The organism is Flavobacterium sp. ZE23DGlu08, assembly GCF_030505335.1.
In the GTDB taxonomy this organism is placed as follows: Bacteria; Bacteroidota; Bacteroidia; order Flavobacteriales; family Flavobacteriaceae; genus Flavobacterium; species Flavobacterium algoritolerans.
On the sequence record NZ_CP130045.1, the window covers coordinates 2,364,531 to 2,422,201 of the forward strand.

48 protein-coding genes and 1 tRNA gene (2 of these 49 cut by a window edge) are annotated in these 57,671 nt (G+C 33.9%); 28 read left to right on the plus strand and 21 right to left on the minus strand.

Translation table 11 applies throughout. The features are described 5' to 3' along the window. The 4 genes from pnuC to Q1W72_RS10320 all read left to right on the plus strand — a co-directional run. Nucleotides 1-447 carry the 3' portion of a nicotinamide riboside transporter PnuC gene (pnuC, locus tag Q1W72_RS10305; protein ID WP_302135108.1) on the plus strand. Its footprint begins 183 nt before the window's first position, so only the last 447 of its 630 coding nucleotides appear in the window; its start codon lies off the left edge, out of view; the stop codon is at nucleotides 445-447. After that, nucleotides 402-2,522, plus strand: coding sequence for a DUF4301 family protein (locus Q1W72_RS10310; RefSeq protein WP_099714257.1), 2,121 nt, complete (start codon nucleotides 402-404; stop codon nucleotides 2,520-2,522). Before pnuC ends, Q1W72_RS10310 begins: the two co-directional genes overlap by 46 nt. 41 nt (nucleotides 2,523-2,563) lie before the next feature. Continuing rightward, the gene (arfB, locus tag Q1W72_RS10315; RefSeq protein ID WP_099714258.1) at nucleotides 2,564-2,965 is read left to right on the plus strand and encodes an alternative ribosome rescue aminoacyl-tRNA hydrolase ArfB; all 402 of its coding nucleotides are present in this window, start codon (nucleotides 2,564-2,566) and stop codon (nucleotides 2,963-2,965) included. Nucleotides 2,966-3,273: 308 nt separating this feature from the next. Then, nucleotides 3,274-5,352 (plus strand): TonB-dependent receptor, encoded by a 2,079-nt coding sequence (locus Q1W72_RS10320; protein ID WP_302135111.1) that lies wholly within the window; start codon nucleotides 3,274-3,276, stop codon nucleotides 5,350-5,352. A 59-nt stretch (nucleotides 5,353-5,411) separates the two neighbouring features. On the opposite strand, the gene Q1W72_RS10325 is transcribed toward Q1W72_RS10320, so the two are convergent. Continuing rightward, nucleotides 5,412-5,825, minus strand: coding sequence for a hypothetical protein (locus tag Q1W72_RS10325; protein WP_099714260.1), 414 nt, complete (start codon nucleotides 5,823-5,825; stop codon nucleotides 5,412-5,414). Between the two features lie 162 nt (nucleotides 5,826-5,987). Between Q1W72_RS10325 and greA the strand changes: the two genes are divergently transcribed. From greA to Q1W72_RS10340, 3 genes are all read left to right on the plus strand, one after another. Beyond that, entirely contained in the window at nucleotides 5,988-6,464 is a 477-nt protein-coding gene (gene greA, locus Q1W72_RS10330) for a transcription elongation factor GreA (protein ID WP_091165910.1), read from the plus strand. A 43-nt stretch (nucleotides 6,465-6,507) separates the two neighbouring features. Further along, nucleotides 6,508-6,897: an HIT family protein gene (locus tag Q1W72_RS10335; RefSeq protein ID WP_121342904.1), complete on the plus strand. Its 390-nt coding sequence runs from the start codon at nucleotides 6,508-6,510 to the stop codon at nucleotides 6,895-6,897. Nucleotides 6,898-6,994: 97 nt separating this feature from the next. Continuing rightward, complete coding sequence (locus tag Q1W72_RS10340; protein ID WP_302135114.1) at nucleotides 6,995-8,167, plus strand: transglutaminase domain-containing protein; 1,173 nt, start codon at nucleotides 6,995-6,997, stop codon at nucleotides 8,165-8,167. On the opposite strand, the gene Q1W72_RS10345 is transcribed toward Q1W72_RS10340, so the two are convergent. Beyond that, nucleotides 8,159-9,313, minus strand: coding sequence for a PAS domain-containing sensor histidine kinase (locus Q1W72_RS10345; protein WP_121342902.1), 1,155 nt, complete (start codon nucleotides 9,311-9,313; stop codon nucleotides 8,159-8,161). The genes Q1W72_RS10340 and Q1W72_RS10345 overlap by 9 nt on opposite strands. A 175-nt stretch (nucleotides 9,314-9,488) precedes the next feature. Here Q1W72_RS10345 and Q1W72_RS10350 point away from each other — a divergent pair, with 175 nt between their 5' ends. The 3 genes from Q1W72_RS10350 to aat all read left to right on the plus strand — a co-directional run bounded on the left by Q1W72_RS10350 (nucleotide 9,489) and on the right by aat (nucleotide 11,495). Continuing rightward, nucleotides 9,489-10,370 carry a flavin reductase family protein gene (locus Q1W72_RS10350; protein WP_121342901.1) on the plus strand — a complete coding sequence of 294 codons (882 nt, stop codon included), beginning with the start codon at nucleotides 9,489-9,491 and terminating at the stop codon, nucleotides 10,368-10,370. A gap of 24 nt (nucleotides 10,371-10,394) precedes the next feature. Beyond that, on the plus strand, nucleotides 10,395-10,775 hold the full coding sequence (locus tag Q1W72_RS10355; protein ID WP_099714265.1) for a DUF3127 domain-containing protein: 381 nt from the start codon (nucleotides 10,395-10,397) through the stop codon (nucleotides 10,773-10,775). Nucleotides 10,776-10,856: 81 nt separating this feature from the next. Then, nucleotides 10,857-11,495, plus strand: a complete 639-nt coding sequence (aat, locus tag Q1W72_RS10360; RefSeq protein WP_302135117.1) for a leucyl/phenylalanyl-tRNA--protein transferase — start codon at nucleotides 10,857-10,859, stop codon at nucleotides 11,493-11,495. 44 nt (nucleotides 11,496-11,539) lie between these two features. Here aat and Q1W72_RS10365 read toward each other — a convergent pair whose 3' ends face one another. The 6 genes from Q1W72_RS10365 to rplM all read right to left on the minus strand — a co-directional run bounded on the left by Q1W72_RS10365 (nucleotide 11,540) and on the right by rplM (nucleotide 15,695). Then, nucleotides 11,540-12,100, minus strand: coding sequence for a DNA-3-methyladenine glycosylase I (locus tag Q1W72_RS10365; protein ID WP_302135118.1), 561 nt, complete (start codon nucleotides 12,098-12,100; stop codon nucleotides 11,540-11,542). A 3-nt stretch (nucleotides 12,101-12,103) separates the two neighbouring features. Continuing rightward, nucleotides 12,104-12,757 (minus strand): queuosine precursor transporter, encoded by a 654-nt coding sequence (locus tag Q1W72_RS10370; protein WP_282710881.1) that lies wholly within the window; start codon nucleotides 12,755-12,757, stop codon nucleotides 12,104-12,106. A 167-nt stretch (nucleotides 12,758-12,924) separates the two neighbouring features. After that, nucleotides 12,925-13,749, minus strand: a complete 825-nt coding sequence (tsf, locus tag Q1W72_RS10375) for a translation elongation factor Ts (RefSeq protein WP_099714269.1) — start codon at nucleotides 13,747-13,749, stop codon at nucleotides 12,925-12,927. A gap of 133 nt (nucleotides 13,750-13,882) precedes the next feature. Next, nucleotides 13,883-14,680 (minus strand): 30S ribosomal protein S2, encoded by a 798-nt coding sequence (gene rpsB, locus Q1W72_RS10380; RefSeq protein ID WP_302135120.1) that lies wholly within the window; start codon nucleotides 14,678-14,680, stop codon nucleotides 13,883-13,885. 173 nt (nucleotides 14,681-14,853) lie between these two features. After that, entirely contained in the window at nucleotides 14,854-15,240 is a 387-nt protein-coding gene (gene rpsI / locus Q1W72_RS10385) for a 30S ribosomal protein S9 (RefSeq protein ID WP_066080508.1), read from the minus strand. Then, the gene (rplM, locus tag Q1W72_RS10390) at nucleotides 15,240-15,695 is read right to left on the minus strand and encodes a 50S ribosomal protein L13 (protein ID WP_099714271.1); all 456 of its coding nucleotides are present in this window, start codon (nucleotides 15,693-15,695) and stop codon (nucleotides 15,240-15,242) included. The genes rpsI and rplM overlap by 1 nt, the downstream gene beginning before the upstream one ends. Before the next feature lie 344 nt (nucleotides 15,696-16,039). Between rplM and Q1W72_RS10395 the strand changes: the two genes are divergently transcribed. Then, entirely contained in the window at nucleotides 16,040-17,062 is a 1,023-nt protein-coding gene (locus tag Q1W72_RS10395; protein ID WP_121342895.1) for a LacI family DNA-binding transcriptional regulator, read from the plus strand. An 84-nt stretch (nucleotides 17,063-17,146) separates the two neighbouring features. Here the strand turns inward: Q1W72_RS10395 and polA are convergent, their stop codons facing one another. Further along, the gene (gene polA / locus Q1W72_RS10400; RefSeq protein WP_302135123.1) at nucleotides 17,147-19,990 is read right to left on the minus strand and encodes a DNA polymerase I; all 2,844 of its coding nucleotides are present in this window, start codon (nucleotides 19,988-19,990) and stop codon (nucleotides 17,147-17,149) included. A gap of 368 nt (nucleotides 19,991-20,358) precedes the next feature. On the opposite strand from polA, the gene Q1W72_RS10405 reads away from it, so the two are divergent. The 3 genes from Q1W72_RS10405 to Q1W72_RS10415 all read left to right on the plus strand — a co-directional run bounded on the left by Q1W72_RS10405 (nucleotide 20,359) and on the right by Q1W72_RS10415 (nucleotide 23,656). Next, nucleotides 20,359-21,849, plus strand: a complete 1,491-nt coding sequence (locus Q1W72_RS10405) for a hypothetical protein (RefSeq protein ID WP_302135125.1) — start codon at nucleotides 20,359-20,361, stop codon at nucleotides 21,847-21,849. Nucleotides 21,850-22,050: 201 nt separating this feature from the next. Beyond that, complete coding sequence (locus Q1W72_RS10410) at nucleotides 22,051-23,286, plus strand: metallophosphoesterase (protein WP_099714275.1); 1,236 nt, start codon at nucleotides 22,051-22,053, stop codon at nucleotides 23,284-23,286. Nucleotides 23,287-23,359: 73 nt separating this feature from the next. Next, nucleotides 23,360-23,656 (plus strand): co-chaperone YbbN, encoded by a 297-nt coding sequence (locus Q1W72_RS10415; protein WP_099714276.1) that lies wholly within the window; start codon nucleotides 23,360-23,362, stop codon nucleotides 23,654-23,656. Nucleotides 23,657-23,665: 9 nt separating this feature from the next. On the opposite strand, the gene Q1W72_RS10420 is transcribed toward Q1W72_RS10415, so the two are convergent. Both Q1W72_RS10420 and Q1W72_RS10425 read right to left on the minus strand, forming a co-directional pair. Beyond that, complete coding sequence (locus Q1W72_RS10420) at nucleotides 23,666-24,313, minus strand: polysaccharide deacetylase family protein (RefSeq protein ID WP_099714277.1); 648 nt, start codon at nucleotides 24,311-24,313, stop codon at nucleotides 23,666-23,668. Between the two features lie 79 nt (nucleotides 24,314-24,392). Continuing rightward, nucleotides 24,393-27,674, minus strand: a complete 3,282-nt coding sequence (locus Q1W72_RS10425) for a DUF2723 domain-containing protein (protein ID WP_099714278.1) — start codon at nucleotides 27,672-27,674, stop codon at nucleotides 24,393-24,395. A gap of 238 nt (nucleotides 27,675-27,912) precedes the next feature. Between Q1W72_RS10425 and Q1W72_RS10430 the strand changes: the two genes are divergently transcribed. Then, nucleotides 27,913-27,983: transfer RNA gene (locus Q1W72_RS10430), tRNA-Gln, on the plus strand. A gap of 84 nt (nucleotides 27,984-28,067) precedes the next feature. Here the strand turns inward: Q1W72_RS10430 and Q1W72_RS10435 are convergent. Further along, nucleotides 28,068-28,892, minus strand: coding sequence for a universal stress protein (locus tag Q1W72_RS10435; RefSeq protein WP_099714279.1), 825 nt, complete (start codon nucleotides 28,890-28,892; stop codon nucleotides 28,068-28,070). Between the two features lie 176 nt (nucleotides 28,893-29,068). Between Q1W72_RS10435 and rimP the strand changes: the two genes are divergently transcribed. From rimP to infB, 3 genes are all read left to right on the plus strand, one after another. After that, on the plus strand, nucleotides 29,069-29,533 hold the full coding sequence (rimP, locus tag Q1W72_RS10440; RefSeq protein ID WP_099714280.1) for a ribosome assembly cofactor RimP: 465 nt from the start codon (nucleotides 29,069-29,071) through the stop codon (nucleotides 29,531-29,533). Nucleotides 29,534-29,546: 13 nt separating this feature from the next. Continuing rightward, complete coding sequence (gene nusA, locus Q1W72_RS10445; RefSeq protein WP_099714281.1) at nucleotides 29,547-30,800, plus strand: transcription termination factor NusA; 1,254 nt, start codon at nucleotides 29,547-29,549, stop codon at nucleotides 30,798-30,800. A gap of 112 nt (nucleotides 30,801-30,912) precedes the next feature. Further along, complete coding sequence (infB, locus tag Q1W72_RS10450) at nucleotides 30,913-33,810, plus strand: translation initiation factor IF-2 (protein WP_099714282.1); 2,898 nt, start codon at nucleotides 30,913-30,915, stop codon at nucleotides 33,808-33,810. A gap of 196 nt (nucleotides 33,811-34,006) precedes the next feature. Here infB and Q1W72_RS10455 read toward each other — a convergent pair whose 3' ends face one another. The 3 genes from Q1W72_RS10455 to Q1W72_RS10465 all read right to left on the minus strand — a co-directional run bounded on the left by Q1W72_RS10455 (nucleotide 34,007) and on the right by Q1W72_RS10465 (nucleotide 36,594). After that, nucleotides 34,007-34,690: a hypothetical protein gene (locus Q1W72_RS10455; RefSeq protein ID WP_099714283.1), complete on the minus strand. Its 684-nt coding sequence runs from the start codon at nucleotides 34,688-34,690 to the stop codon at nucleotides 34,007-34,009. 182 nt (nucleotides 34,691-34,872) lie between these two features. Then, nucleotides 34,873-35,604: a hypothetical protein gene (locus Q1W72_RS10460; protein ID WP_099714284.1), complete on the minus strand. Its 732-nt coding sequence runs from the start codon at nucleotides 35,602-35,604 to the stop codon at nucleotides 34,873-34,875. Nucleotides 35,605-36,204: 600 nt separating this feature from the next. Continuing rightward, entirely contained in the window at nucleotides 36,205-36,594 is a 390-nt protein-coding gene (locus tag Q1W72_RS10465; protein WP_099714285.1) for an SPOR domain-containing protein, read from the minus strand. 215 nt (nucleotides 36,595-36,809) lie between these two features. Here Q1W72_RS10465 and Q1W72_RS10470 point away from each other — a divergent pair, with 215 nt between their 5' ends. From Q1W72_RS10470 to queG, 10 genes are all read left to right on the plus strand, one after another. Beyond that, nucleotides 36,810-38,141 carry a c-type cytochrome gene (locus Q1W72_RS10470; RefSeq protein ID WP_099714286.1) on the plus strand — a complete coding sequence of 444 codons (1,332 nt, stop codon included), beginning with the start codon at nucleotides 36,810-36,812 and terminating at the stop codon, nucleotides 38,139-38,141. Between the two features lie 29 nt (nucleotides 38,142-38,170). Next, nucleotides 38,171-41,227 (plus strand): TAT-variant-translocated molybdopterin oxidoreductase, encoded by a 3,057-nt coding sequence (locus Q1W72_RS10475; protein WP_302135137.1) that lies wholly within the window; start codon nucleotides 38,171-38,173, stop codon nucleotides 41,225-41,227. Between the two features lie 38 nt (nucleotides 41,228-41,265). Beyond that, the gene (nrfD, locus tag Q1W72_RS10480; RefSeq protein WP_099714288.1) at nucleotides 41,266-42,669 is read left to right on the plus strand and encodes an NrfD/PsrC family molybdoenzyme membrane anchor subunit; all 1,404 of its coding nucleotides are present in this window, start codon (nucleotides 41,266-41,268) and stop codon (nucleotides 42,667-42,669) included. After that, nucleotides 42,662-43,186 carry a DUF3341 domain-containing protein gene (locus tag Q1W72_RS10485; RefSeq protein WP_099714289.1) on the plus strand — a complete coding sequence of 175 codons (525 nt, stop codon included), beginning with the start codon at nucleotides 42,662-42,664 and terminating at the stop codon, nucleotides 43,184-43,186. Before nrfD ends, Q1W72_RS10485 begins: the two co-directional genes overlap by 8 nt. An 8-nt stretch (nucleotides 43,187-43,194) precedes the next feature. Then, the gene (locus Q1W72_RS10490) at nucleotides 43,195-43,740 is read left to right on the plus strand and encodes a cytochrome c (protein ID WP_099714290.1); all 546 of its coding nucleotides are present in this window, start codon (nucleotides 43,195-43,197) and stop codon (nucleotides 43,738-43,740) included. A 27-nt stretch (nucleotides 43,741-43,767) separates the two neighbouring features. After that, entirely contained in the window at nucleotides 43,768-45,240 is a 1,473-nt protein-coding gene (locus tag Q1W72_RS10495) for a quinol:cytochrome C oxidoreductase (protein WP_302135139.1), read from the plus strand. 19 nt (nucleotides 45,241-45,259) lie between these two features. Further along, nucleotides 45,260-46,414, plus strand: coding sequence for a cytochrome c oxidase subunit II (locus Q1W72_RS10500; protein WP_099714292.1), 1,155 nt, complete (start codon nucleotides 45,260-45,262; stop codon nucleotides 46,412-46,414). A gap of 29 nt (nucleotides 46,415-46,443) precedes the next feature. Further along, the gene (locus Q1W72_RS10505; protein WP_099714293.1) at nucleotides 46,444-48,240 is read left to right on the plus strand and encodes a cbb3-type cytochrome c oxidase subunit I; all 1,797 of its coding nucleotides are present in this window, start codon (nucleotides 46,444-46,446) and stop codon (nucleotides 48,238-48,240) included. A gap of 155 nt (nucleotides 48,241-48,395) precedes the next feature. Then, nucleotides 48,396-49,418: a Holliday junction branch migration DNA helicase RuvB gene (gene ruvB / locus Q1W72_RS10510; RefSeq protein ID WP_099714294.1), complete on the plus strand. Its 1,023-nt coding sequence runs from the start codon at nucleotides 48,396-48,398 to the stop codon at nucleotides 49,416-49,418. A gap of 142 nt (nucleotides 49,419-49,560) precedes the next feature. Further along, entirely contained in the window at nucleotides 49,561-50,481 is a 921-nt protein-coding gene (gene queG / locus Q1W72_RS10515; protein WP_099714295.1) for a tRNA epoxyqueuosine(34) reductase QueG, read from the plus strand. 7 nt (nucleotides 50,482-50,488) lie between these two features. On the opposite strand, the gene Q1W72_RS10520 is transcribed toward queG, so the two are convergent. The 6 genes from Q1W72_RS10520 to Q1W72_RS10545 all read right to left on the minus strand — a co-directional run. Further along, the gene (locus tag Q1W72_RS10520) at nucleotides 50,489-51,529 is read right to left on the minus strand and encodes a LacI family DNA-binding transcriptional regulator (RefSeq protein ID WP_099714296.1); all 1,041 of its coding nucleotides are present in this window, start codon (nucleotides 51,527-51,529) and stop codon (nucleotides 50,489-50,491) included. A gap of 233 nt (nucleotides 51,530-51,762) precedes the next feature. After that, nucleotides 51,763-52,782, minus strand: coding sequence for a LacI family DNA-binding transcriptional regulator (locus Q1W72_RS10525; RefSeq protein ID WP_099714297.1), 1,020 nt, complete (start codon nucleotides 52,780-52,782; stop codon nucleotides 51,763-51,765). Nucleotides 52,783-52,909: 127 nt separating this feature from the next. Beyond that, entirely contained in the window at nucleotides 52,910-54,655 is a 1,746-nt protein-coding gene (locus tag Q1W72_RS10530; RefSeq protein ID WP_302135142.1) for an alpha-glucosidase, read from the minus strand. A 77-nt stretch (nucleotides 54,656-54,732) separates the two neighbouring features. Further along, nucleotides 54,733-55,635 (minus strand): carbohydrate kinase, encoded by a 903-nt coding sequence (locus Q1W72_RS10535; RefSeq protein ID WP_099714298.1) that lies wholly within the window; start codon nucleotides 55,633-55,635, stop codon nucleotides 54,733-54,735. Then, a complete protein-coding gene (locus tag Q1W72_RS10540) occupies nucleotides 55,628-56,959 on the minus strand; it encodes a sugar porter family MFS transporter (RefSeq protein WP_099714299.1) in 1,332 nt (443 codons plus the stop codon). Before Q1W72_RS10540 ends, Q1W72_RS10535 begins: the two co-directional genes overlap by 8 nt. A 50-nt stretch (nucleotides 56,960-57,009) precedes the next feature. Further along, a protein-coding gene (locus Q1W72_RS10545) for a glycoside hydrolase family 32 protein (protein ID WP_099714300.1) crosses the window boundary here: on the minus strand, nucleotides 57,010-57,671 show its final stretch. The gene runs 928 nt beyond the window's last position; only the last 662 of its 1,590 coding nucleotides appear in the window; its start codon lies off the right edge, out of view; the stop codon is at nucleotides 57,010-57,012.

Genomic DNA, 57,671 nt, shown 5'->3' on the forward strand with positions numbered 1-57,671 from the left:
TGGGGCGATATGATGATCAATGGATACTATTTTGTGATGAGTATTTATGGTTGGTACCATTGGACCAGAAAAAAAGATGATACAGTTGAGTTCCCAATTTCAAAAATATCGAGTTCTGAAAAACGAATTGCGATAATTCTTTTTATATTTACGGTCGCTTTTGTGGTTTCGGTATATCATTATTTCGGAAAATTCACCACTTGGTATGCTTATGTAGATACATTTATCACAGGAATTTTCTTTGTAGGAATGTGGCTCATGGCCAAAAGAAAAGTAGAAAATTGGGTATTTTGGATTATTGGAGATGTAATTTCAATTCCATTATATTTTTCAAAAGGATTTACTTTTACAAGTTTTCAATACATAGTATTTACAATAGTTGCCATTTTTGGCTATTTAGAATGGAAGAAAATCTCAGACAGCTCTCAAACGGAGCTACAAAAATAATTAAAATTGCTCTATTTGGTCCGGAAAGTACTGGAAAAACCACATTAGCAAAACAACTCGCTGAATATTATAAAACAGAATGGGTTCCTGAATATGCACGAGAATACCTTCAAGAAAAATGGGATGTAAATCAACAGATTTGTGATATTGACGACATGCTTCCTATTGCTTTTGGGCAAACTAAATTAGAAAATGAAAGTGCTTTAATTGCTAATAACTACCTTTTTTGTGATACTAATTTATTGGTAACCAAAGTTTTTTCCGAAGTGTATTATGATTATTGTGATCCATTATTAGATCAAGCGGCTCGCGAACATGAGTACGACTTGTTTTTTCTTACGGATATTGATGTTCCTTGGGAAAAAGATGATTTAAGAGACCGTCCGGAAGAAAGAGAGTCGGTATTTGCAATTTTCAAACAATCCTTGATTGATAATAAGAAACCATTTGTCATTCTTTCAGGAGATAAAAAATTAAGACTGAAGAAAGCAGTTGCTATTATTAATGATTTGACAAAAGCCAAAGAGATGGGACTTTCTTCTCTTGATTTTGTTCAAATTTATGAAAAAGGTGTTCCATTAAAAAATATTCAGCAACAGCTTAGTTTTTTCAGAAATGGAATTGAAAAAAGTAATCTGGTTGGACCAGCAACTTTATTTAATGGTATTTTAAAATTATCAGAAAATGATTTTCGACTAAAAGCAGATTATTTTGATGAAAATAAATCTAGTTTAAAACTGGAGAAATTTGTCCCTGCATCAGGAGCAGCCACTAGAATGTTTAAATTTCTGCTTACTTTTCTAAAAGATTTTGATGTCGAAAATGAAACCATTAATGCTTATGTAAATAGAAAAAAAGAAACAGAACTTCCTGTTTTTATAGTGGGTTTAGAGAAGTTTCCATTTTTCAAGGCAGTTGATAAAAAACTAAGAGAGGAATTTATTGACTTTGAGTTTCTTCATCGAGATTATAAAAATTATTATTTTATAAAATTACTTTTGGCTCCTGATTACTTCAATTTTGCCGGTAAGCCTAAAGGTGTACTACCTTTTCATAAATATCTAAACCATATTTATACACCGGTGGAAGAACATCTTAATGAGTGTGTTCATTATGCAAATTCAAATTCAAATTCAAACTTGCATTTTACAGTGTCAGAATCTCATTTGGCTCAGTTTAAAACAACGATTAATGCTATTAAAGGCAAATTAGAAAAAAAGTCAGGGATAGCTATACATGTTAGTTACTCTTGTCAAAATGAGAGCACGGATACCCTTACTGTGGATTTTGAAAATAATCCCTTCAGAGATGAAAATGGCAAGTTGTTTTTTAGGCCGGGTGGACATGGAGCTTTGATAGAAAACTTAAATAATCTTGATGCTGATATTATTTTTATAAAAAATATTGATAATGTTATCCAAAATAATATTGAAAAAATTGCTTTGTATAAAAAAGCATTGGCAGGAATTTTAATAGAATTGCAACAGCAGGTATTTAAGTATTTACATGCAATTGATGCTGCAGAAATTCAGCAAGAAGAAAGTGAAGAAATTTTACTTTTTTTGCAAGAAAAACTAAATATTAGAGTCTCAAACAGTTTTTACGAACTTAGTTTTGAAAATAAAATAATCGAAATTAGAACTATTTTAAACAGGCCTATGAGAGTTTGTGGAATGGTAAAAAATGAAGGTGAAACCGGTGGTGGCCCTTTTTGGGTAAAAGATGAAAAAGGTTCTATTACTTTACAAATTGTTGAGAGTTCTCAAGTAGATTTATCAGATGATAATCAGAGGGGAATCCTGAATGCATCTACACATTTTAACCCGGTAGATTTAGTTTGCGGAATTAAAAATTATAAAAAGGAGAAGTTCGACCTGACTCAGTTTGTGGATCATAATAGTGGCTTTGTAGTAGAGAAAACTACTTTTGGAAGAGCTATTAAATCGTATGAATTACCTGGTTTATGGAATGGTGCCATGGCAAAATGGATGACGGTATTTGTTCAAGTGCCTTTGATTACTTTTAATCCGGTAAAAACAGTAAATGATTTATTAAAACCAGCACATCAGCCGTAATAATTTTACTGAAACATTTCCGAAGTTTCGGGACAACATCAATGGAAAACGAAAAAATTATAGCTGAGTTAAGTTTTAAAGCCGTCCGGAGCAGTGGAGCCGGTGGCCAGAACGTAAATAAAGTTTCTTCAAAAGTGGTACTGACTTTTGATTTGAAAAATTCTCAGGCTTTAACCGAAGAAGAAAAACTTTTGGTCGAAACCAAATTGTCTTCAAGGTTAACAACTGATTCTGTTTTAATCTTGAATTGTGATGAAGATCGAAGTCAGTTTAGAAACAAGGAAATTGTAATCAAACGATTTTTGGAACTTATAAAAAATGCGTTGCTTATTCCTAAAGAACGTAAACCTACTAAAATCCCTAAGTCGTTTATTAGAAAGCGAATAAAGGACAAAAAGAACATTTCTGAAATTAAAAAGACACGCAGAAAACCTGATTTTTAAAATTTATTCCAATTCATAATTTATAATTCACAATTTATAATTAGTTTTGCTCTGTCTCAAAGGGGTGCTCTAAATAACGAGCTGAGATTATACCCAAAGAACCTGGACAAGTAATGTTGTCAAGGGAAAAAATGACAAACAAATAGCGTGCACACTACTTTATTTGTCATAGGAAACAATCATTTTTTAATTTAACAAAAGAATAATTCCCCCTTTTATTCGTAATCTTTTTACGGATGAATACTTTTATTACAGTTACAAAGTCTCAAAGTCTCAAAGTCTCAAAGTCCAAGAATCTGACATATTATATGTCTTCGGTCTTTTTTCTTGCAACTTTTATCTCTTTCTCACAAGTCAAAGACACAACGAAAGTAAACCAACTTGATGAAGTTTTGGTTTCGGCAGTTCGTGTGACCACAAAAACACCAGTCAGTTTTAGCAATTTGGACAAAAAGGAAATCAAATTCCGAAATTTAGGACAGGATATTCCTATTCTGATGAATTATCTGCCTTCAGTTGTGACCACTTCTGATGCGGGAAATGGAGTTGGATATACCGGAATTCGCGTCCGTGGTAGTGATGCAACAAGAGTGAATGTTACTATCAACGGAATTCCTTACAATGATTCTGAAAGTCATGGGACGTATTGGGTAAATATGCCTGATTTTGCATCTTCAGTGGAGAGTTTGCAGTTGCAGCGCGGCGTAGGAACTTCAACTAATGGAGCAGGAGCTTTTGGTGCCAGTTTAAATATGCTTACGGATAATTTTGCCAAAGAAAGTACAGGAGAAATCTCCAACTCTTTTGGAAGTTTCAATACCAGAAAACATACAGTAAAATTCAGTACAGGTCTAATGAACGATCATTTTGAAATCGCGGGTCGTTTGTCAGCTTTAAATTCAGATGGTTATTTGGATCGTGGCGCATCTGATTTGAAATCTTATTTTCTTCAAGGGACATATGTAGGGAAAACTACGTTGATAAAAGCCTTGGTTTTTGGAGGAAAAGAGAAAACGTATCAGTCTTGGAACGGAATTGACGGCGAAACATTGAACAATGATCGCACGTTTAATTCAGCAGGAGCTTTTACGGATGAACAAGGAAATGCTCGTTTTTATGACAATGAAACCGATAATTACCAACAAGATCACTCTCAATTGCATTGGAACGAAAAAATATCAGAAAACTGGAGTACTAATTTTGCGTTGCATTACACCAAAGGAAAAGGATTCTATGAAAATTACAAAGAAGACGCTGATTTAACCGATTATGGATTACAGCCAGTTGGTGCCGTGACAACAACTGATTTGATTCGTCAAAAATGGTTGGATAATGATTTCTACGGAACTACATTTTCTGCGAATTACAAGAAAGATAAATTGGATGTGATTTTTGGTGGCGGATGGAATAAATATGAAGGCAGCCATTTCGGGGAAGTTATTTGGGCACGATTTGCTTCGCAGAGCGAATTAGGAGATCGTTATTATGACGATTATGCTGTCAAAACGGATGGAACTATTTTTGCCAAAGCCAATTACCAAATCACAACGCAATTAAGTTTATTTGGAGATTTACAATATCGTACGGTTAATTATAAGGCCAACGGGGTTCAGGCAGATGTAGTAGATGATACATTTAATTTTTTTAATCCAAAGACTGGGTTGACGTATGACATCAATGCTAATAATGCCTTGTATTTTTCCTATGCCAGAGCGAACAGGGAACCAAACAGAACCGATTATGAAGGCGGAAACGTAAAGTCAGAAAAATTGAATGACTTTGAATTGGGTTGGAGATATGTTGCAGAGAAAGTACAATTCAATTCGAATGTGTATTATATGGCCTATAAAGATCAATTGATTTTAACTGGAAATCTGGATGATGTAGGCGCTCCGATACGTTCCAATAGCGAAAAAAGCTACCGTTTAGGATTGGAAGTAGACGCTACAATAGCGTTGACAAATCAATTGATTATCCGTCCTAATTTTACCTTGAGTGCTAATAAAAATACTGATTTAGCGGTAGAAGGACAGAATTATGGCACTACTGATATCGCGTATTCACCATCGATTATTGCGGGAAATATTTTGGTCTATACACCAGTGGAAAATCTTCACATTTCATGGATGCAAAAATTCGTTGGGGAACAATACATGAATAACATTGAATTACCGGCTGCAAAGTTGGCAGACTACTTTGTGAATGACTTGAACGTTGCGTATGAGTTTAAACCAAAATCAGTTTTTAAATCGATTATTGTGACTGGTTTAGTCAATAACTTTTTAGACAAAAAATATGTTTCTAACGGATACATGTATGATGTATACCCGTATTATTATCCACAAGCAGGAATTAATTTCCTTGCCGGATTGACTTTGAAGTTTTAGAATATTGTTTTAGTTATAATGAGAAAAATCCTGATGGTTTACCTGTCAGGATTTTTTGTTTAATTATAAACTCGAAGAGAAGTTCCGTTTACTTGAACACGATATTGTTTCATAGGATATTGTAAAGTTCCCTGTCCAGTAAATAAACTGTACTCTTTACTGTCACATCCACAAACGGCATTTATCCCATCTATGGTCATGGTAGAACAGGAACTTATTGCTTGATTAGGACAAGCCGCATCAAAAGCATTGTAACCGCTACCGGTATTAAAAACAATAATACCACGTGCGCCTACTCCAGCATAATAAATAGCATTGCTCGCGTATTTAAGATTTGAATACGCAGGCAAATTCATATTAATATCTACCGTAAAAGTATAATTAGGGATATATGGATTTGTATTGTCAAAACCTGAATCACTACACGAGAAAAAGAAAGGAATTATAACGGAAAGGAGCAGGTATTTTTTCATTTTAAAATAGTGTCAAAGTATTAGTGAAACAAATTTAATTTATTTAACTTTGAATTATATATGATTAACATATATTTATAGACGAAAAAATAATAATAGTATCTTTGTGGAAAGAAATCCCGTCCTGATGGGATTTTTTCTATTTATATAAATGATGAAGTTATGAGTACAGTATCGTATTACACCGCAGAAGGGTTAAAGAAATTAAGAGAAGAATTAGATTATTTAAAAAGCGTAATGCGTCCAAAAGCATCTGCAGATATAGCTGAAGCAAGAGATAAAGGCGACCTTTCTGAGAATGCCGAATATGATGCTGCTAAAGAAGCACAAGGAATGCTGGAAATGCGTATTGCTAAACTGGAAGAAGTACACTCTAATGCCAGATTAATAGATGAAACACATCTGGATGTTTCTAAGGTATTGGTTTTGTCTAATGTGAAAATCAAAAACCAAACCAATGGAATGGAAATGAAATACACACTGGTAGCTGAAAGTGAAGCCGATTTGAAAACTGGAAAAATATCAGTAACCTCGCCTATTGGGAAAGGTTTGTTGGGGAAATCAGTAGGAGAAGTGGCAGAAATCACTGTTCCAAACGGAGTGTTGAAATTTGAAATTTTAGAAATATCTCGTGATTAAATAGTTAAAGGTTTAGCCGATTCAACAATTAACCAATTCAACAATGTCAAGTATATTTACAAAAATTATAAACGGAGAAATCCCATGTTACAAAATCGCAGAGGATGAAAATTTCTTGGCTTTTTTGGATGTAAATCCAAATGCAAAAGGACACACCCTTTGTATTCCAAAACAAGAAATAAATAAGATTTTTGAGATGGAAGATGATTTGTATATCGGACTGATGCAATTCTCTAAAAAAATAGCAGTTGCCCTTGAAAAAACGGTTCCATGCAAAAGAATTGGAATGGCAGTTGTAGGACTTGAAGTTCCCCATGCGCACGTTCATTTAATTCCCTTGAATGAAATGGATGAAATGCGTTTTCAAAATAAAGTATCCTTGTCCAAAGATGAATTTGAAGCTTTGGCAGAAAGCATTAAAGCTAATTTGTAATATTTTAGTAAATAAAATAAATTGGTATGATTTTAGTTTACAAAGGGGATAGGTGAAAACCTATCCCTTTTAATTTTTTGAGACTACATTATATACTATGAAAAACATTTGTTTAGTACTTTTTTTCTTTTTCTCACTTCTAAGTTTTGGACGGGTCAATGTCGGATATCCTTTGGTTGATGCTAAAATGGCTGCTATTCCTGCTAGTTCAATTACCTCTACTGATGCAATTGCCAAATATATCAACGCTAATTTTAAAACAGAAACGGATAAAATCAGGGCTGTTTTTTATTGGACTACATCAAATATAAGTTATGATGTTGCCAATATGTTTGTCGTAAACTTCAATGAAACGGTACAGGAACAAATCGCAAGGACGTTAAGAACCAAAAAAGGTGTTTGTATTCATTATGCTGTCGTTTTTAATGAGCTTTCGCAAAAAACAGGAATCCAATCCTATATAATCGATGGATATACAAAGCAAAACGGAAAAGTAAGTGATTTAGCTCACGCTTGGATAGCCGCAAAAATTGATAAAAAGTGGTATGTATTTGATCCAACTTGGGGTTCTGGTTATGTCAATAATGGGAGGTTTTATAAAAAAATAAATAACTATTATTTTAAGACTGAACCCACTAAAATAATTGCTTCCCACATTCCATTTGATTATTTATGGCAATTTTCCAATTATCCGATTACTAATGGTGAGTTTTATGAAGGAAAAATTGAAATCAACAAAACCAAGAAATACTTTGATTTTGAGAAAGAAATTATCAAATATAATGCCTTGTCTGAAGCTGATCAATTATTTGATTCGGCAGAAAGAATAGAGAAAAATGGATTGAAAAACGCCATGATTCTGGAACGTTATGAAGGGAAAAAGCAGCAGTTGACTTATTTGAGACATAATACGAATATTGAGAAATTGAATTCCATTGTTAATGAAATGAATCAGGCAGTTGTTCTATTGAATGATTTTATTTATTACAGAAACAATAAGTTCAAGCCTGCTTTATCAGATGATGAAATTAGCAATATGATTGAAACGCCAAGAGAACAGCTGGTTAAGTGTCAGAATGATATTTACAGCGTGGGTTCAGTTGGCAGCAAAAATGCATCTAATGTAGCATCGATTAAAAAATCGATTGGAGCAGCTTTGGCGCAAGCCGAAGAACATTCCTTGTTTGTGAAAAATTACTTGAGTAAGTCTAAAATAGTCAGAAAAACGATGTTTTCTAAAGTCTCTTGGTTTGGTGTTCCGTTAAACTAAATTGCTTTTTTTAAAACTGACTTGCATCGTTGTTCCTTTTCCAATCTCGGAATTCAATACTTTTATGGTTCCTTTATGGTATTCCTCCACGATTCTTTTAGTCAATGAGAGACCCAATCCCCAGCCGCGTTTTTTAGTCGTAAATCCAGGCTCGAAGATGCTTTTGAATTGGTTTTTTTGAATTCCGCTTCCAGTATCGGTAACGTTTATTTTTACAGAATCGCCTTCTTGTTCAATTTCAAGTGCTAATTTCCCTTTTCCTTTCATGGCATCGATGGCATTTTTTACAAGATTTTCAATGGTCCAACTGTGTAAAGTAGGATTCAAAGAAACAATGATAGGTGATTTTGGTGCCTTGAATGAAAATTCAATTTGTTTTGAAAATCGGGATTGTAAATAGTCGTAGGATTGAAAGGTTTCTGCTACGATGTCTTTGTTTTCTAATTTTGGTTCTGAACCTATTTTAGAGAAACGATCTGTTATGGTTTGTAAACGTTCAATGTCTTTTTCAATTTCGAAAGTGGTGCTTTCGTCTACATTTTCGGATTTCAAGAGTTCGACCCAGCCAATCAAGGAAGAAAGCGGAGTTCCTATCTGGTGTGCGGTTTCTTTTGCCATTCCCGCCCAAAGTTTATTTTGCGTAGCCATTTTGGTACTTCTGTAAAAATTGTAAACAAGCGCACCAAAAAGCACAATGATAAGCACTAAAGCAACGGGATAATATTTTAACTTATTCAGTAATGCGGAATTACCGTAATACAGATTTTGAAATTTTCCCGGGACATATTCAATGACAATAGGTTCATTTTCGCTTTTTAATTTGGATAAAAAATCCTGGGCTTTGGACTTATTTTTCACAATAGCATCGTCAATGTTTACGGTGTTTATGATGCTGTCATTCTCCGTAACAATAATAGGAATTGAGGTATTGTTGCTGAAAATCTGAAGTGGGAGTTCTACATCGGTATTTTCACCGGCATTGTTAAGTGTTTTTTGAGCTTTTGCCCAAAGGTTCATTTTTAATCGTTCTTCATTTTTGAAGATTTGAAAAAAAGTATAAGTGTTCCAGAGAATTAATGAAATGATTAAAAAGGATGCAAAAATAATAACCCAACGAGTTGTATTTCTTCTTTCAGAAAACTGCATAAATATAATTTAGTGGTATAAATATAACGAAATAAATGCTCTTGTATTTTAGTTTTTGAGAAAGAATTTTTTTTGAGAAAATCAATCCTTTATTTTATTCTAATTTGAGGTTACTGCTTCTTAAACTTAATTCATTTGTCTACTTTTGTATCTTTCAGCAATAAATTAAAAACGTATGATTACTATTGATCCTAAAAGTATTGAAACAGCAAAACTGCAAGGGTATTTGCAAAGTTCCGTTGGACCGCGACCTATTGCTTTTGCCAGTACGATGGATGCTAAAGGGAATCCTAATCTATCGCCTTTTAGTTTCTTCAATGTGTTCAGTGCCAATCCTCCAATTCTGATATTTTCGCCTGCAAGACGCGTTCGTGATAATTCGATAAAACACACCTTAATCAATGCCGAAGCGACTCGTGAAGTAGTGATTAATGTGGTAAATTATAATATAGTTCAGCAAACGTCTCTGGCCAGTACGGAATATGCTGATGGAGTAGATGAGTTTATAAAATCTGGCTTGACTCCAATTGCTTCGGAGGTGGTAAAACCTTTTAGGGTAAAAGAATCCCCCGTTCAATTTGAATGCAAAGTCACTCAGATTATTCCATTGGGAACTGAAGGAGGAGCCGGAAATTTAGTGCTTTGTGAAGTAGTGCGCATTCATATTGACGAATCTGTTTTAGACGAAAATGGAGCGATTGACCAACACAAAATTGACTTAGTTTCCAGATTAGGCGGCAACTGGTATTCCAGGTCGAATCAAGGTCTTTTTGAAGTGCCAAAACCATTATCCACATTAGGAATTGGAGTGGATGCGATTCCAGATTTTATAAAAGAAAGTACAGTTTTTGATGGAAATGATTTAGGGATTTTAGGGAATATTGAAGCCTTGCCTACAAAGGAAGAAGTTACTATATTTGTAAAACAAAATTTCGCAGTAAAAGGAGTTTTAAGCTCCGATGATGAGTTAAAAGTGCATTTGGAAGCTAAAAAATATTTAAATGCCAACGACGTGTTTTCAGCATGGAAAGTACTTTTGGCAGAAAGAAAAAAATAGAGCAAAACAATTAAAACATAGAAGATGGAAGTTACAGGAAAAATTAAAATGATCGATCAAACTAAAGAAGTTGGATCTGGAGGTTTCAAAAAAAGAGATGTAGTTGTTACTACTGATGAGCAATATCCACAACATATTCTAGTTCAGTTTGTTCAGGATAAATGTGACTTATTGAACGGTTTTCAAGTAGGTGAGCCTGTGAAAATTGATATTAATTTAAGAGGTAGAGAATGGACAAATCCTCAAGGGGAAACGGTTTATTTTAATACTATCCAAGGATGGAGAATTGGAAAATTGCAAGCTGAAGCTCCTTCTGCTGCACAAATGCCTCCAATGCCGGCTGCAGAAGCTTTTGCACCAGCAACTAACTTAAACGAAGAAGAAGCAGACGATTTACCTTTTTAATCATTTGAATTTCTATTGATATAGTAAAAACAAACCCGACAGGTATTCAAAACACTGTCGGGTTTTATTTTTTAATAAAGAATGTATTATTTAACTGCAGCACTATTCTTTCCTCCAGTTTCTCTGACTAATTCTTCGGGTATTCTTGCTCTTGGAGGAGATTTATCACCGGAACGATTGCAACTTGCTTATAAAAGTGGCATTTTTCCGTGGTTTGAAGATGGAGAACCTATTACATGGTGGTCGCCAAATCCCAGAATGGTTTTGTTTCTGGATGAATTGATTGTATCCAAGAGTATGCGTAACATTCTGAATCGAAATAGTTTCAAGGTTACTTTTAATCAGAATTTCAGGGACGTAATTTCAAACTGTCAAAACATAAAGAGAGACGGTCAAAATGGGACTTGGATAACGAATGATATGATTGAAGCCTATTGTAAATTGAACGAATTAGGTATTGCAAAATCGGTTGAAGTCTGGCAAGATGAGGTTTTGGTTGGTGGATTGTACGGAATCGATTTGGGTCATGTTTTTTGTGGTGAAAGTATGTTTTCTAAAGTCTCTAATGCTTCCAAAGTGGCTTTCATTGCTTTGGTAAACCAATTAAAAAAAGAAAATTACAAACTGTTGGATTGCCAAGTTTATAATCCGCATCTTGAAAGTTTGGGCTGCAGGGAAATTGACAGAGAAGAATTTATGGAGATTTTGAAAAGTAAATAATTTTCAGATTCCGATTTCTAGTACTTTAAACTGCAACCTGATTACTAGCTTTTTTTCCAGCAATCTGCTACGTGATCATCGACCATTCCAGTGGCTTGCATGTGTGCATAAATCACAGTGGAACCTACGAATTTAAATCCGCGTTTTTTCAAATCTTTACTAATTTCATCCGAAAGTGGCGTTGTTGCAGGAACTTCTTTCAAGGATTGTCGGTTGTTTTGAATAGGTTTTCCATCGGTAAATTTCCAAATGTATTTTGAAAAACTACCAAATTCTTCTTGTACTTTCATAAAAGCAATGGCATTCGAAACGGCTGCGCGAATTTTTAATTGATTGCGAATAATCCCTGTATCTTGAAGTAATTCTTGGATTTTATCTTCGGTATAATTCGAAACTTTTTTATAGTCAAAATCATCAAAAGCTAATTGGAAGTTTTCTCTTTTTTTTAGGATTGTAATCCAACTTAGTCCCGCTTGGAAAGTTTCTAAGATTAGGAATTCAAATAATTTTTGATCTTCATAAACTGGAACACCCCATTCTTCATCATGGTATTTTTCGTAAATATCAATACCAACACACCATTTACATCTTGTTTTTTCTATCATGATTTATTCTGTTTCTTCTGATAAATATTTTTTTATAATGTAGTGCCCCAAATAAATTAGTGGGGTCAATAAAACGGCAATTCCAAGTTTGAATGTATAGCCCGTCAATGCGGAAGTTATAAAAGTGTCAAAGTTAATTTTTCCGGGCAACCAAAAAGCAATTCCAAGGACAATAAAAGAATCGAATAATTGAGAAATTATAGTGGAACCCGTTGCTCTAAGCCAGATTTTATTATTTCCTGTACGGTTTTTGAAAAACCAAAAAATAGTTACATCAATCAATTGTGAAACTAGAAATGCAATGATACTTCCAACGATGATCCACATACTTTGCCCAAAAACAGCAAAGAATTGGTCATCATTTACAGGGCTAATTCCTTTTGCTGCTGGAATGCTTATGGCTAAAAATAATAGGATAAAAGCGTAAGCAATTAAACCGGCTGTTATTAAAGACAATTTTTTTACTCCTTTTTCTCCAAAATATTCATTGATTAAATCGGTAGTCAGGAAAACTATGGGCCAAGGTAAAATACCGATGCTCATTACAAACGGACCTATTTGTATCAGTTTTCCACCGATTAATTCGGCAGTAACAGCATTAGTAATGAAGATTCCGGCGAGTATAACAAATACGAGCTCTTTTTTTGTTTTAAACATAAATGATAATTAGTACTCAAATTTAGTATTTTAATTTGAAATTTATGTTTTATAAAACAAACAGTAGTTGATTTAAAAAAAAATCCCATTCGAGTGAACGAATGGGATTTTATATTTGTAATCAGAATTGTAAATGAGTTTAGAATTCTGAAACGATTTTAGAATGATTATCCTAAAGCAGCTCTTTTGAAACCTGTAACGATAAGATCTTTGTCTAAAGATTTAACATAAGCAGCAACGCTTAATTTGTTGTCTTTGATGTAATCTTGGTTTACTAAAGTGTTGTCTTTAAAGAAACGAGCTAATTTACCTTTAGCGATATTGTCTAACATTGCTTCAGCTTTTCCTTCTTGACGTAGGATGTCTTTAGCAATTTCGATTTCTTTAGCGATAGTTTCAGCATCAACACCTTCTTCGTTTAATGCAATAGGAGCCATAGCTGCTGCTTGCATAGATACGTTTCTTGAAACTTCGTCAGCACCTTCAACATTTGCAGATAGAGCAACTAAAGTAGCGATTTTGTTTCCAGAGTGGATGTAAGATCCGATGAAAGCACCTTCTAATTTTTCGAAAGTTCTGATTTCTAATTTTTCACCGATAACTCCTGTTTGCTCGATTAATTTATCAGCAACAGTAATTCCGTTGAAGTCAGCAGCTAAAAATTCTTCTTTAGTATTGAAGTTCAATGCTAAATTAGCCATTTCAGTAGCCATTTTTACAAAGTTCTCATTCATTCCTACGAAGTCAGTCTCACAGTTCAATGTGATAACAACTCCAGCAGTTTTGTCAGCATTTACAACAGCAATAGCAGCACCTTCAGTAGATTCTCTATCTGAACGGTTTGCAGCTACTTTTTGTCCTTTTTTACGTAAGTTTTCGATAGCTAAATCAAAATCTCCGTCTGCTTCAACCAAGGCTTTTTTGCAGTCCATCATACCTGCACCAGTGATTGTTCTTAATTTATTTACGTCTGCAGCAGTAATTGTTGCCATATTGTATTATTTTTTAAGGTTAAAAGTAAAAAATTCCAAGTGTTAAATCCAATTTCCAATTTTATTAAATTATCAACTTTAGGTTTCTAATTTTTTTTGGAGAGGAATTTAAAACTTGGAATTAAATGTTTATTTATTCTTCAGTTGCAGTTGGAGCAGCAGCTTCTACAGCAGGAGCTACTTCTACAGCTTCAGCAGCAGGAGGAACAACTTCAGCAGTAGCTTCAGCTTCTTTGTCAGAACCTCTATCAGAAAGTCCTTCAACAATTGCAGCAGTAACTAAAGATAAAATTTTATCAATTGATTTAGAAGCATCATCATTTGCAGGAATTACATATTCTACTTCACGAGGATCAGAATTTGTATCAACCATTGCAAAAACTGGAATGTTTAATTTTTGAGCTTCTTTTATTGCGATATGTTCCGCTTTGATATCAACTACGAACAATGCAGCTGGTAGTCTTGACATGTCAGCTATTGAACCTAAGTTTTTCTCTAATTTAGCACGAAGACGATCAACTTGCAAACGCTCTTTTTTAGAAAGAGTCATGAATGTACCATCTTTCTTCATTTTATCAATAGTAGCCATTTTTTTAACAGCTTTACGGATAGTTACGAAGTTAGTTAGCATTCCACCAGGCCATCTTTCAGTGATGTAAGGCATGTTTGCAGCTTTTGCTTTTTCAGCAACGATGTCTTTTGCTTGTTTTTTGGTAGCAACGAATAATATTTTTCTACCTGATGCAGCGATTTTTTTCAAAGCGTCATTAGCTTCTTCAATTTTTGCTGCAGTTTTATATAGATTGATAATGTGAATACCATTACGCTCCATATAAATGTAAGGAGCCATGTTTGGATCCCACTTTCTAGTCATGTGTCCGAAGTGAACACCTGCTTCTAGTAATTCTTTTACTTCTACTTTGTTTGCCATTTTGTTCTAGTTTACGTTCTGTTGATTAGCAATGAATAAATGGCGATTTCTCGGCTTTATACATTTAGATGCTAAACTATTTCCTACCTCAGTAGGAGAGCAACAACAACTGTTTTTTTAAATTCAATAATAAATGAACGATGTCTTGTCCCATTTGAACAAGACAGGTAATATTAACGTTTAGAGAATTGGAATCTCTTACGAGCTTTCTTCTGACCGAATTTCTTACGTTCAACCATTCTTGGATCTCTTGTTAATAAACCTTCTGGTTTCAAGATAGCTCTGTTTTCAGCATTTACTTCACACATAACGCGTGCCAATGCCATTCTTACAGCTTCTGCTTGACCAGTTGAACCACCACCATAAACGTTAACTTTTACGTCAAAGTTGCTTACATTTTCTGTCATAGACATAGGTTGTAATACTTTGTACTGTAAAGTTGCAGTTGGGAAGTACGTTTCGAATGCTTTTTTGTTTACAGTGATTACTCCTGTTCCTTCTGAAACATAAACACGTGCAACAGCGGTTTTTCTTCTACCGATTTTGTGAATAACTCCCATTACTTAAGATCGTTAAGGTTAACTGTTTTAGGTTTTTGAGCGCCTTGTTTGTGCTCAGATCCTACAACAACATTTAAATTTCTAAAAAGTTCAGCACCTAATTTATTTTTAGGTAACATCCCTCTTACAGCTTTCTCTACTAATAATGCAGGGTTTTTTGATTGCAATACTTTAGCAGTTAAAGTTCTTTGACCTCCTGGGTAACCAGTGTGACGGATGTATGTTTTTTCATCCATTTTGTTACCTGTAAGGTTAATTTTTTCTGAGTTGATAACGATTACGTTATCACCGCAGTCCACGTGTGGTGTGTAACTTGGCTTGTACTTACCTCTCAAAATCATAGCGACTTTTGAAGCAAGACGACCTAAGTTGTGACCATCAGCATCTACAACAATCCACTCTTTTGTAACTGTGGCTTTGCTTGCTGATTGTGTCTTGTAGCTTAATGCGTCCATAATATATTTTTAATTAAACATTCCATCCCCAATAAAGGGGTTGCAAAAGTACAATTAATTATTTTAAATACAAATACCTTAAATGAATATTTTTTTCTTGTTTTTACTCTGATAATCAAATGTATATTTAAAATAATATTCTAAGATTGAATTTGCGTTTCTCACTTCTGGGTGAGTTGAATTCGAGGTGCTGTTGTTTTTATTTAATTTTATTGTATATTTCTAATATTTGGAAGCAAATTTTACATTTTATTGGCTATTTTTGTCACTTAAACAGTTAATATTCTAATTATTCATATCTTGTCACTGTTTTTATTATATAAATTACGTCAAAAATCTCTCTTATGAAAGCTAAAGCAACTTTAAAACAAATCGCTAAAGAACTGAATGTTTCTGTTTCTACAGTTTCTAAAGCGTTGAACGATAGCCCGGAGATTAGCGAGCAGACGAAAGTTAAAATTAAAGAATATGCTAAGCTTAAAAATTACAAACCCAATGTTATTGGTTTGAACCTTAAAAATAGAAAAACAAAAACCATTGGTGTAATTATTCCAAATATTTTAAATTCTTTTTTTGCCAAAGTATTTAGCGGTATCGAAAAAATAGCCGACGAAAAAGGGTACAACGTGATTATGTGTATCTCTAACGAATCATCAGAAAAAGAAGCCCATACGCTGGAAATGCTAAGTAATGGAACTATTGATGGATTTATTGTTTCGGTTTCTGAAGAAGCACAAAAAAATCAGGATTACGACCATTTCTCCGCAATCATTAATGATGGAACTCCAATTGTTATGTTTGATCGTATTGCCGATGGCGTAGATTGTGACAAAGTAATTGTTGATGATTTTGACTCCGCTTTAAATTCAACACAACATTTAATTGATATAGGATGCAAGAATATTGCCTTGTTGTCCTCTATCGATAACTTAAGTGTTGGTAAATTAAGAGCCGATGGATATTTGAAAGCATTGGAAAACAATAATATTGCTGTAAACAACGATATCATTTTAAGAACGGATTCTGAAGATGATTTAAAGGATAAAATCGAAAAAGTTTTTGAAAATAAAATTGATGGAATCTTTGCTCTCGAAGAAAATGACTCAGTAGCAGCTTTGCGTATTGCGCTTAAAAAAGGATATAAAGTACCGGAAGAAATTTCTATCATTGGTTTTGCCGATGGTATTCTGGCTTCCAGAAGATTGTCTCCAAGTTTAACAACGGTGAGTCAGCACGGAATCGAAATAGGTGAGGTGGCCGCTAAATTGCTTATTGACAGGTTAGAATCCAAAGAAGAAGATTTGCCTTATGAAACGGTCGTAATCAAAACAAAATTGAAAGAAAGAGAGTCAACAAGGAAATTGTAGAAACTCATTTAATATAAGATTAAAAAAAATCTCTAATCATTTAAAACGATTAGAGATTTTTTTTATGAGTATGATGGAAGATATTTAATGTGCTTCCAACCAATCTTTTCCAGCTCCTAAATCAACATCCAAAGGAACATCAAGTTTGAAAGCGTGTTCCATTTCGTGTTTTATCATCGGTTGGATTTTTTCGAGTTCCGAATTGTGTACGTCAAACACAAGCTCATCATGAACTTGTAATAACATTTTGCTTTTCCAATTTTCGGATGTTAGTTTTTCATGAATATTAATCATTGCAATTTTGATGATATCGGCAGCACTTCCTTGAATTGGTGCATTTACCGCATTTCGTTCTGCACCACCACGAACAATGGCGTTTTGCGAATTAATATCTTTCAAATAACGGCGACGGCCCAAGATGGTTTGTACATAACCATTATCTCTTGCAAAATCTATTTGTTCTTGAATATAGGACTTCAATCTTGGATACGTTTTATAATACGCTTCAATCAAAGCGGCACTTTCACTTCTGGATAATGAAGTTTGATTGCTCAATCCAAAAGCCGAAACACCATAAATAATTCCAAAATTTACTGTTTTGGCATGACTTCGTTGCTCGCGAGTTACTTCTTCGAGTGGAACATTAAATACTTTTGAAGCAGTAGATTTGTGAATGTCTTCGTGATTTTGGAATGCCTTAATCATGTTTTCTTCACCACTCAATGCCGCAATTACACGCAATTCTATTTGGGAATAATCCGCAGAAACCAAGGTGTAATTTTCATCTCGGGCCACGAATGCTTTTCTAATCTGTCTTCCTCGTTCCGTACGAATAGGAATGTTTTGCAAGTTCGGATTATTTGAACTCAAACGACCTGTTGCGGCAACGGTTTGCATATAATCGGTGTGGATGCGTTGCGTGATTTTGTCTACTTGGTTTGGCAAAGCCTCGACATAGGTGTTTTGAAGTTTTACCAATTGTCGCCAATCCAGAATGTCTTTTACAATTGGGTTTTCGGCAGCCAAATAACTCAAGATTTCCTCTCCGGTTGCATATTGACCAGTTTTGGTTTTCTTTTGTTTTACACCTCCAATTTTTAATTTATCGAATAAAACATCACCTAATTGCTTTGGAGAAGCCAGATTAAATTTTTCTCCGGCAGTTTCAAAAATGTTTGCTTCTAATATTTTAATGTCATCGTCTAATGTTTTTGAAAGTGATTTCAAGAAATCTACATCAACACGAATTCCTTCTTTTTCCATATCGGCCAGAACTTTTACTAATGGAATTTCGATTTCCTCAAAAAGTTTTTTGGTTCCGGTTTTATCCAATTCCGATGTGAATATTTCCTTAAGTTGGAAGGTTACATCAGCATCTTCAACGGCATATTCTTTTATTTCTTCCAATGCAACGTCACGCATTGATTTTTGGTTTTTCCCTTTTTTACCAATTAAAGTTTCTATGGATTGAGGGGAATATTTCAAATACGTTTCTGACAAAATATCCATATTATGACGCATATCCGGATTGATCAGATAATGTGCAATCATGGTGTCGAATAATTTTCCTTTTACGGTAACATTGTAATTAGAAAGAATTTTTAAATCGTATTTTAAATTCTGACCAATTTTTTCAATGCTTTCATTTTCGAAAAAAGGAATGAATTTTTCAATTAAAGTTTGTGCTTCTTCTTGATTTTCCGGAAACGGAACATAGAATCCTTTTCCTTTCTCATAGGAGAATGAGATTCCGACCAATTCAGCATGCAAAGCGTCCAAACCGGTTGTTTCAGTATCAAAACACACCGAAGATTGGTTTTGTAAATTTTGCAACAGCAATCGCAATCCTAAATCCCCTTGAATTATCTGATATGAATGTGCAGTGTTTTCTAATGAATTGTAGTACTGATGACGCGTTTCTTCTGAAGAATCATCTTGAATGGCACTTCCAAAAAGATCAAATTGTTCTTCGTTTTTTGGTTGTGGTTTTTTGTATAGTTTGGTTTCGTCAACAGGATTATTGTTAGTAGTTGCAGTTCCGCCTTTTTTGAATATGGCGTCAAATTGCTCTGCCATTCTTCTGAACTCTAATTCATTGAAAAGCGCATCTGTTTTTTCGACATCGGGGGTTGATAATTCATAATCCGTTTCGTCAAAAATAACGGGGCAGTCCAGTAAAATTGTCGCCAAAGTTTTGGATAATAATCCTTTTTCTTTATTGGCTTCAATGTTTTCTTTCATTTTTCCCTTTAGCTTGTCAGTATTGGCTAAAAGATTTTCCATTGTTCCAAATTCCTTCAACAGTTTCTTAGCTGTTACTTCGCCTACACCAGGAAGTCCTGGAATATTATCGGCAGCGTCACCCATCATTCCAAGAAAGTCAATTACTTGGTCTGGTCTTTCAATTTCAAATTTTGCCAAAACTTCCGGAATCCCCCAAATTTCTATTCCGTTCCCCATTCGAGCAGGTTTATACATGAATATATTTTCAGAAACGAGTTGTGCAAAATCCTTGTCAGGAGTAACCATAAAGACTTTGTAGTTCTGTTTTTCGGCTTGTTTAGCAATTGTACCAATTAAATCATCAGCTTCATAACCTTTTACTTCTATAATAGGAATATGCATGGCTTTCAGTAAATCTTGGATATAAGGTATAGCAATTTTAATAGCTTCGGGAGTGGCGTCACGATGGGCTTTGTATTCTGGAAATATATCATTTCTCAATTGACTTCCGCCATTGTCAAAAGCAACGGCCAAATGGTCTGGTTTTTCTCTTTTTATTACGTCCATCAGGGAATTCATAAATCCCATAATGGCTGATGTGTCCATCCCTTTAGAGTTGATTCTTGGGTTTTTTATGAAAGCATAATAGCCTCTAAAGATTAAGGCGTAGGCATCAAGAAGGAAAAGGCGTTTTTGTTGTGACATAATTGTGATTTTGTAAAGTTTTCAAAAGTACAAAACTTGTGAGATAAAGGAGTGAAGGTTTGAAATATTTCTTAGGATTGGTACAGGTGCCTCTTTTTTTGTTTTTTGAAAATTTCGACTGGAAAATTTTGTAATCAATTTTTTATTTCGAGAAACATTGCGAATAATGATTTGAAAGAAAATTGTTATTAATCTGTTACGCATAATTATTTTTAAACAACTAAATTATAAGAATATAAATATACATTTAATAAAAAGATGCTTTTAATCGATTATTTATGTATTTAAACGTTGTTTTTGTGTAAATTTACACACAGAGTTTTAAGCCCAGTGAGGCTATTTATATTAAATCTTTAATTCGTTATATTATGAGAAAAAATTATTTTTCAAAAAAGGTATTACAAGCCTGTGTGTTATTTTTCATGATAATAACAACAAATGTGTTTGCCCAAGTAGGCATAGGAACGATTACACCACATGCAAGTTCCGTATTGGATGTTTCATCAACAACCCAAGGTATGTTGACGCCCAGAATGACAACTGTGCAAAGAGCGGCTATTGCGTCTCCTGCTGATGGTTTAATGGTTTATGATACAGATTTGAAAGCTTTTCATTATTACAATTCATCGGCCGCAACGTGGACAATTATAAATAGTTCTGCCACAGGACGATTAAAATTTAAGCGAATTAGATCTACGGATGTTTTAGCTACTGTTTTAGCAACAGAACTTGCTGCTGGTGGTGGTACTAAATATGTATTAGATAGTACGACCCACTATGAAATAAATGGAACAATTGTTTTTAATTTTCCAATTGATTTAAACAATGCCAGTTTAATAGGAGTAGATGCCAATGAAGATATCATAGTTAGAAGTAGTGGATTCCTATTTGATGGTACAACTGGAGGAACAGTAAAAAACCTTACTATTTCAGGTGCTTGCACTGTTTTTAATTTGATTGGTTCCGGAAATACGCAAACTATACTTTTTAGAGATAGCATAGTATCGGGTGCTACAAGTGTAGGTACGATTAGTGGTTTTAATTTAGTGTTTTTTTCAATTATTAATTATTCAGGGAATACAACGGGAATCACGTACACTAATATCACTAGGGTCCTATTAAGCAATACCGCTTGGTTTGGTAATAATTTAGGAACTTTTGAAAGGTTTACCGGAACATTTTCTTTGTTACAAAAGCAAGGTGGTTTTTGTGAAGTAAATGGTGCCGCAATAGGAGTAGATGTTTTTGCAAATCCCACCATTATTGGAGATGCTGTAATGGAAACAGTAGTTTTTACAGGAACTCCTACTACAGGTAAGTTTGTAAATGCATATACTACTGGGACATTTGCGGGATATAATTTTAATAACAAATGGAATGTCAGATGTTCAGGTATACCTACCGAAGTAGATGCCTCAGCTACGGGAGAATTTAGCGTGAATTATCCTCCGGGATCAGGTGCTCCTATTACAATAACGAATTCAGGAACTCCATCAAAAATTAATCTCGCTACTACGTCTGCTACAACTTCAAATTTTAGATTCACAACTACTACAAATGATGCTAAAATGGTTTATTTGGGTTTAAAAAAGCGAATTATTAAGTTTTCGGGTAGTTTGTCATTTGTTGCAGACTCTAATGGAAAGACAGGAATTTATATATTTTATATTGCTAAAAATGGAGTTGTTATTGGACAAACAAAAATATATGGTTTTACAAACTCGACCACAGATACAGTAGCGATCCCATTATCAGGATCAACAGAGCTGACTACAAATGATTTTATCGAAGTTTTTGCCGATTATTTAGGAACAGCGGGTCAAATAAAAGTTACATCACTGACATTAACCGCTTTTTAATAAAATCAAAAAAAAAGTACTATAGCTTTGCTGTTAATCAAACAATTTCTGCTAAAATTAAACCGTGTCATAAAATACTAAATGATGCGGTTTTTTATATTCAGAAAACATTTTTTTGAAGCTTAATCAACAGTTAAATTTTAATTAATAAAAAACCATTTTGGTTAATTGTTTTGTTATTTTGTTAAAAATTTTTTTAAAATGATCTTTCGTATCGTATTCTTGTGCTTAATCCTTCTTGTTATTGAGCTTTATACTTTTCAAGTATTAAAAACTTTAATAAAATCAAAGCCAATATTGTTTTCAATTCAGATTATAAGCATATTAGTTTTAGTATATATTGTTTATTCTTTGATGCAATTTGACCGAAGCGTAGGTCAGACCAAACAAATGATGGTTATCATGGGTTTGTTGCTTATTGTGTATGTTCCAAAATTAATTTTGACATTGATATTAATGGGAGAAGACATCTTTAGATTAGGTGCCGGAACTGTTAACTATTTTGTCAATTATGATAAAAATACAGACTTTCTGAATTCAAGAAGAAAGTTTGTCAGTCAAATAGGATTAGGATTAGCAGCTGTTCCTTTTTTGTCTTTAATATATGGGGTAACTATAGGTAAATACAATTATAAAGTCATCAAGCAACGTATATTTTTTCCTGATTTACCCGATGCTTTTGATGGTTTTACGATTACTCAAATATCAGATGTTCACAGTGGAAGTTTTGATAATCCAGAGAAAATTAATTATGCAATAGATTTAGTCAATGAGCAAAATTCAGATATGATTTTGTTTACCGGAGATATCGTGAATACTGATGCCAAAGAAATGCATCCGTGGATAGAAACCTTTAACAGAATTAAAAAACATGAATATGGTAAATATTCAGTTTTAGGAAATCACGATTATGGAGAATATGTAACTTGGCCATCAGAGGCGGCAAAAGAAGATAATTTTAAAGCCATTAAAGATTTATACGGACAAATTGGTTTTAAATTAATGCTAAACGAACATACTTTTATTGAAAAAGGAGATGAGAAAATTGCATTAGTTGGCGTAGAAAACTGGGGACATAATTTCAAAAAAGCGGGCGATATCAACAAAGCTTCCCAACATGTAAATAAAGAAGATTTTAAAATTTTGATGAGTCATGACCCTTCGCATTGGGAACATGAAGTGCAGCATCATGAGAAAAATTTCCACCTTACACTTTCGGGGCATACACACGGAATGCAGTTTGGAATAGAAATACCAGGTTATTTTAAATGGAGTTTGGCACAATATGTATACAAACAATGGGCGGGATTATATGAAAACGTCGGACGATACGTTTATGTAAATAGAGGTTTTGGTTTTCATGCCTATCCGGGCAGAGTGGGAATCATGCCGGAAATAACGGTCATCGAACTAAAAAAAGGTGTTAATGTGGCATAATTCGTTTAAAATGCTACATTTGTAAAATAAATATCTCTTTTTAGTGAATTTAAAAAATTAAATTTTTGGTTTTATGTCAAAATTTGGAGAACTTATAAACGCTCAAGTACCTGTGTTAATAGACTTTTACACAGAATGGAATGAGCCTTCAGTTTCAATGCATCCTGTAATTAGAGATGTAGCAGCCGCTCTTGGTGATAAAGCAAAAGTCATAAAGATTGATGTGGATAAAAATCAAGAATTAGCCGATGCTTTGCGCATTAAAGGCTTGCCTACGTTAATGATTTATAAACAAGGTCAAATGATTTGGAGACAATCCGGAGAATTAGATGCGAACACTATTATTAGTATTGTTCAAGAACAATTGTAACGCATTTCATTACAACACCTCACAATTAAAATTGTTTTCTTTTAAATAAGCTAATGTTTTAGGCAATACGTATTCTAAGTTTTTAAAGGCTTTTATACTGTCGTGGAAAACAATAATACTTCCTGGTCTTAGATTTGATGTTGCATTTTCTAAGCATTGTTCTTGCGATAAACTTTGGTCAAAATCAGCACTGAGGACGTCCCACATAATTATTTTATAACCCAGTTTCCTGATTTTTCTAGATTGAGATGCTTTTATCTTGCCATATGGTGGACGAAACAGTTTAGATTTTAGATTAGAAGGACTATTTTTTTGAATCGCTTCTTCGCATAGTCTAGTGTTTTCAATGTAAACTTCGGTTGATGTTTTCCATCCGTTCAAATGATTAAAAGTGTGGTTTCCTATGGAATGACCTTCGCTAATCACCTTTTTGAATATTTCAGTGTTTTTATCAATATTATCTCCAATGCAAAAAAAAGTAGCTTTTACATCGTGCTTTTTTAATTCATCCAAAACCCATTCTGTAACTTCTGGAATAGGCCCATCGTCAAATGTGAGGTAGACTGTCTTAATGTTTCCCGTATTGGAAACATCCCAAGTATAATTTGAGAAAATCTTTTTTATAATCCGACTTGTTTTTATCCAGTACAGTTTCATTTTTTAGTTTTAAAATTAAAAAAAATAGCGACATTTTTCAATATCGCTACCTTTTCTAATTAGAGTTTTCTATTTAAAATTATTCTTTTTCGCGTCCAAAGCGGTCAAACATTTTAATATAAGTATTGAATACAATTTTATTTTTGTTGTAGAAATCTAAATCACCATTTTCTTTCATTACGCTTAAAAGGCTTCTGTATCGCTCAATATCTGTGATGATAGGAATGGCAATACTAGTTTGCTCAGAAGATTTTAGATTGCCATAATAATTAAGGTTTTCTCTGTATTTTAAGATCAATTTGCTTAGCAATTGTTGTGCTTTTAATTTCTCATCAATTTTGTAATATCCGCCAGCAAAAGGTTCTACTAAAGAGTAATAGTCAAAATATTCCAATGGCATTTTTGTCATCGCCAAATCGATAATATTTTTTGCTTTATCTTTTTGTCCTTCAACAATTAATTGATTCATTAATCTGGAAAGGTTGGTTCTGTACGTTATACTATTTCTGCGAGTTTCAGGATCATGGTAAATTTTTGGACTTTCGCCATTGCCCCAATCCCATTTCATAACTTTAGCATACATTTTATCAGAATCAATTTGCCCCATATCAAGTGGACTTGCATCTTTTGACAAAGCGGTTTTTATTGGAACAAGTTTGTATACCATTCCTTCTAATTGAAGATACTCTTTCATCCAGATATAATCTTCGTTGTCAAATGCGCCACCGCTAAAATAGATTGGTCTTTTCCAATTGTTATTAGCAACAATATCAAGCATCATCAATCTGTTTTTGTACAATGCATTTCCTTTTATATCCAAGTCAATGTAAGGAACAATAGAATCATTGTGCTTAGGATTAACCACTTTGTTTTTTATGATTATATTTTTGTCAACAGGAATTCGAATCTTATTTGTAGGATAAAAATGGATTGTTTGTCCGTTTTGCATGTCTACAGTTGATTTTGGATTTTTGATAAAATTGATAAAGTCTTTTATGTCCCAACGGCTTTCAATTTTTGGAATGTGAGCTACATAATCCAGTTTATCCCCTACATATTCATCGTGTGTAAATGAAATAGGAAGAGCATCTGATTCGTATGTTTTAGTTTTCATCTGATCGATATACCAATCAGTCATGAAAAGGCTTGTGTTTACAATTTTGATATCCGTTCTCACTTTTTCAATCTCTTGGGCGTACCAAAGAGGGAACGTATCATTATCACCAATTGTGAATAAAATGGCGTCTGGGTCGCATGATTCCAAATATGCTTTTGCCATTGCAACAGCTGTATATTTACCAGAACGATCGTGATCATCCCAGTTTTGAGAAGCCATAAGAACTGGAGCTGCCAATAAACTTGCTGCAATAATAATTGGACCAGCCAGTTTTGGGGTTAAATATTTCTGGGCACTTTCGTATAATGCATAAACACCAAAGCCTATCCAAATGGCAAATACATAAAAGGAACCTACTAAGGCATAATCTCTTTCTCTAGGTTCGAAAGGCCTTTCGTTCAAGTAGATTTTTAGTGCTATTCCGGTAAAAAGGAATAAGGCGAGTAATACATAGAAACTTTTTAAATCTTTATTGGCATGATACATTAAACCGATTAGGCCAAGTATAAACGGCAGAAAGAAATACACATTTCGACCTTTATTGTTCAATACATCCGAAGGAAGATTGTCTTGGCTTCCTAAGTGTAATTCATCTATAAATGAGATACCACTAAGCCAGTTCCCATCCAGATAGTCGTATTTTCCTTGAATGTCGTTTTGTCTTCCAACAAAATTCCACATCAAGTATCTCCAATACATATAACCAAATTGGTATTCAACCATGAATCCTAAATTGTCAGCAGTTGTAGGTTTTTCTACAATTAAATAATCACCATAGCTTTTCAAGAACGTTACATAACCTTCGTTGTCAATTTGTTTTTGAGCGTAAGCTTGTCTGAATTCGGTAACAATTTTTTCGGTTTCGTTTTTTAGTTGAGCAATCGCTTTGTTGTAATCTTCTTCACTCAACTGACTTGGATCGATACCGTATTTGGCTAAATCATCCTCATATGGATAATCAGGATTTAATCTGAATTGAGGCGGATTTGTAAAATTCATGTAGTTTTCGATGTGCTCACCGCTCCACATTCTTGGCAAAATAGTTTTTTGATTGTTGTCTGAATTTTGCTCGGCATTTTTGAAATTATTTGTAATAATATATTTTCCGGTCTTATAATCTCTTTCGTAATTGGGCGCTTTATCCAGATAAGGATTGTCCTTGTCTAAACCAGCAAACGCTTCTGTGTATTGAGGGCCGTAAAACAAAGGATTTACACCATATTGTTCTCTATTGTAGTAGGCAAGAACTTCGGCAGCATCCGAAGGCTTATTTTCGTTGATTACGGTATTGGCATTTGCTCTGATGGGTAACATCATCCATGTAGAGAAACCAATTAAAATAAATAATATACAAAGGATTATAGTATTGTAGAATGCGAAACCTTTTTGTTTGGTATATTTTAGTCCAAAGTAAAAGAAAGCAATTAAGATTAAAGCTACAAATATAGTTCCTGAGTTAAAAGGTAATCCTAAGCTGTTAACCATGAAAACTTCAGTTTTACCAAAGAATCCCATAGTCAGAGGAAGAAGTAATTTAAAAATAAATAATAAAATAGCGATAACGACAATATTTGCTATGATGAAATTTTTGAGGGTAACTACTTTATAGTTTTTGAAAAAATAAAGGAAACCTATTGCGGGAATTGTTAGTAATGCCATGAAATGAACTCCAAAAGAAAGCCCGACAACAAGAGAGATTATCAGCAGCCATTTATTTCCTCTAGGCTTGTCCATGTCTTGTTCCCAGCGTAAACCCAACCAAAATAATAAGGCAATGAATAAAGATGCCATAGCATATACTTCGGCTTCTACAGCATTGAACCAAAAACTATCTGAAAAAGTATAGGCCAAGGCTCCTACAAATGAACTTCCAAGAATAACAATGTCATTGTTTTTATTCGGGTCTGAAAATCTAGAAACTAATTTTTTCAAGATTATCGATGAAGACCAAAATAAGAATAAAATAGTAAAAGCACTGGAAAATACAGACATCATGTTTACCATTAAGGCAATTTTTGTGTTATCTGAAGCAAACATGGCGAAAAACGCACCAATCATTTGGTATAATGGCGCTCCGGGAGGGTGGCCTACTTCAAGTTTTGCTGCTGTAGCAATGTATTCGCCACAATCCCAAAAACTCATGGTGGGTTCAACAGTTAAAGTGTATGTTAATAATGCTATTCCAAATGTAAACCAACCAATAATTGTATTCCATTTATTGAAATTGAATGCTGCTTTATCCATGTACTAAAATTTAATTTAATTTTGAGTTACAAAGAAAATGTTTTTTTGTTTAACCTTGATAGCATTAACAATATTTTCTGGAAAAGTATTACATTTCAATAACACATTGAGTGTAAAGGTTTTTTGTAATTTTTTCAAGTTGTTTTGAATTTTTAGCAAATTTTTTTTCATAAAAAGGCAAAATAAATTTGTACAAACTAAAATTTATTTTAAATTTGCACTCGCTTAGCAGCAATGCTGGTCTATGGTGTAATGGTAACACAACTGTTTTTGGTGCAGTCTTTCAAGGTTCGAGTCCTTGTAGACCAACGTAAAACCCCTCATTCTTGAGGGGTTTTTTTATGCAATGAATTGAACAGATTGTTTTTGGAGTTTAATTTTCGTCTGGATTGATTAAATCTTGAAAGTTATCACTGGTTTGACAGTGTGGTTTACCAAGTCTTCACTGATGCTTCCATTAAAAAAATGAGCAAATCCAGTTCTTCCATGTGTGCAAAGGCCTATCAGATCGGCATCAATGCTATTGGTAAAATTAATGATTCCGTTTTCTATGTTAACGTCATTGTAAATGTGAGTGGAGTAATTTTCGATTTCAAATGAGGCGATAAAATTTTTCATTATTTCCTCAGACATTTTGGTAGTTTTAAAACTATTGGGTGTGCAAATCGTGACTAAGTATAAATTTGCATTAAATATTTTGGCAAATTCTATCATTTTTTTGAAAGGTTTTTTAGTCTCTTTTGAAAAATCAGAAGCAAATACAAAGTTGTTGAATTTAAAGTCTCGAATATCCTTTTTTATAACCAGTACCGGTATTTCTGAGAGTCGAACCACTTTTTCGGTGTTGGACCCAATGAGTACTTCTTCGATGCCGGAAGTTCCGTGCGAGCCCATCACTATTAAATCAATTTCATTTTTTTTATTAAAAGATAAAATGCCGCTAAAAGCTCTTTCGAATTGTACAGACGCATTTACTGAAATTCCATTCAAGTAGGGCTGTTCCTTGATTTTTTGGAGTGTTTCGTTTGCTTTTTTTATAAATAACATTACTTCAGGAATGCTGCTTCCGCCGGTTATTGCGTCGTTCATTTGGTTAGGTAATTCTAATAAATGTAACAAAAAGATTTCACAATTATTTTTTTTTGCAATTATGGCAGCTACTTTTAAAGCGTTTTCAGCATATTCAGAAAAATCGGTAGGGACTAAAATTCGTTTCATAACTATAAAGTGTTAAATTATGATAAAAACTGTTATTTTAATGCTCCTATAAAGATAAGAAATTATTTTACAGCAATCGATTATTTTAGTTTATAAAAAAAAACACTATATTTGCACCGTTATTTATTAAAATCTAGATAATGAGGGGACTAAATGTCCCCTCTTTTTATAAAAATATGACATTTAAAGAAAAAGTAAATACGTTGTTGACGGAAGGCTTGTTAGAAAAGCCATCAATCTTTTTGATAGACCTTATCATTACGGATGCTTTCAAGGTTATAGTGACTTTGGACGGAGATAATGGAGTGGCACTTCAAGATTGTATCGATGTGAGTAAATTCATAGATAGTAATTTGGATAGAGAGGAACAGGATTACTCTTTAGAAGTAGCTTCAGTAGGAGTTGGGTCTCCATTGAAATTAATAAGACAATACAAGAAAAATATAGGTCGAACATTGATTGTGAAGACTTCGGCTGAAATTATTGAGGCAGAATTAGTTGATGCTAATGATGATTTTGTAATTTTGTCTTGGAAAGCAAGAGAGCCTAAAAAAATAGGAAAAGGGAAAGAAACAGTTCAAAAAGAGCTTAAATTGCCTTACGTAGATATAAAAGAAGCAATTGTTACAGTAACATTTTAATTAAAGAATTCGCATGGAAAATTTAGCATTAATCGATTCATTCTCAGAGTTTAAAGACGATAAACTTATTGATCGTGTAACGCTTATGGCAATTTTGGAAGATGTATTTAGAAATGCATTGAAGAAAAAATACGGTTCAGATGATAATTTTGATATCATTATAAATCCTGATAAAGGAGATATGGAGATATGGCAGAGAAGAGTAATCGTTGCTGATGAAGACTTGGATTTTGATCATCTTGAAATTACGTTGACTGAAGCTAGAAAAATTGAGCCTGATTTCGAAATTGGTGAAGAAGTTTCCGAAGAAGTGAAATTAATTGATTTAGGTAGAAGAGCAATTTTAGCTTTGCGTCAGAATTTAATTTCTAAAATTCATGAACATGATAACACTAATCTTTACAAGCAATTTAAAGATTTAATAGGTGATATCTATACTGCTGAAGTACACCATGTGCGTCCAAGAGTCGTAATTTTGGTTGATGATGAAGGGAATGAGATTATTTTGCCAAAAGAAAAACAAATACCTTCTGACTTTTTCCGTAAGGGAGATAATGTTAGAGGAATAATAGAAAGCGTTGAATTAAAAGGAAATAAACCTCAAATTATTATGTCTAGAACTTCTGAGAAGTTTTTGGAAAAATTATTTGAACAAGAAATTCCTGAAGTATTTGACGGTTTAATCATGGTTAAGAAAGTAGTAAGAATTCCTGGTGAAAAAGCAAAAGTAGCTGTAGATTCTTATGATGACAGAATTGATCCAGTAGGGGCTTGTGTGGGTATGAAAGGATCTCGTATTCACGGAATTGTTCGTGAATTAGGAAACGAAAATATAGATGTTATCAATTATACAAGTAACATTCAGTTGTATATCACGAGAGCATTAAGTCCAGCAAAAGTATCTTCTATTAAGATAAATGAAGAAACAAAAAGAGCAGAAGTTTTCTTGAAGCTTGAAGAAGTTTCAAAAGCAATTGGTCGTGGTGGACACAACATTAAATTAGCGGGTTTATTGACTGGTTATGAGCTAGACGTTATTCGTGAAGGTGATATTGCAGGTGCTACAGCTGATGAGGATGATGTTGAATTGACTGAGTTTTCAGATGAAATTGAAGACTGGGTTATTGAAGAATTTGCAAAAATTGGTTTGGATACAGCAAAAAGTATCTTAAAACAAGAAGTAGAAGATTTAGTAAGAAGAACAGACCTGGAAGAGGAAACGATTCTAGATGTAATGAGAATATTGAAAGAAGAATTTGACAGTTAGTCAATGTGTCTTCAACGATAAACATGCCACTTTACAATTAATTCTTGCTCGGTAGGTATCGGGTTGGGAGTAAAGTGAGGAATAACAAAAAAGGTAATAATAAAAAGGTTTTATGTCTGAAGAGAGAATTATTAGAATAAACAAAGTTTTAAGGGAATTGAATATTTCTTTAGAAAGAGCTGTGGATTATCTAAAAGATAAGGGGATTGCTATTGAAGCAAATCCAAACGCAAAAATTTCTGATGATGTATACAATGTCTTGTGCGGTCAGTTTGCAGGTGACAAAGGGAATAAGGAGGCTTCTAAAGAAGTAGGGGAAGAGAAAAGAAAAGAAAAAGAAGCTTTGCGTTTAGAACGAGAGAAAGAAATCGAAGACAAACGTAAAATTGAGGAAGAGCGAGTAAAACAACAAGAGGTTATAAAAGCGAGAGCAATTATATCTGGTCCGGTTCAAGTGGGTAAGATTGATCTTAATCCAAAAAAACCATCAATCGTTGCGCCTGAAAAAGCTGTTGAAAAAGCAGAAGCTCCAGTAGCTAATGCACCTGAAGTAAAAGCTGTCTCAAAAGAAGTTTCACCTGAGAAACCGTCAACTGAAAAGCCGTCAACTGAGAAACCTGTTTCAGACAAAAAAGAGGTAAAACCTATTGTTGGGATAAAAGAGGTTAAAACAGAAACTCCTAAAGAAGTTCCTGCTGAACCAAAAGTGGTTGCAAAAACCGAGACAGTTAAAGTTGATGAAGCTCCTGTTGATGAAACCATCACTACGCAATATCAAAAACTATCGGGAACTACTTTAACGGGTCAGATAATTGATTTATCTCAATTCAACAAACCGAAAAAGAAAAAAGAAGAACCGAAAATCACTCCGAATAAACCGGGTGCTCCAGGTTCGGCTGCAGCCAATGCAAATAAAAACAAGCGTAAAAGGATTGCTCCTAAACCGGGTGCTCCTAGACCGCCTGCAACACCGGGAGTTCCTGGTGCGCCAAATCCTAACAAGATTACACCTAATACAGGTGGTGGTGGATTCAATGCAAACAGAAGTGCAAGACCTGGTTTTGTAAAAGGAAACAGACCTGCCATTGTTGCAAAAGTGGAGCCTACTGAGGAAGAGGTTAAAAATCAAATTAGAGAGACTTTAGAGAAACTGCAAGGTAAAGGTGGTAAATCTAAAGCGGCTAAATATAGAAGAGATAAAAGAGATACGCACCGTCAGAAATCTGATGATGAGCAAAGAGCTATTGACGAAGGAAGTAAAACTATTAAGGTTACTGAGTTTGTTACTGTAGGTGAAATTGCCATCATGATGGATGTGCCAATTACTAAAGTTATTGGTACGTGTATGTCACTTGGAATCATGGTTACCATGAACCAACGTCTTGACGCAGAAACGTTGACTATCGTTGCTGACGAATTTGGTTATGAAGTTGAATTTATCACTGTAGACATCGAAGAAGCAATTCAAGTTGTTGAAGACAGAGAAGAAGATTTAGTTTTCAGAGCGCCAATTGTAACCGTAATGGGTCACGTCGATCACGGTAAGACATCGTTACTGGATTACATTCGTAAAGAAAATGTAATCGCAGGGGAGTCTGGAGGAATTACACAGCATATTGGTGCCTACGGAGTAACTTTGGATAACGGACAAAAAATTGCATTCTTAGATACACCGGGTCACGAAGCGTTTACTGCGATGCGTGCGCGTGGTGCTCAAGTTACAGATATTGCTATTATTGTGATTGCAGCTGATGATGACATCATGCCGCAAACTAAAGAGGCAATTAGCCATGCTCAGGCAGCTGGAGTTCCTATCATATTTGCTATCAATAAAATTGATAAGCCAAATGCTAATCCTGAAAAAGTAAAAGAAAGATTAGCAGGTATGAATTTACTTGTTGAAGACTGGGGTGGAAAAATTCAATCACATGATATTTCTGCGAAAGTAGGAACAGGTGTAAAAGAATTATTAGAAAAAGTATTGTTAGAAGCAGAACTTTTAGATTTGAAAGCAAATCCAAATAAAGCGGCTTCTGGAACTGTTGTTGAGGCTTTCCTTGACAAAGGAAAAGGATATGTTTCTACGATATTAGTTCAAAACGGAACTTTGAAAATTGGAGATTATATGTTAGCTGGTAAGCATCATGGTAAAATTAAAGCCATGCATGATGAAAGAGGGAATATAGTTACTGTAGCGGGTCCTTCGACTCCGGTTTCAGTTCTAGGTCTTGATGGAGCAGCAACTGCGGGTGATAAGTTCAATATTTTTGAAGACGAAAAAGAGGCAAAACAAATTGCATCTAAACGTTCTCAATTAATGCGTGAGCAATCCGTACGTACACAACGTCATATTACATTAGATGAAATTGGACGTAGAATTGCATTGGGTCAATTTAAAGAATTGAACATTATCCTTAAAGGAGATGTTGATGGTTCTGTTGAAGCATTGTCTGATTCGTTCTCTAAATTATCTACTGAAGAAATTCAAATTAATATTATCCATAAAGGTGTTGGAGCAATTACTGAAACTGACGTAATGTTGGCTTCTGCTTCAGATGCAATTATTATTGGATTTAATGTTCGTCCTGCTGGAAATGCAAGACAATTAGCTGACAAAGAGGAAATCGATATCCGTTACTACTCTATTATTTACGCTGCTATCGATGACTTGAAAGATGCAATGGAAGGAATGCTAGCTCCAGAGATGAAAGAAGAAATTCTGGGTACAGCTGAAATTAGAGAGATATTCAAAATCTCGAAAGTGGGTTCAATTGCAGGATGTATGGTTATGGATGGTAAAATTGTCCGAAGCGCTAAAATGAGAATTATTAGAGAAGGTGTAGTTGTCTTTACAGGAGAGCTTTTAGCACTGAAACGTTTCAAAGACGATGTGAAAGAAGTAGCCAAAGGTTACGATTGTGGTATTCAAGTAAAAGGATACAACGACATCGAAGAAAGAGATGTTATTGAATCGTACCATGAAGTTGCTGTTAAAAAGAAATTGAAATAAAATTTCAATATATTATAATTAAAATCCCGATTCATTCGGGATTTTTTTATTTTTAAATCGAAAAATAAGTAAATTAAAATTGGTCTATAGGAGTATATTTTTGCTTAATTATAATTTTTTTATGATATGTATAACTATGTTTCCGATTAGTTTGTGGGTGATTATTTATCTTTACAAGGCACTTTAAAAACCTATTTCAGTACACAATTTTTATATTCGGTGTATCTACTTCCTCTAAAGAGCTATAGGTAAAAATGAACAAACTACCATTATAAAGTGTATAAGTGTATTGCACATCTTGTGGTAATTGAGATGATTCATGAATTACCTCTTCCCAATTGGCTGAATTATCTCTTTTTATGTAAATTCGAAAAACGTTGCCAGCTGGTAAACGGCTATAGATATTTTTAATTTCTAGATGACATCCCATTGGGCAAACCCAAGCCATATCTTTTAATATGATCTCATCATTGTTTCCGGACATTTCACCAACAGTTACTCTAACTATGTCTTTTCCTGTTAATCCTTTGTTGTCCGTGATTGTTAATTCAAATTCATAAATCCCTTTTTCAAGTTTGCTTAACTTGGTTCTGAGTACATTTGGATTTTCTAAAATGTAGGAAGAAGGTCCAGATATTTTTTTCCAAAGTACGTTTTCAATTGTAATGCTTTCGGGCGCATTGTAAACTCCGGATAGCCAGCAAAAATCTGTGGGCAGTAATACTTGAATATCTCCGCCTGCATAGCTCAGTGGCGATAAGTTTGATGGTTTTGTAATTACAGGAGAGGGAGTATTAGAGAGAGTTTCTTCGGTACATCCACTAATAATAAGTAATGTTGTAATGGAAATCAAAAGCCCGTATAAATTAATCCGTTTCATAATATTAAGATTTAAATGTGTGAATGCAGTTCTTTTTTTTCTATTAAGTAGGTAGCTAATTTTTGGGTTTTGATTATTGGATTTTTTTCATTTAGCGAGAATATTATTTATGTTTATGATAGTAAATTTGTGCATTTTTAAAAGATGAATATTGATTTTGTACTTCACCTTATAAATCTATTTCAGTACACAATTTTTACAGATGGCGTATCGTTGGTATCCGTTCCATAATAAAAAATATATAAACTACCATAAGTATACATGCCACCACCATCTGGCCTAGTCTCTACAAAATATTCATACTTAATTCCTGCATTTTCTAAAATAGATGCTACTTCTTCCCATTGCGAGTTATTCTCCCTTTGAATATATACTTTAAAACTATTTTGAGGAATTAGTAGATTGAAATCTTTTATTTCAATAGTGCTATACCAAGGGAAAATCCATTTTCTATCTTTAAAAATTATTTCCTTCGAGTTTTCTGATATTTCACCCACAATAACTCTTACAGTGTCTTTACCGGTTAATCCATTAGTATTAGTAACAGTTAATTCAAATTCATAAATTCCTTTCTCGAGATTGCTTACTTTTGTTTTAATTGAATTAGGATTTTCTAATTTATAACTAGAAGGACCTGATTTTTTTTTCCATTGAATTTTTGCATTATTTAAATTGATAATTTCACCTTGTATTCCTCTGGCAATATAATAGCCGCTTAAAATTAAAAATTTAGAGTCAGATGATAATATTACTTGTATGTCATCTCCCGCAGACACATTTAATTTGATGTTTTGTGTTGTCGGAAGTGTATTTATGGGGGTAACATTGTAGATGTTGTCATCTTCTGTACAGCCACTATTTATAAGTAGTGTTGCACTAAAAAGTAAAAGACCATATAAATTAATCGTTTTCATAGCAATAAGATTTAGATGTGTGATTAGACTTCTTTTTTTCTATTATTCAGGTTGTCAATAATGTGGTTTTAGGGATTTACTTATAAATATTTATAATTTAATGAAATTAAAATATTCATAAGTAATTAAATATCAATTTTTTATAAAAAAAATAACATACTAAATTTAAGAAATATTTATTGGAATAATCTTAAAACTATATTAAAGACCAAATTATAAATGTGCAAACAAATATCCTCTAACTATTGTAATGGTAGGTCAAACAAAATAAAGTCTACCTAGCTTTTTAGAATTATTATTTCGGATTGTTAGTAGTTTTTGTTTCTTTTATTCTACGTAGCGTTTGAGTATTGAGGTAGTCAGTTTGTTGCCTCAATGCTTTCTACTTGAAAACGCAAGTCGGATAGTGTTGGCGGTGGTAAAAAGAGTTTTTTTCTTTATTAAAGTGTTTTGGTAATTTTCTTTCTAAGATTTGTTCTTTTGTAATGTGTTTCTTGTGGCAACTATTTAACAAAAAAGCAACCCTGTATGGGTTGCTTTTTTGTTTGCTTCTTATTGTAGATTTCTTTTGGTAGATTGAATTTAGGAGAAAGATAAATTTTATTTATTAGGCTTTATTAAATGTACATTGCTGTAGCTTTTTTTAATTTCGATGAGATTTCGTTCTGCTTCAATTCGTGTTTTGAAATTCCCAACCCAAACTTTGTAATTTGGCGTAAAGAAAATAATAGTTCCATCAATGTCTCTGAATTCTTGCTTAAAATCATTTAACGTTTTTTTTGCTTTTTCGCTGTCTCCACTGAAAATTTGAATTTTATAATAGTCATTTACAGTGTTTGAAACATTTGTTTTTCTCTTTTCATTTAATAATTGTTCAAATTTAGAGTCTTGATTTACCCTGATGTTTCCGTCTTGGGCATATGCATTACTATAGGAAATAAATAAGGTAAGAGAGATAAAAAATGCTTTTCTAAGGGCTAAAATTCTCATAATGTGATTGTTTTTGTGCAAAAGTAATATTTAATGACTGATAGCAAATACTAAATGTTATTTAGAATTAATATAAATTGAAATTAAGACTATTTTAAGGTTTTGAGAATAGTTCTTAAGTCGTATTTTTGTCCAAGTTTTTAAATAAAGGATCAGTTTCTATAATTCAATTAGAAAAAACTGTGCCAATTTTTAGTAGATAATCATTATACTATATGAAAAAGGTGGGTAACCATAATTCGATCTCAAGGAAATTATTTTTTAGCATAGCTTTGATGCTATCTATTTCCTTTACTTCATTTGCTCAAGAAGCTACACCTGCGGCTGATGCTGCAGCTCTAGATGCTTCAGCTACTTCGCAAAGTGCAGACCCGGTAAAGGGTAAAGAGCTTTTTAATGCAAACTGTGCGGCATGTCACAAACTTGATGCTAAAGCTACAGGTCCTGCTCTTAGAGGTGTGTCTGCTAAATATGATGCATCATGGCTTCATAAGTGGGTTCGTAATAGTTCAGACTTAATTAAATCTGGCGATGCTCAGGCAGTTAAAGTTTTTGAAGAGAACAATAAGGCTGTAATGTCTGCTTTTCCTCAATTATCAGATGCGGATATTGATAATATCATTGCTTATACTTCAGAGCCTAAAGCTGAAGCTGCTGCTCCAGCTCCTGGAGTTGAAGTTCCTGGTAAGCCAGCTGCAGATAGTGGTATTTCAAACAATATTATATTAGGTGCTTTGGCGCTTGTTATGGTTATTTTGGTTGTAATGTTATTTTTGGTAAACAGAGTTTTATCTAAAGTAGCAAAAGCAAACGGTATTGAAGTTGCTCCGAAAGCTCCAACAACTCCTATTTGGAAAGCATTTGCTAAAAATCAATTTTTGGTTTTAGTTACATCAATATTCTTGCTTTTGGCGAGTGGATATTTCGTGTATGGATTTTTAATGCAAGTTGGTGTTGATCAGGATTACGCTCCGATTCAACCAATTCATTATTCGCATAAAATACATGCTGGTGATAATGAAATCAATTGTAAGTATTGTCACTCTGCAGCCAGAGTTAGTAAAAATGCAGGAATTCCATCTTTGAATGTTTGTATGAACTGTCATAAGAACATTGCTGAAGTTGCTGAAACTACTGCTACTCCAGAGTACAGCAAAGCATTTTATGATGAGCAAATCCAAAAATTATATACTGCGGTAGGTTGGGATAAAACAACTCAAAGTTATACTGGAAAAACGCAGCCTGTAAAATGGGTTCGTATTCATAATTTACCTGATTTCGTTTATTTTAATCACTCTCAGCACGTAACTGTTGCCGGAATTGAATGTCAAACGTGTCACGGTCCGGTTCAAGAGTATGAAATTCAAAAACAATTTGCTCCATTAACAATGGGTTGGTGTATTGATTGCCACAGAAAAACTGATGTTAAAATGGAAGGCAATGAGTATTATACTAAAATTCATGAAGAACTTTCTAAAAAATACGGTGTAGACAAATTGACTGCGGCGCAAATGGGAGGTTTAGAATGTGGTAAATGCCACTATTAATCAAATTATTAAGATTTTAATATTTATATATGTCATCAAACAAAAAATACTGGAAAAGTGTTGAAGAACTAGACAAAAATAGTTCTATTGTTGAGGCGCTTAGAAATAACGAATTTGTTGAAGAAATTCCTACTGACGAGTTTTTAGGAAATAATGACGCTTTGTCATCTTCATCAACATCACGTCGTGATTTTTTAAAGTACGTTGGTTTTAGTACTGCAGCGGCTACGCTTGCAGCTTGCGAAGGTCCTGTGAACAAGTCAATACCTTATGTACTTCAGCCGGAACAAATCATTCCTGGAGTAGCTGATTATTATGCAACTTCTGTTTTTGATGGATTTGATTTTGCTAATCTTTTGGTAAAAACTCGTGAAGGGCGTCCTATTAAAATAGATAATAATACTATTGCTGGAGCTAAGTTTAGTGCTAATGCAAGAGTTCATGCGTCTATTCTGTCTTTATATGATAGTATGCGTTTGAAAGAGCCAAAAATTGAAGGTAAAAATTCAACTTGGTCTGCTGTTGATTCTAAAATTAAATCAAGTATAGCTGATGCTGCTGCAAAAGGTGGTCAAGTAGTGCTTTTAACAAACACATTGGCTAGTCCGTCAACTGAAAAGTTGATTGCTGAGTTTATCGGTAAAAATCCAAATGCTAAACATGTTGTTTATGATGCTGTATCTGAATCTGAAGCATTAGATGCTTTCGAAACGGTATATGGAGAAAGAGCTTTGGTTGATTATGATTTTTCTAAAGCTTCGCTAATAGTTTCTGTAGGAGCTGATTTCCTTGGAGATTGGCAAGGTGGAGGATTTGATTCAGGTTATGCTAAAGGTAGAATTCCTAAAGCAGGAAAGATGTCTCGTCATTTCCAATTAGAAGCAAACATGACTTTGTCTGGTGCTGCTGCTGATAAGCGTTTACCAATGTCTACTGCTAATCAAAAACAAGCATTAGTTCATATATATAATATTGTAACGGGTTCTGCTGTTGCTGTAAGTTTAGAAGATAAATTTAAAGCAGAAGTTACAAAAGCAGCTCAACAATTGAAAGCTGCTGGTTCAAAAGGAGTTTTGGTATCTGGTATTCAAGATAAAAATGCTCAATTGTTAGTTTTAGCTATCAACCAAGTGTTGGCAAGTGAAGCTTTCAGTACTTCTGGAGTAAGACAAATCAGAAAAGGATCTGATGCAAAAGTTGCTCAATTAATCAGTGATATGAAAGCGGGAAGCGTTCATACTTTGGTAATGAGTGGTGTTAATCCGGTTTATACTTTAGCAGATAGTGCTTCTTTCGTTGAAGGACTTAAAAAAGTAAAAACATCAGTTGCGTTTTCTTTAAAAGAAGATGAAACTGCTTTAGTAAGTACTATTGCAGCGGCTGTTCCTCATTATTTAGAGTCATGGAATGATGTAAGTATCACAAAAGGTACTTACGGAATTACTCAGCCTGCTATTCGTCCTCTTTTTGTTACTAATCAATTTCAAGATGTCTTGTTGTCTTTAAATGGATTGACAGGTACATTCTACGATTATATTAAAGCTAATGCATCAACTATAATAACTGGTTCTACTTGGAACAAAGTGTTACATGATGGTGTTTATGTTGGAGTTGTTCCAACTGCGTCTGCTGGTTCTGCTGATTATAGCGCAGCTGCAAATGCTTTAGCAAAATCAAAAGCTTCACAAGGACTAGAGCTTGTTTTGTATACCAAAACAGGTATGGGAGATGGACAGCAAGCTAATAACCCTTGGCTGCAAGAGTTTCCGGATCCAATTACAAGAGTTTCTTGGGATAATTATGTTACTGTTTCGAATGCTGATGCTAAGAAATATGAACTTTCTAATGAAATCGTTGCGAATGGTGGTTTAAACGGAAGTTATGCTACTATTACTACTGCTGATGGAGCTAAATTAGAAAATGTACCGGTAATCGTTCAACCAGGACAAGCTGTTGGAACTATCGGTTTAGCATTAGGTTACGGTCGTAAAGCGGCTTTGAAAGAAGAAATGATGGTGGGTTTAAATGCCTACTCTTTATATAAAGGTTTTAATAATGTACAGTCTGTAACATTGGCGAAAGCTGGAGGAGAACATGAGTTTGCTTGTGTTCAAGGTCAGAAAACATTAATGGGAAGAGGAGATATCATTAAAGAAACTTCTTTAGAAATTTTCAATACAAAAGATGCTCACGTTTGGAATGAACAACCAATGGTTTCATTGGATCACAAAGAAGTTGAAGCAACTAAAGTAGATTTATGGGATTCATTTGATCGTTCAACAGGTCACCATTTTAATCTTTCTATTGACTTGAATGCTTGTACCGGTTGTGGTGCTTGTGTGATTGCTTGTCATGCTGAAAACAACGTTCCTGTTGTTGGAAAATCAGAAGTTAGAAGAAGTCGTGATATGCATTGGTTGCGTATTGACAGATATTATTCTTCTGAAAGTACTTTTGAAGGCGATAACGAAAGAAAAGAAAATATTGCAGGTTTATCAAGTTCATTGTCTACATTTAATGAAATGGAAAAAGCGGGTGATAACCCACAAGTATCTTTTCAACCTGTAATGTGTCAACATTGTAATCATGCACCTTGTGAAACGGTTTGTCCAGTTGCTGCAACTTCACACTCTCGTCAAGGTCAAAACCATATGGCTTATAACAGATGTGTTGGAACGCGTTATTGCGCTAACAACTGTCCGTATAAAGTGCGTCGTTTTAACTGGTTCTTGTACAACAAAAACAGTGAATTCGATTATCATATGAATGACGATTTAGGACGTATGGTATTGAATCCAGACGTTAATGTTCGTTCTCGTGGAGTTATGGAGAAATGTTCAATGTGTATTCAAATGACACAAGCAACAATTTTGAAAGCAAAAAGAGAAGGAAGAGCAATCGTTGATGGTGAATTCCAAACTGCATGTTCAAATGCTTGTTCTACTGGAGCAATGATTTTTGGTGATGTAAATGATAAAGAAGCGGAAGTGACTAAGTTAGCTGCTGACGAAAGAATGTATCATTTATTGGAGCATGTTGGAACAAAACCAAATGTGATTTACCACGTTAAAGTTAGAAATACCTAGTACAAAAAATAATTAATTAAGAATCAATATAAAGGATTATGTCGTCTCACTACGAAGCAACCATTAGAAAACCCTTAGTTATAGGTGATAAATCTTATCACGATGTAACTGTAGATGTAGCTGCGCCTGTTGAAGGTAAAGCAAACAAACATTGGTGGATTGTATTTTCAATCGCATTAATAGCCTTCCTTTGGGGACTTGGCTGTATAATTTACACCGTATCTACAGGTATTGGAACATGGGGATTAAATAAAACTGTAGGATGGGCTTGGGATATCACGAACTTTGTTTGGTGGGTTGGTATTGGTCACGCAGGAACACTTATTTCGGCGGTATTATTACTTTTCCGTCAACGTTGGAGAATGGCGATTAACCGTTCTGCAGAAGCAATGACAATTTTCTCTGTAATTCAAGCAGGTTTATTTCCAATCATTCACATGGGGCGTCCATGGTTAGCGTATTGGGTTTTACCAATTCCGAATCAATTTGGTTCTCTTTGGGTAAACTTTAACTCGCCATTACTTTGGGACGTATTTGCAATTTCAACGTATCTTTCGGTTTCATTAGTATTCTGGTGGACTGGTTTATTACCTGATTTTGCTATGTTACGTGATAGAGCTATTACTCCTTTTAATAAAAGAGTGTATTCTATATTAAGTTTTGGATGGAGCGGTAGAGCAAAAGACTGGCAACGTTTTGAAGAAGTATCTTTGGTACTTGCAGGATTAGCTACTCCACTTGTACTTTCAGTGCATACTATTGTATCGATGGACTTTGCTACATCCGTTATACCTGGATGGCATACTACAATTTTCCCTCCGTACTTTGTTGCTGGAGCGGTTTTCTCAGGATTTGCAATGGTAAATACTTTGCTTATCATTATGAGAAAAGTATCTAATTTAGAAGCTTACATTACGATTCAACACATTGAGTTGATGAATATCGTTATCATGATTACAGGTTCTATTGTTGGGGTTGCCTATATAACGGAACTATTTGTTGCATGGTATTCTGGTGTAGAATATGAGCAATATGCTTTCTTGAATAGAGCTACCGGACCTTACTGGTGGGCATATTGGTCAATGATGACTTGTAATGTTTTTTCTCCACAATTTATGTGGTTCAAAAAATTAAGAACAAGTATCATGTTCTCGTTTATAATTTCGATAGTTGTAAATATTGGAATGTGGTTTGAGAGATTTGTAATTATCGTAACTTCGTTACACAGAGATTATTTACCATCTTCTTGGACAATGTTTTCACCTACATTTGTTGATATTGGAATTTTCATTGGAACGATAGGTTTCTTCTTTGTATTGTTCTTATTGTATTCAAGAACATTCCCTGTAATTGCACAAGCAGAGGTAAAAACAATTTTGAAAGGAACTGGAGATAATTACAAAAGAGAAAGAGAAGCAAATAAAGATTCACACCATGAGTAATAAAGTAATATACGCCATTTATAATGACGATGATATATTGATGGATGCGGTTAAAAAAACCAGAGCAGCTCATCATCATATTGAAGAAGTTTTTACTCCATTCCCGGTTCACGGTTTGGATAAAGCTATGGGAATTGCACCTACAAGATTAGCTATTTGTGCTTTTCTTTATGGATGTGTTGGAATCTCGGTAGCAACAGCTATGATGAATTATATCATGATTCAGGATTGGCCACAAGATATTGGTGGAAAACCAAGTTTTAGTTATATTGAAAACATGCCGGCTTTTGTTCCAATCATGTTTGAACTTACTGTATTTTTTGCTGCTCACTTAATGGTTATTACTTTTTACATGAGAAGTAAATTATGGCCTTTCAAAGAAGCAGAAAATCCGGATGTAAGAACTACAGATGACCATTTTTTAATGGAAGTTGCTGTAAATGACAATGAAGAAGAATTAGTTTCTTTTTTCCAAAGCACGGGAGCTGTAGAAGTTAAAGTAATAGAAAAGCATTAATTATAGATATGAAAAGCGTATATAAAATAACACTTTTATTTGGCATAACTATTTTAGTTTCATCTTGCCATAATAATGCGGAACCAAACTATCAGTATTTTCCAAATATGTATGAATCAGTAGGGTATGAAACTTATTCTGAATCAAATGCATTTAAAGACGGTAAAGAAGGTCAACTTCCAGCTGCAGGAACTATTAACAGAGGGTTTGAACCTTTTGAATATGAAAATTCTACTGCAGGATATGAGTTAGCAAAAGCAAATCTTAAATCTCCGTTGGATTCTTTAAGCAGAGACTCTGATAAAGGAAAAGAGCTTTTTGAAATATATTGTATCAGTTGCCATGGTGCTTCTGGTAACGGAAAAGGAAAGCTTGTAGAAAGAGAAAAATTTCTGGGTGTTCCTAGTTATAAAGATAGAGTTATCACTGAAGGAAGTATTTTTCATGTTATAACTTATGGTTTAAATTCAATGGGTTCGCATGCTAACCAATTGAGTGCCCATGAACGTTGGTTAGTTACTGACTATGTTCTAAAACTAAAAAGCGAATTATAATTGTTGAACAAACTGATCGTAATAGATATGTATACATTTTCAAGTAAATTAAAAACTTTTTCTTTCATCTTAATGGCTGTAGGTCTTTTAGGAATTGGATATGGTTTTTTAACTGCACCTAAAGATATTCAAGAAGTTGAAAAGCTTCTTGCGGCCGAAAGTCATGGTGGTCATGGTGAAGCTAAACATGAAGGGGCTGCTGCTGAACCTTCCCATGAAGCTGCTGCTACCCATAGTGAAGCTACCGAAGAGAAAAAAATCGAGGAATCTCACGAAGCTGTTGCTCCAACAGGTGATACAACTAAAGTTGCTGAAGAAGCACATGCTGAACCAGTTCACGCTGAAGCAGCTGTTAAAAAAGAAGGTCACGATGTTAGTGAAGAAGCAGAACATACTGAGCATTTGAATCATGTGTTACACCAACTACAAAACAAACCTTGGTCTGCTTTATATGTTGCTTGTATTTTCTTTATGCTTGTTTCTCTTGGGGTTTTAGTTTTTTATGCAATTCAACAAGTAGCTCAGGCTGGATGGTCTCCAGTATTATTTAGAGTTATGCAGGGTATAACATCTTATTTACCAGTTGGTTCTGTTATCTTTTTTGTTATTCTAATATTATGTGGATTACACTTTAATCACATTTTTATATGGTTAGATCCTGAAGTTGTTGCTCATGATAAACTAATAGCTAATAAAACAGGTTATTTAAACTTTCCTTTTTGGATCATTAGAGCGGCTATATTTTTGACAGGTTGGAGTTTATACCAATATTTTTCAAGAAAAAACTGTTTGGCTCAAGATGAATCAAATGACAACTCATTTTACAAGAAAAACTTCAACATATCAGCAATGTTTTTAGTTTTCTTTATAGTATCAGAATCTATAATGTCTTGGGATTGGATAATGTCTATTGACCCGCATTGGTTCAGTACATTATTTGGATGGTATGTATTTGCTAGTTTCTTTGTTAGTGGAATTACTACAATTGCTTTAGTTACTTTATACCTAAAATCTAGAGGATATTTAGAGCATGTAAATACAAGTCATATACACGATTTAGCAAAATTCATGTTTGGATTAAGTGTATTCTGGACATATTTATGGTTCTCACAATTCATGTTGATATGGTATGCAAATATTCCTGAAGAGGTAACATATTTTATCACTAGAATTGAATTGTATAATCTTCCATTCTTTGGTGCTGTAGTAATGAATTTTTTATTCCCTTTATTAATATTAATTAATACAGATTTCAAGAGAATTACTTGGGTACTAGTTATGGCAGGAATTGTAATACTAGCAGGTCATTATATTGATTTCTTTAATATGATTATGCCGGGAACTGTAGGAGACAGATGGTTTATTGGTATACCTGAAATAGCATCCGTTCTTTTCTTCTTAGGATTATTTATTTATGTTGTTTTCACAGCGTTAACTAAAGCTCCTTTGTTAGCAAAAAGAAATCCTTTCATAGAAGAAAGTAAACATTTTCATTATTAATATTTAAAGAAAAAAACAGATGACAAGTTTGTTGGTAATCATAGTTTTAGTTTTATTAGCTGTTGCTTTATGGCAATTGACTAAAATATTCGACCTGACGCAAGTTGGATCTAATTCAGATAGTTCAGAAATAGCTACAGATAACGATAATAACGTTCAAGGTTATTTGATGTTTGGTTTCTTGGCTTTCATTTATATTTTTTCAATTTACGGATTGTTTAAATGGGGACCTCTTGTTCTTCATACGCCAGCTTCTGCACATGGTGGTGAAGTAGATAATTTAATGAATATTACATGGGTTCTTATTTTTATAGTTCAGGCTATAACTCAAGTATTGTTGCATTATTTTGCTTTCAAATACAGAGGAAAAAAAGATCAAAAAGCACTTTATTTTGCGGATAATAATAAGTTAGAAGCTATTTGGAGTGTTATTCCAGCTGTAGTTTTAGCAGGATTGATTCTTTATGGTCTTTTTGCTTGGACAAATATTATGTTTGTTGATGAAGATGAGGATACTATAGTTATTGAATTGTATGCTCAACAGTTCAACTGGAAAGCTAGATATTCAGGTCAAGATAATGTATTAGGGAAAGCGAATGTTAGATTTATTGAAGGAGCAAATGCTGTAGGTGTTGATTTAGCTGATCCATATGCACAAGATGATATTGTTGTAACAGAATTGCATATCCCTAAAGGTAAAAAAATTCTTTTCAAAATGCGTTCTCAAGATGTTTTGCACTCAGCATATATGCCTCACTTTAGAGCACAAATGAACTGTGTCCCTGGTATGGTTACACAATTTGCTTTTGAGCCAATATACACTACTGCAGAGTATAGAGAATTGCCATTTATGGTAGAAAAAGTAGCTAATATAAATGCTTTAAGATCTAAGAAAAGTATAGAGTTAGTTGCTAAAGGTGAAACTGCTTTAGATCCTTACACATTTGATTACTTATTGCTTTGTAATAAAATTTGTGGAGCATCACATTATAACATGCAAATGAAAATTATTGTAGACACACCGGAAGACTATAAAGCATGGTTGAAAGATAAAGCTACAATTGTAAGTGAAGTAAAAGCTGCAATGGCTGAACCTGCTGCTACTGATGGAGCAGCTGGTACAGATTCTACAAAAGCAAAAGATACTGCAGCGGTTGCCGTAACCATGAAATAATTAATAAGAAAAATTTAAAGTAAACATATATGTCAGCAGAAGGTCACGATCACGCAATAGATCACGAACACGAACATCACCATAAAGACACTTTTATTACTAAATATATTTTTAGTATTGACCATAAAATGATTGCCAAACAATACCTAATTACGGGTATCATCATGGGAATTATTGGAGTAGGTATGTCTATGCTATTTAGAATGCAATTAGCATGGCCAGAAGAATCATTTAAAATTTTCAATATTTTACTTGGTGATAAATTTGCTCCAAACGGAGTAATGACAAATGATATTTATTTGGCATTGGTTACTATACACGGAACTATTATGGTATTCTTTGTATTAACCGCCGCTTTAAGTGGTACTTTTAGTAACTTATTGATACCGCTTCAGATTGGTGCACGAGATATGGCTTCAGGTTTTATGAATATGATATCATACTGGTTGTTCTTCTTGTCTAGTATAATCATGGTTAGCTCACTTTTTGTTGAAGCAGGACCAGCATCTTCAGGATGGACAATTTATCCTCCTTTGAGCGCATTGCCACAAGCTATCCCAGGTTCAGGTTTAGGGATGACTTTATGGTTGGTTTCCATGGCTATCTTTATTGCATCTTCATTGATGGGTTCTTTGAATTACGTTGTAACAGTAATTAATTTAAGAACTAAAGGTATGACTATGACTAGATTGCCTCTTACAATTTGGGCTTTCTTTGTAACAGCAATTATTGGTATCGTTTCTTTCCCTGTTCTTTTATCTGCAGCTTTATTGTTGATTTTCGATAGAAGTTTTGGAACTTCATTCTTCTTATCTGATATTTATATTGCTGGAGAAGTATTGCATTATCAAGGTGGTTCACCAGTATTGTTCGAGCACTTATTTTGGTTCTTAGGACACCCTGAAGTTTATATCGTTTTATTACCTGCTTTGGGTATTACTTCGGAAGTTATTGCAACAAATTCACGTAAACCAATTTTTGGTTACAGAGCGATGATTATGTCAATTTTGGCAATTGCTTTCTTATCAACAATTGTTTGGGGACACCACATGTTTATCTCAGGTATGAATCCATTTTTAGGATCTGTATTTACGTTTACGACATTATTGATTGCGATTCCATCTGCAGTAAAAGCGTTTAATTACATCACAACACTTTGGAAAGGTAACTTACAGTTGAATCCGGCTATGTTGTTTTCAATTGGTTTAGTTTCTACATTTATTACAGGTGGTTTGACGGGAATTATTCTTGGAGACAGTACGCTTGATATTAATGTTCATGATACGTACTTTGTTGTAGCTCACTTTCACTTAGTAATGGGTATTTCTGCTCTTTACGGAATGTTTGCTGGTATTTACCACTGGTTCCCAAGAATGTTCGGAAGAATGTTAAACAAGAACCTTGGATATGTACACTTTTGGGTAACTGCAATCTGTGCTTATGGAGTTTTCTTCCCAATGCACTTTATCGGATTAGCTGGTTTACCAAGACGTTACTATACAAACACAAACTTCCCATTATTTGATGATTTACAAAACGTAAACGTTTTAATCACAACATTTGCATTAATTGGTGGAGTTTTTCAATTGGTTTTCTTATATAACTTTTTCGTTAGTATCTTCTACGGTAAAAAATCTGTAATGAATCCTTGGAAATCGAATACATTAGAATGGACAGCACCAGTTGAACACATGCACGGTAACTGGCCAGGTGAAATCCCTCACGTATATCGTTGGCCTTATGACTACAGTAATCCAGCACACGATGTGGATTTTGTACCTCAAAACGTTCCAATGAAAGAAGGTGAAGAAGTTTTACATCACTAAAATATAAAGAAAAGCCTCTGCGAAAGTAGAGGCTTTTTTTGTGGCGTTTATTATTCTTGTTTCTCTTGTCGTACTTTTTGTTCAGATACCTTTTTAATTTTTAGCATTTAAAATTTAAAATTTATAATTCAAAATTGCTTTGCTATCTTTGTTACATGAATGAAAATTTAGACCCAACATCAAACAGTTACAATTCCGAAGAACTTGATCTTGAAAAAAAATTAAGACCGCTTTCTTTTGATGATTTTGCAGGACAAGACCAAATATTAGAAAATCTAAAAGTTTTTGTGCAAGCTGCAAACCAACGAAATGAAGCGCTTGATCACACGCTGTTTCATGGCCCACCGGGTTTAGGAAAAACTACTTTAGCTAATATTCTAGCTAATGAACTTCAAGTAGGAATCAAAATTACATCTGGTCCGGTTTTAGACAAGCCAGGGGATTTAGCTGGTTTATTGACTAATCTTGAAGAAAGAGATGTTTTGTTTATTGATGAAATTCATCGTTTGAGCCCTATAGTGGAAGAATATTTGTACTCTGCTATGGAGGATTTCAAAATTGACATCATGATTGAATCAGGGCCAAATGCAAGAACTGTCCAAATCAATTTAAACCCATTCACATTGATTGGAGCCACCACGCGTTCCGGTTTATTGACGGCTCCTATGAGAGCTCGTTTTGGAATATCTTCCCGTTTACAATATTATACAACTGAGCTATTAACCACAATTGTGGAAAGAAGTGCTACGATATTTAAAATGCCTATATCAATGGAGGCTGCCATTGAAATTGCAGGTAGAAGCAGGGGAACACCTCGTATTGCTAACGCACTGTTGCGCCGAGTGCGTGATTTTGCACAGATAAAAGGAAATGGTACAATTGATATAGAAATTGCACGTTACGCCTTAAAAGCGCTTAATGTTGATGCGCATGGCTTAGATGAAATGGACAATAAAATTTTAACCACAATTATCGATAAATTCAAAGGTGGACCGGTTGGTTTAACTACTTTGGCGACAGCCGTATCCGAAAGCAGCGAAACAATCGAGGAAGTCTATGAGCCGTTTCTGATTCAGGAAGGATTTATCATGCGAACACCGCGGGGTAGGGAAGTTACGGACAAAGCCTACAAGCATTTAGGGAAATTAAATACAAACATTCAAGGAGGTTTATTCTAATTTTTTAGGAGCTATTTCCTGCTATCCGCTATATTCCCGATTAACAAAAACTACGGCTAAAAAAGCCTTGTTTTTCTAAATCGGGTGATGCCGCTGCTATCAGGGCTAGGGAATCCATTTATTAACTTCTATTTTTATAAGCATCAACCACAAGGCTACATATACGCAATTTATCAAATCCGAAGCACAGCGTCTCGGCTTTTTATCTTGTGGAATATCCAAAGCCGGCTTTTTAGAACAAGAAGCACCACGTTTAGAAAACTGGTTAAAGAACAACAGAAATGGTCAAATGTCCTATATGGAAAACCATTTTGACAAGCGTCTAAATCCAACTTTGCTGGTTGATGATGCTAAAAGTGTAGTTTCCTTGCTGCTTAATTATTACCCTGAGCAACTTCAAAATCCAGATTCTTATAAAATTTCAAAATATGCGTACGGGCAGGATTATCATTTTGTAATTAAAGAAAAATTAAAAGAATTTTTATTTTCTATTCAATCAACATTAGGAGAAGTTTCCGGTCGTGCCTTTGTAGACTCTGCTCCAGTACTCGATAAAGCTTGGGCTGCCAAAAGTGGTTTAGGCTGGATAGGCAAAAACAGTAATTTATTGACGCAAAAAGTAGGCTCTTTTTACTTTATTGCAGAACTCATTATCGATTTAGATTTAGAGTATGACAATCCTACAACCGATCATTGTGGCACTTGTACCGCTTGTATTGACGCTTGTCCTACCGAGGCCATAGTTGCGCCTTATGTAGTTGATGGCAGCAAGTGTATCTCTTATTTCACGATTGAATTAAAAGATAATATTCCTCAAGAAATGAAAGGAAAGTTTGCTGATTGGGCTTTTGGATGTGATGTTTGTCAGGATGTTTGTCCTTGGAATAAGTTTTCAAAAGCACATAATGAACCTCTATTTAACCCAAATCCAGAATTACTTTCCATGTCAAAAAAGGATTGGATTGAAATTACCGAAGAAACATTTAAAGCTGTATTTAAAAATTCGCCACTAAAAAGAGCTAAGTTTCAAGGAATAAAAAGAAATATTGATTTTTTAGAATAACAGTATCTTACAATTCAATTTGTTTGAATTTTATAGAAGATTCTCTAACGATAACGTTAGTTTCTAATTCAACAGTTCTTGGCGTAAAAGGAATTCCTTCTTTATGACAATTCATTTCTTCCAGCAATAAGTTAAAAGATTCAATTCCCATTTCATGACTCGGCTGATTGACAGTGCTTAATTTTGGTGTCAATACTTGTGACATAAACCAATTACTAAACCCAATTACGGCTACTTGTTCAGGTACATTGATTTTATTTTCATTGAAATAGGCTAGTGTACCTACTGCAACCAAATCTGTAATTGCAAAAATACCATCGATGTCAGGATGCTCATTAATAATTTGCTTTGCAAAATCTCTCCCTTCTTCAAAAGTTACGGTTTCACAAGTATAGACTAATTTATTGTCAAAAGGAATATTGTTTTTTTCTAACGCTTTTTTGTAACCGATGTATCGGTCTATCGCGTTTTGAGGATTCAATGGGCCACGAATATGTGCGATTTTCTTGCAGCCATTATCAATTAAGTGTTGGACCGCATTAAAGGCTGCTTTTTGGTCGTCAATTACCACTTTTGAGCATTTAGAAAGCTTGGCAATCTTGTCAAACATCACAAAAGGAATATTTCTATTCATTATTTCTTTAATGTGATCGTCATTGTTGGATTCATTAGATAGTGACATAATAATGCCATCTACTCTCTTGTTTATAAGGAGTTCTACTTGTTTTTTTTCTAAAGCCAACGTTTCATTAGACTGTAAAATGATAACGAGATATCCATTTTTTTCGGCTTCATTAATAATGGCATTTACCACATTTGAAAAAAAGTGATGTACTACTTCAGGGATAATTAAACCAATTGTTTTTGATTCTTTTGTTCTTAAATTTACAGCAAAACTATTAGGGGTATAATGTAGTTTTTGAGCAAGTTCAATTACCGCATTTTTAGTTTTTTCACTAACATCCGGATAGTTTTTCAGCGCTTTTGAAACAGTGGTTATTGAAATTCCCAGTTTTGTTGCAATTTCTTTAAGAGTAATATCTTTCATGAATCGAATTTCTACGTATTTAATTTTAGGAAAATATTTTTAGAAATGACTTTATTTTAAGTCTCCATGTGTTTAGTTTATGCCTATAAAAACTGACTCTAACTTAAAATATTCTTTACCAAGATATTAATTTTTATCTTATTTCTAGTTTTTTTATCAAAATAAACAAATTAATATTGATTCGTTAAATTAGATAAACATGGGTTGATTGTTTATTGAAGGATTCAATTTTTTTATGTAGATTCTCTTTCAATTATGTTAGTTTCTAATTCAATTGACTGAAAAAGAACTGGTAAATTATTCTTTTTTAGATTGATTTCATCAAATAAAATCGACGCAGACTTTCTTCCAATTTCAAAACCGGGTTGGTCGATTGTTGAAAGTTTTGGTGATATAACGCTTGACATGAACCAATTACTGAAACCTAAAACTGCAATTCGTTGCGGAATAGAAATCCCTGTTTCATTGAAGTATTTAATGATTCCAATGGCGACTAAATCAGTAACGGCAAAAATTGCATCAATTTCGGGATGTTCATCAATCACTTTTTTAGCATTTTCATAACCGTCTTCAAAATCTGTGTTGTTGTCACATACAAAAACAAGTGAGGAATCATAAGGAATACCGTTGTCTTCGAGTGCTTTTTTGTATCCTAAAAAGCGATCAATAGCATTTTGGGGTAAATAAGAACCTCTAAAATGAGCTATTTTTTTGTACCCTTTTTTTATAAGAAAGCTAACAGCATCATAGGCCGCTTTTTTATCATTAATAGTTACTTTTGAGCATTTAACAAGTTTTGCAATTTTATCAAAAAGTACCAGTGGGGTATTGTGAGAAATAATCGATTTTAAATGTTCAAAATCCCCAGTTTCATTGGACAAGGACATTAAAATTCCGTCGACTCTTTTATTTAATAGTAGATCGATTTGTTTTTTTTCAAACTCTAATTTTTCATTAGATTGTAAAATAATAACCAAGTAATCCCTCTTCTCAGCTTCTTCAAGAATTCCTTTAATCACATTTGAAAAAAAATCATGAACAAGCGTAGGGATTATCAATCCTATGGTCTTTGATTCTTTTGTTCTAAGGTTTACGGCAAAACTGTTTGGAGTATAATGCAGTTTTTGAGCAAGTTCAATTACCGCTTTTTTTGTTTTTTCACTTACGTCTGAGTATCCTTTTAATGACTTTGAAACAGTTGTTATAGAAATCCCTAATTGTGCGGCAATTTCTTTGAGAGTGGGATTATTCATAGTTCAATACTCTATTTGTAAAAGCCAAAAAAACTGCTTCTTGAAAACGAATTTACAATTTATTTGTTGTAAATCAATTTTCAAAAAACAGTTTGTTAATTATAGACTGTTTTGAAGTGTTTAATTTTTATTTGAGTTCAATTATTACCGCTTCAAATGGACGTAAAATATTCTTTTTTAAATTTTTAGTCCCCGTATAATTGTCTAAAATAATTTTAGATTTACTAGTAGAAACCCCTATGTTAAAAGCAGATTTTTTCTCGGAAAAATTCAATAAAACCAATATTTTTTTACCTTCTAACTCTCTAATATATGCAAATACATTAGGGTTTTCTCTGTCTAGCAGAGTATATTTTCCATATACAAAAGCAGGTTCCTTTTTGTGTAATTGTACTAATGTTCTAAAATAGTTTAAGGTTGAATTTGGGTCTTTTTCTTGTGCTTCGGCATTTATTATCGTATAATTTGGATTTACTTTCAACCAAGGTTTTCCGGTTGTAAATCCGGCGTTTTTAGTTGTATCCCATTGAAAAGGTGTTCTTCCATTTTCCCTTGAAGTTTGTTTTTGGCCTTCTAAAAAAGCTTTCAAATCGCCTCCTTTATTTTTTAATCCAATGTATTTATTTCGGGTATCCACATCGTGATAATCTTCTATAGAATCAAAGCGAATGTTAGTCATTCCTAATTCGTCACCATAATAATAATAGGGAGTTCCGCGCATGGTCATTACAAATGTAGAAAGCATCTTTGAAGAGATTTCTCTGAATTCAGGAGTGTCATTGCCAAATTTACTTGCCATTCTGGGTTGGTCGTGATTGGCCAGGAAAATCGAAAGCCAACCTTTATCTTTAAAGGTTTCATCATACCTTGAAAAAATATCTTTGTATTTAACAAGACCAAAATCATTGATATGCTTACCAATGTCAACGCTTTCAAAATGATAGGCCATGTTTAATTCTTTTCGGTCTGGATCTACAAACAGCATTGCGTCTTCGGGAGTACTTCCGGCACCTTCGGCAACGGTCATAATATCATATTTACTAAAAACTTCGCGGTTCATTTCCTGTAAATAATCATGTAGATGCGGGCCAACTCCGTAGTATTTTATGATGTTTTTCTCATATCCTTTTGGTAATTCTGGCCATGTAGTATCTTTTGAAGCAAACTGAAAAGCATCCATTCTAAAACCATCAATCCCTTTGTCTAACCAAAAACGCATCATTTCATATATTTCTTGTCTTAGCTTTGGATTTTCCCAATTTAAATCGGGCTGCTTTTGGGAAAAATAATGCAAATAATAGGCGTCAGTTTGTGCGTCATATTTCCAGGCATCGCTATTCACATCAAAAAAACTCCATCGGTAAGGTGGTTTTCCTTTTTCGGCTGGCCACCAATGGTAGTAATCGCGGTATTTATTGTCTCTTGAACTTCTGGATTGTTTGAACCATTCGTGCTCATCGCTGCTATGATTTACCACTAAATCCATGATGAGTTTGATTCCGCGTTCATGCATCCCTTTTAGCAAAAGATCAAAGTCTTCCATAGTCCCAAAATCTGTCATGATTTGTCTATAGTCACTGATGTCATAGCCATTATCATCATTTGGAGAAGTATAAATCGGATTAAGCCAAACCGCATCGATTCCTAGGCTTTTTATATAATCTAATTTTGAAATGATTCCTTTTAAATCTCCAACTCCATCGCCGTCACTGTCTTTGAAGCTTCTAGGATATACTTGGTACACAACAGCTTCTTTCCACCATTTTGCATCATTTTTTTGACTTGTTTTTACAAACTTGTTTTGAGCTGATGTGCTCTCAGCAGAAAATAGTGTAAGAGCAGAAAACAAGCATAATGAGAGAATAGGTTTCATAGCTGTTTGTGTTAATAGTTTTTTTACTGTATTTGTTTGTAAGTATTTTGATGCCAGCACTGTGTGATTTGTTGATTTTATATTGGACTCATAAAAGCATTGATTTCTTTACTGGAAATTTTTGGATTTGCGCCTTCGTTTTTTGCTACAATCGCGCCTAAAGCACAAGCAAAATCAATCGCTTCTTGGGGATTCACATTATTTAATAGTTTAGAAATTAATCCAGCTAAAAAGGAATCTCCTGAGCCTACAGTATCAACAACATCAATTTTATAGCCACTATTGTAATACATTTTTCCATTATAATACAAAACTGCGCCATGACTTCCTTTGGTTACACAAATGTGTTTTGTGTTTGTTTGTTCAGCAATAAAAAGTATGTTTTGTTCCAATGAATGATAGGGGGAATTCATAAAAGCACTTATTTCATACAATTCATCATCATTGAATTTTATAAAATCAGACTGCATCATTAAATTAATCAGGATTTCCTTGGTGTAAAAAGGAGCACGCAAATTAACATCGAAAACAGCGTATTTTGCATAGTTTATTATTTCTAAAAGTGAACTTTGTGAGACGGAATCTCTACATACAAGACTCCCAAAAACAAGTGCGTCCGCTTTTTTGACCATGATTTCGTCTTCCGGAATACAAACAATTTTATCCCAAGCAACCGGGTAATTTATGGTGTATGAAGCAGAACCCTTTTCATTTAATTTTACAATTACTTCTCCAGTGTGAAAAATTTCATCAACTTGAATCGAAGTAGTATCCACGCCATTTGCCCGAACATAGTCTACTAATTCTTGGCCTATTGCATCTTTGCCAATTCGGCTGATTATATGCGTATTCACTCCAAGTGATGCTAGTCGTAATGCGACATTCAATGGTGCGCCGCCAATTTTTCTGTGTGTTGGAAAAACATCAAATAATACTTCTCCAAAACAAACGATGCTGAGTTTTTCTTTGAAATTATTCATTATTAACCATTTTGTGTTCTAATTCTTCTAACGATAAACCTTTGGTTTCGGGCATCATAAACAATACAAAAACCAATTGTAAGACCATCATAAAAGCAAAAAATGCAAAGATTGGCCAAGGATTTATTTTGAATAAGTCAATGACTACTGGTCCGGCCAAAGTAATTAATGCAGCAAAAATCCAGTGAATTCCTGTCCCAAAAGATTGTCCGTTAGCTCTAACATTATTTGGAAATATTTCTGAAATGAATACCCAAATTACAGCACCCTGTCCAATAGCATGAGAAGCTATAAATAACATGATTGATGACATCAAAATGATAGGACCCAGATTATTGTAAAAGGCAAGAGCAACCATGCCTAAACTTATAATGTAACCTAAAGAGCCTATAATCATAAGTTGTTTTCGTCCTAAAACATCTATTAATCGCATTCCGGCAATGGTAAAAATTAAATTTGTTACTCCAATTAAGATGGAGTTCATCAAGGATTCCTTTGAACCTAATCCTGCCATTTCCAATATTTCTGGGGCATAGTACAGAATAAAATTAATTCCTGATAGTTGATTGAAAAAAGCCAGTAAAAAAGCTAAAATGATAGGCAGTTTGTATTTTTTTGAAAAGATAGATTCTTTTACAGAAGTCTCATTTAAATCTTTTTTGATTTCATGAAAACTTTCTAAAGCCTCTTCTTTACTGTAAATCATTTCAAGGACTTTTATCCCTGCTGCGTCATCTCTTTTTTTCAAGATTAACCAACGTGGACTGTCCGGAATTTGTAAAACGATTATACTGTAAATAAATGCAGGAAGCGCAACAATACCAATCATCCAGCGCCAGTCATTTTCTCCTCCAACACCTTCGAATAAATAATTAGAAAAGAAAGCAATCAAGATACCGAATACAATATTAAATTGAAATAAGGTTCCTAATTTACCTCTGTTTTGTGGAGTGGAAATTTCTGAAATGTAAATAGGAGCTGCCACGGATGAGGCTCCAACACCAATACCGCCAATGAAACGGAAAAATGAAAACGTGTAAGGATCTTGTGCAAATGCCGAACCTAATGCCGATACTAAAAATAGAATCCCAATCCAGAATAATGTTTTCTTTCGACCCCATTTATCACATGGAATTCCTCCTAATAATGAGCCTAATACGGTTCCCCATAAAGCCATTGACATGATAAAAATTCCGTGAAATAATGGAGTGGTGTGCCATAATTCTTTGATGGGTAAATTGGCGCCAGATATTACAACGGTATCAAAGCCAAATAAAAATCCCGCAACAGCTACAGTAAGGGACCAGTTTCGAACGTTATTCATTTTTTATAATTTATGGTTAATAGTTTTGGTTTTATAAATAATTTGTATGGCTACCAGATTCCTTTGATTCTATGGACAGTAAGGTTTTTAATTTCTTGCTTTTCATCGGATTGGATGCTCAGTTTTGTATACGGTTTGTTCGGGAAAATTTGTTCAGTAAAGCTATATACTCCTTCATTTAGGAAAATTTCTATAGAGGACCAATCTAGAATAATTTGGTAGTCAATGGTTTCCGAAATGATACTTGGCGTTGCAGTTTTATGGATTTCTTTTCCAAAGTTTTCTTCGAAATTTACTATTCCGGAATGGCGTCTGTCTATCGAAAAGGTTTTTTGTGCAGCATCATAATTCAAAACCAAAGAATCATTTACTTCGTTAGAAAAAATCAGTTTTAAATTTTTTGAAGCGGCTTTAAATTTTATTTCAGATTGGTTGAAATTATCATAAGTAAAATTGATTTTTTGCTGTGGTTTAATAAGCATCAAATCTTTTGAAAACTCTGAAACCAACTGTTTTTTGAACGGCTCAACAGGGCTATTTTTTAGAACATAACTATTGTTTATTTTTACCAAAGAAAGCTCTCGAGGCAGTGTCATGGCGCTTCTCCAGTTTTTTGTGGGTGTATTTCTGGCATATAGCCAATTGCTCATCCAGCCTAAAAATATTCTCTTGTTATCTGGAGTATTGTTATAAGTAACTCCTGCATAATTAT

Bases quoted from the DNA above. Each gene is read 5' to 3' on its own strand.
- Q1W72_RS10310 (WP_099714257.1), top strand. From the start codon at position 402: ATGGAAGAAAATCTCAGACAGCTCTCAAACGGAGCTACAAAAATAATT.
- arfB (WP_099714258.1), top strand. From the start codon at position 2,564: ATGGAAAACGAAAAAATTATAGCTGAGTTAAGTTTTAAAGCCGTCCGG.
- Q1W72_RS10320 (WP_302135111.1), top strand. From the start codon at position 3,274: ATGTCTTCGGTCTTTTTTCTTGCAACTTTTATCTCTTTCTCACAAGTC.
- Q1W72_RS10325 (WP_099714260.1), bottom strand. From the start codon at position 5,825: ATGAAAAAATACCTGCTCCTTTCCGTTATAATTCCTTTCTTTTTCTCG.
- greA (WP_091165910.1), top strand. From the start codon at position 5,988: ATGAGTACAGTATCGTATTACACCGCAGAAGGGTTAAAGAAATTAAGA.
- Q1W72_RS10335 (WP_121342904.1), top strand. From the start codon at position 6,508: ATGTCAAGTATATTTACAAAAATTATAAACGGAGAAATCCCATGTTAC.
- Q1W72_RS10340 (WP_302135114.1), top strand. From the start codon at position 6,995: ATGAAAAACATTTGTTTAGTACTTTTTTTCTTTTTCTCACTTCTAAGT.
- Q1W72_RS10345 (WP_121342902.1), bottom strand. From the start codon at position 9,313: ATGCAGTTTTCTGAAAGAAGAAATACAACTCGTTGGGTTATTATTTTT.
- Q1W72_RS10350 (WP_121342901.1), top strand. From the start codon at position 9,489: ATGATTACTATTGATCCTAAAAGTATTGAAACAGCAAAACTGCAAGGG.
- Q1W72_RS10355 (WP_099714265.1), top strand. From the start codon at position 10,395: ATGGAAGTTACAGGAAAAATTAAAATGATCGATCAAACTAAAGAAGTT.
- aat (WP_302135117.1), top strand. From the start codon at position 10,857: ATGTATTATTTAACTGCAGCACTATTCTTTCCTCCAGTTTCTCTGACT.
- Q1W72_RS10365 (WP_302135118.1), bottom strand. From the start codon at position 12,100: ATGATAGAAAAAACAAGATGTAAATGGTGTGTTGGTATTGATATTTAC.
- Q1W72_RS10370 (WP_282710881.1), bottom strand. From the start codon at position 12,757: ATGTTTAAAACAAAAAAAGAGCTCGTATTTGTTATACTCGCCGGAATC.
- tsf (WP_099714269.1), bottom strand. From the start codon at position 13,749: ATGGCAACAATTACTGCTGCAGACGTAAATAAATTAAGAACAATCACT.
- rpsB (WP_302135120.1), bottom strand. From the start codon at position 14,680: ATGGCAAACAAAGTAGAAGTAAAAGAATTACTAGAAGCAGGTGTTCAC.
- rpsI (WP_066080508.1), bottom strand. From the start codon at position 15,240: ATGGGAGTTATTCACAAAATCGGTAGAAGAAAAACCGCTGTTGCACGT.
- rplM (WP_099714271.1), bottom strand. From the start codon at position 15,695: ATGGACGCATTAAGCTACAAGACACAATCAGCAAGCAAAGCCACAGTT.
- Q1W72_RS10395 (WP_121342895.1), top strand. From the start codon at position 16,040: ATGAAAGCTAAAGCAACTTTAAAACAAATCGCTAAAGAACTGAATGTT.
- polA (WP_302135123.1), bottom strand. From the start codon at position 19,990: ATGTCACAACAAAAACGCCTTTTCCTTCTTGATGCCTACGCCTTAATC.
- Q1W72_RS10405 (WP_302135125.1), top strand. From the start codon at position 20,359: ATGAGAAAAAATTATTTTTCAAAAAAGGTATTACAAGCCTGTGTGTTA.
- Q1W72_RS10410 (WP_099714275.1), top strand. From the start codon at position 22,051: ATGATCTTTCGTATCGTATTCTTGTGCTTAATCCTTCTTGTTATTGAG.
- Q1W72_RS10415 (WP_099714276.1), top strand. From the start codon at position 23,360: ATGTCAAAATTTGGAGAACTTATAAACGCTCAAGTACCTGTGTTAATA.
- Q1W72_RS10420 (WP_099714277.1), bottom strand. From the start codon at position 24,313: ATGAAACTGTACTGGATAAAAACAAGTCGGATTATAAAAAAGATTTTC.
- Q1W72_RS10425 (WP_099714278.1), bottom strand. From the start codon at position 27,674: ATGGATAAAGCAGCATTCAATTTCAATAAATGGAATACAATTATTGGT.
- Q1W72_RS10435 (WP_099714279.1), bottom strand. From the start codon at position 28,892: ATGAAACGAATTTTAGTCCCTACCGATTTTTCTGAATATGCTGAAAAC.
- rimP (WP_099714280.1), top strand. From the start codon at position 29,069: ATGACATTTAAAGAAAAAGTAAATACGTTGTTGACGGAAGGCTTGTTA.
- nusA (WP_099714281.1), top strand. From the start codon at position 29,547: ATGGAAAATTTAGCATTAATCGATTCATTCTCAGAGTTTAAAGACGAT.
- infB (WP_099714282.1), top strand. From the start codon at position 30,913: ATGTCTGAAGAGAGAATTATTAGAATAAACAAAGTTTTAAGGGAATTG.
- Q1W72_RS10455 (WP_099714283.1), bottom strand. From the start codon at position 34,690: ATGAAACGGATTAATTTATACGGGCTTTTGATTTCCATTACAACATTA.
- Q1W72_RS10460 (WP_099714284.1), bottom strand. From the start codon at position 35,604: ATGAAAACGATTAATTTATATGGTCTTTTACTTTTTAGTGCAACACTA.
- Q1W72_RS10465 (WP_099714285.1), bottom strand. From the start codon at position 36,594: ATGAGAATTTTAGCCCTTAGAAAAGCATTTTTTATCTCTCTTACCTTA.
- Q1W72_RS10470 (WP_099714286.1), top strand. From the start codon at position 36,810: ATGAAAAAGGTGGGTAACCATAATTCGATCTCAAGGAAATTATTTTTT.
- Q1W72_RS10475 (WP_302135137.1), top strand. From the start codon at position 38,171: ATGTCATCAAACAAAAAATACTGGAAAAGTGTTGAAGAACTAGACAAA.
- nrfD (WP_099714288.1), top strand. From the start codon at position 41,266: ATGTCGTCTCACTACGAAGCAACCATTAGAAAACCCTTAGTTATAGGT.
- Q1W72_RS10485 (WP_099714289.1), top strand. From the start codon at position 42,662: ATGAGTAATAAAGTAATATACGCCATTTATAATGACGATGATATATTG.
- Q1W72_RS10490 (WP_099714290.1), top strand. From the start codon at position 43,195: ATGAAAAGCGTATATAAAATAACACTTTTATTTGGCATAACTATTTTA.
- Q1W72_RS10495 (WP_302135139.1), top strand. From the start codon at position 43,768: ATGTATACATTTTCAAGTAAATTAAAAACTTTTTCTTTCATCTTAATG.
- Q1W72_RS10500 (WP_099714292.1), top strand. From the start codon at position 45,260: ATGACAAGTTTGTTGGTAATCATAGTTTTAGTTTTATTAGCTGTTGCT.
- Q1W72_RS10505 (WP_099714293.1), top strand. From the start codon at position 46,444: ATGTCAGCAGAAGGTCACGATCACGCAATAGATCACGAACACGAACAT.
- ruvB (WP_099714294.1), top strand. From the start codon at position 48,396: ATGAATGAAAATTTAGACCCAACATCAAACAGTTACAATTCCGAAGAA.
- Q1W72_RS10520 (WP_099714296.1), bottom strand. From the start codon at position 51,529: ATGAAAGATATTACTCTTAAAGAAATTGCAACAAAACTGGGAATTTCA.
- Q1W72_RS10525 (WP_099714297.1), bottom strand. From the start codon at position 52,782: ATGAATAATCCCACTCTCAAAGAAATTGCCGCACAATTAGGGATTTCT.
- Q1W72_RS10530 (WP_302135142.1), bottom strand. From the start codon at position 54,655: ATGAAACCTATTCTCTCATTATGCTTGTTTTCTGCTCTTACACTATTT.
- Q1W72_RS10535 (WP_099714298.1), bottom strand. From the start codon at position 55,635: ATGAATAATTTCAAAGAAAAACTCAGCATCGTTTGTTTTGGAGAAGTA.
- Q1W72_RS10540 (WP_099714299.1), bottom strand. From the start codon at position 56,959: ATGAATAACGTTCGAAACTGGTCCCTTACTGTAGCTGTTGCGGGATTT.